Source organism: Streptomyces fumanus, from assembly GCF_014655295.1.
Lineage (GTDB): Bacteria > Actinomycetota > Actinomycetes > Streptomycetales > Streptomycetaceae > Streptomyces > Streptomyces fumanus.
In genome coordinates this window covers 111498-169168 of sequence record NZ_BNBI01000016.1, presented here as the reverse complement: position 1 = coordinate 169168, position 57671 = coordinate 111498, and the positions used below count along the sequence as shown (strand labels likewise).

At 73.0% G+C, this 57671-nt stretch carries 48 protein-coding genes, 1 pseudogene and 1 riboswitch (2 of these 50 cut by a window edge); of the genes and pseudogenes, 18 read left to right on the top strand and 31 right to left on the bottom strand.

Translation table 11 applies throughout. The annotated features are described in order from the left end of the window. Positions 1-220, bottom strand: the 5' end (the start) of a protein-coding gene (locus IE316_RS30195; protein WP_190207713.1) for a tetratricopeptide repeat protein. It extends 785 nt beyond the left edge of the window; only the first 220 of its 1005 coding nucleotides appear in the window; the start codon lies at positions 218-220; its stop codon lies beyond the left edge, outside the window. A gap of 247 nt (positions 221-467) precedes the next feature. Between IE316_RS30195 and IE316_RS30190 the strand changes: the two genes are divergently transcribed. After that, positions 468-1655 carry an amidase family protein gene (locus IE316_RS30190; protein WP_190207730.1) on the top strand — a complete coding sequence of 396 codons (1188 nt, stop codon included), beginning with the start codon at positions 468-470 and terminating at the stop codon, positions 1653-1655. A 71-nt stretch (positions 1656-1726) separates the two neighbouring features. Here IE316_RS30190 and IE316_RS30185 read toward each other — a convergent pair whose 3' ends face one another. The 4 genes from IE316_RS30185 to IE316_RS30170 all read right to left on the bottom strand — a co-directional run bounded on the left by IE316_RS30185 (position 1727) and on the right by IE316_RS30170 (position 6311). Further along, positions 1727-2629: an ABC transporter permease gene (locus IE316_RS30185; RefSeq protein WP_190207712.1), complete on the bottom strand. Its 903-nt coding sequence runs from the start codon at positions 2627-2629 to the stop codon at positions 1727-1729. Beyond that, positions 2616-3647 carry an ABC transporter ATP-binding protein gene (locus tag IE316_RS30180; RefSeq protein ID WP_190207711.1) on the bottom strand — a complete coding sequence of 344 codons (1032 nt, stop codon included), beginning with the start codon at positions 3645-3647 and terminating at the stop codon, positions 2616-2618. Before IE316_RS30180 ends, IE316_RS30185 begins: the two co-directional genes overlap by 14 nt. 41 nt (positions 3648-3688) lie before the next feature. Then, positions 3689-4918: a LolA family protein gene (locus IE316_RS30175; protein ID WP_190207710.1), complete on the bottom strand. Its 1230-nt coding sequence runs from the start codon at positions 4916-4918 to the stop codon at positions 3689-3691. Positions 4919-5300: 382 nt separating this feature from the next. Further along, the gene (locus IE316_RS30170) at positions 5301-6311 is read right to left on the bottom strand and encodes a polyprenyl synthetase family protein (RefSeq protein WP_190207709.1); all 1011 of its coding nucleotides are present in this window, start codon (positions 6309-6311) and stop codon (positions 5301-5303) included. Between the two features lie 662 nt (positions 6312-6973). Next, positions 6974-7142, top strand: a riboswitch (cyclic di-AMP (ydaO/yuaA leader). Positions 7143-7144: 2 nt separating this feature from the next. On the opposite strand from IE316_RS30170, the gene IE316_RS30165 reads away from it, so the two are divergent. Then, a complete protein-coding gene (locus tag IE316_RS30165; RefSeq protein WP_190207708.1) occupies positions 7145-7663 on the top strand; it encodes a transglycosylase SLT domain-containing protein in 519 nt (172 codons plus the stop codon). A 10-nt stretch (positions 7664-7673) separates the two neighbouring features. Here IE316_RS30165 and IE316_RS30160 read toward each other — a convergent pair whose 3' ends face one another. After that, positions 7674-8477 (bottom strand): HAD family hydrolase, encoded by an 804-nt coding sequence (locus IE316_RS30160; RefSeq protein ID WP_190207707.1) that lies wholly within the window; start codon positions 8475-8477, stop codon positions 7674-7676. 230 nt (positions 8478-8707) lie between these two features. Here IE316_RS30160 and IE316_RS30155 point away from each other — a divergent pair, with 230 nt between their 5' ends. The 3 genes from IE316_RS30155 to IE316_RS30145 all read left to right on the top strand — a co-directional run bounded on the left by IE316_RS30155 (position 8708) and on the right by IE316_RS30145 (position 12035). Continuing rightward, positions 8708-9784 (top strand): GNAT family N-acetyltransferase, encoded by a 1077-nt coding sequence (locus IE316_RS30155; protein ID WP_190207706.1) that lies wholly within the window; start codon positions 8708-8710, stop codon positions 9782-9784. 8 nt (positions 9785-9792) lie between these two features. Beyond that, a complete protein-coding gene (locus IE316_RS30150; RefSeq protein WP_190207705.1) occupies positions 9793-11196 on the top strand; it encodes a glycosyltransferase family 2 protein in 1404 nt (467 codons plus the stop codon). An 83-nt stretch (positions 11197-11279) separates the two neighbouring features. Then, entirely contained in the window at positions 11280-12035 is a 756-nt protein-coding gene (locus tag IE316_RS30145; RefSeq protein WP_190207729.1) for a polysaccharide deacetylase family protein, read from the top strand. A 6-nt stretch (positions 12036-12041) separates the two neighbouring features. Here the strand turns inward: IE316_RS30145 and IE316_RS30140 are convergent, their stop codons facing one another. The 5 genes and pseudogenes from IE316_RS30140 to IE316_RS30120 all read right to left on the bottom strand — a co-directional run. Then, positions 12042-13175, bottom strand: a complete 1134-nt coding sequence (locus IE316_RS30140) for a glycoside hydrolase family 26 protein (RefSeq protein ID WP_268257658.1) — start codon at positions 13173-13175, stop codon at positions 12042-12044. Continuing rightward, positions 13172-13615 carry a DUF8471 domain-containing protein gene (locus tag IE316_RS30135; protein WP_373311349.1) on the bottom strand — a complete coding sequence of 148 codons (444 nt, stop codon included), beginning with the start codon at positions 13613-13615 and terminating at the stop codon, positions 13172-13174. Before IE316_RS30135 ends, IE316_RS30140 begins: the two co-directional genes overlap by 4 nt. A gap of 16 nt (positions 13616-13631) precedes the next feature. Continuing rightward, positions 13632-15545 (bottom strand): glycosyltransferase, encoded by a 1914-nt coding sequence (locus IE316_RS30130; protein WP_190207704.1) that lies wholly within the window; start codon positions 15543-15545, stop codon positions 13632-13634. Between the two features lie 117 nt (positions 15546-15662). Continuing rightward, on the bottom strand, positions 15663-18029 hold the full coding sequence (locus IE316_RS30125) for a lipopolysaccharide biosynthesis protein (protein WP_190207703.1): 2367 nt from the start codon (positions 18027-18029) through the stop codon (positions 15663-15665). A 331-nt stretch (positions 18030-18360) separates the two neighbouring features. Then, a pseudogene (locus tag IE316_RS30120) lies at positions 18361-19521 on the bottom strand (DegT/DnrJ/EryC1/StrS family aminotransferase); the annotation flags it as partial. Between the two features lie 380 nt (positions 19522-19901). Here IE316_RS30120 and fahA point away from each other — a divergent pair. The 9 genes from fahA to IE316_RS36115 all read left to right on the top strand — a co-directional run bounded on the left by fahA (position 19902) and on the right by IE316_RS36115 (position 29475). After that, positions 19902-21113, top strand: a complete 1212-nt coding sequence (gene fahA / locus IE316_RS30115; RefSeq protein ID WP_190207702.1) for a fumarylacetoacetase — start codon at positions 19902-19904, stop codon at positions 21111-21113. Between the two features lie 178 nt (positions 21114-21291). Then, the gene (locus IE316_RS30110; protein ID WP_190207701.1) at positions 21292-22230 is read left to right on the top strand and encodes a M56 family metallopeptidase; all 939 of its coding nucleotides are present in this window, start codon (positions 21292-21294) and stop codon (positions 22228-22230) included. Between the two features lie 279 nt (positions 22231-22509). Next, positions 22510-23298: a GntR family transcriptional regulator gene (locus IE316_RS30105; protein WP_190207700.1), complete on the top strand. Its 789-nt coding sequence runs from the start codon at positions 22510-22512 to the stop codon at positions 23296-23298. A gap of 33 nt (positions 23299-23331) precedes the next feature. Next, the gene (locus IE316_RS30100) at positions 23332-23559 is read left to right on the top strand and encodes a 4Fe-4S dicluster domain-containing protein (protein WP_030347217.1); all 228 of its coding nucleotides are present in this window, start codon (positions 23332-23334) and stop codon (positions 23557-23559) included. A gap of 99 nt (positions 23560-23658) precedes the next feature. Continuing rightward, the gene (locus tag IE316_RS30095) at positions 23659-25005 is read left to right on the top strand and encodes an ABC transporter substrate-binding protein (RefSeq protein ID WP_190207726.1); all 1347 of its coding nucleotides are present in this window, start codon (positions 23659-23661) and stop codon (positions 25003-25005) included. After that, a complete protein-coding gene (locus tag IE316_RS30090; RefSeq protein WP_190207699.1) occupies positions 25002-25949 on the top strand; it encodes an ABC transporter permease in 948 nt (315 codons plus the stop codon). The genes IE316_RS30095 and IE316_RS30090 overlap by 4 nt, the downstream gene beginning before the upstream one ends. Then, entirely contained in the window at positions 25927-26715 is a 789-nt protein-coding gene (locus IE316_RS30085) for an ABC transporter ATP-binding protein (protein ID WP_190207698.1), read from the top strand. Before IE316_RS30090 ends, IE316_RS30085 begins: the two co-directional genes overlap by 23 nt. An 89-nt stretch (positions 26716-26804) precedes the next feature. Further along, positions 26805-28004, top strand: a complete 1200-nt coding sequence (locus IE316_RS36120) for an FAD-binding protein (RefSeq protein WP_308438949.1) — start codon at positions 26805-26807, stop codon at positions 28002-28004. Next, the gene (locus IE316_RS36115; protein WP_308438948.1) at positions 27901-29475 is read left to right on the top strand and encodes a HEAT repeat domain-containing protein; all 1575 of its coding nucleotides are present in this window, start codon (positions 27901-27903) and stop codon (positions 29473-29475) included. Before IE316_RS36120 ends, IE316_RS36115 begins: the two co-directional genes overlap by 104 nt. Positions 29476-29809: 334 nt before the next feature. On the opposite strand, the gene recQ is transcribed toward IE316_RS36115, so the two are convergent. The 15 genes from recQ to IE316_RS30005 form a co-directional block, all read right to left on the bottom strand. Continuing rightward, positions 29810-31843, bottom strand: a complete 2034-nt coding sequence (gene recQ / locus IE316_RS30075) for a DNA helicase RecQ (RefSeq protein WP_190207697.1) — start codon at positions 31841-31843, stop codon at positions 29810-29812. 195 nt (positions 31844-32038) lie between these two features. Then, a complete protein-coding gene (nuoN, locus tag IE316_RS30070; RefSeq protein WP_190207696.1) occupies positions 32039-33697 on the bottom strand; it encodes an NADH-quinone oxidoreductase subunit NuoN in 1659 nt (552 codons plus the stop codon). Further along, positions 33694-35265, bottom strand: coding sequence for an NADH-quinone oxidoreductase subunit M (locus tag IE316_RS30065; protein WP_190207695.1), 1572 nt, complete (start codon positions 35263-35265; stop codon positions 33694-33696). The genes nuoN and IE316_RS30065 overlap by 4 nt, the downstream gene beginning before the upstream one ends. A gap of 5 nt (positions 35266-35270) precedes the next feature. Next, a complete protein-coding gene (gene nuoL, locus IE316_RS30060; protein ID WP_190207694.1) occupies positions 35271-37235 on the bottom strand; it encodes an NADH-quinone oxidoreductase subunit L in 1965 nt (654 codons plus the stop codon). 14 nt (positions 37236-37249) lie between these two features. Beyond that, complete coding sequence (gene nuoK, locus IE316_RS30055; RefSeq protein ID WP_004927567.1) at positions 37250-37549, bottom strand: NADH-quinone oxidoreductase subunit NuoK; 300 nt, start codon at positions 37547-37549, stop codon at positions 37250-37252. Further along, positions 37546-38403 carry an NADH-quinone oxidoreductase subunit J gene (locus tag IE316_RS30050; protein WP_190207693.1) on the bottom strand — a complete coding sequence of 286 codons (858 nt, stop codon included), beginning with the start codon at positions 38401-38403 and terminating at the stop codon, positions 37546-37548. The genes nuoK and IE316_RS30050 overlap by 4 nt, the downstream gene beginning before the upstream one ends. Continuing rightward, on the bottom strand, positions 38400-39047 hold the full coding sequence (gene nuoI, locus IE316_RS30045; RefSeq protein WP_190207692.1) for an NADH-quinone oxidoreductase subunit NuoI: 648 nt from the start codon (positions 39045-39047) through the stop codon (positions 38400-38402). The genes IE316_RS30050 and nuoI overlap by 4 nt, the downstream gene beginning before the upstream one ends. Beyond that, positions 39040-40416, bottom strand: coding sequence for an NADH-quinone oxidoreductase subunit NuoH (nuoH, locus tag IE316_RS30040; RefSeq protein ID WP_190207691.1), 1377 nt, complete (start codon positions 40414-40416; stop codon positions 39040-39042). Before nuoH ends, nuoI begins: the two co-directional genes overlap by 8 nt. Continuing rightward, complete coding sequence (locus IE316_RS30035) at positions 40413-42917, bottom strand: NADH-quinone oxidoreductase subunit G (RefSeq protein ID WP_190207690.1); 2505 nt, start codon at positions 42915-42917, stop codon at positions 40413-40415. Before IE316_RS30035 ends, nuoH begins: the two co-directional genes overlap by 4 nt. Beyond that, a complete protein-coding gene (gene nuoF / locus IE316_RS30030) occupies positions 42914-44266 on the bottom strand; it encodes an NADH-quinone oxidoreductase subunit NuoF (protein WP_190207689.1) in 1353 nt (450 codons plus the stop codon). The genes IE316_RS30035 and nuoF overlap by 4 nt, the downstream gene beginning before the upstream one ends. Continuing rightward, a complete protein-coding gene (nuoE, locus tag IE316_RS30025; protein WP_190207688.1) occupies positions 44263-45123 on the bottom strand; it encodes an NADH-quinone oxidoreductase subunit NuoE in 861 nt (286 codons plus the stop codon). Before nuoE ends, nuoF begins: the two co-directional genes overlap by 4 nt. Next, positions 45120-46442: an NADH-quinone oxidoreductase subunit D gene (locus tag IE316_RS30020; protein ID WP_190207687.1), complete on the bottom strand. Its 1323-nt coding sequence runs from the start codon at positions 46440-46442 to the stop codon at positions 45120-45122. The genes nuoE and IE316_RS30020 overlap by 4 nt, the downstream gene beginning before the upstream one ends. Beyond that, positions 46439-47185 carry an NADH-quinone oxidoreductase subunit C gene (locus IE316_RS30015; protein WP_190207686.1) on the bottom strand — a complete coding sequence of 249 codons (747 nt, stop codon included), beginning with the start codon at positions 47183-47185 and terminating at the stop codon, positions 46439-46441. The genes IE316_RS30020 and IE316_RS30015 overlap by 4 nt, the downstream gene beginning before the upstream one ends. Then, complete coding sequence (locus tag IE316_RS30010; RefSeq protein WP_055635348.1) at positions 47182-47736, bottom strand: NuoB/complex I 20 kDa subunit family protein; 555 nt, start codon at positions 47734-47736, stop codon at positions 47182-47184. The genes IE316_RS30015 and IE316_RS30010 overlap by 4 nt, the downstream gene beginning before the upstream one ends. A 13-nt stretch (positions 47737-47749) precedes the next feature. Then, the gene (locus IE316_RS30005) at positions 47750-48109 is read right to left on the bottom strand and encodes an NADH-quinone oxidoreductase subunit A (RefSeq protein ID WP_003967084.1); all 360 of its coding nucleotides are present in this window, start codon (positions 48107-48109) and stop codon (positions 47750-47752) included. Between the two features lie 743 nt (positions 48110-48852). On the opposite strand from IE316_RS30005, the gene IE316_RS30000 reads away from it, so the two are divergent. Beyond that, a complete protein-coding gene (locus IE316_RS30000) occupies positions 48853-49707 on the top strand; it encodes a C40 family peptidase (protein WP_190207685.1) in 855 nt (284 codons plus the stop codon). A gap of 119 nt (positions 49708-49826) precedes the next feature. Here IE316_RS30000 and IE316_RS29995 read toward each other — a convergent pair whose 3' ends face one another. Next, positions 49827-51110: a geranylgeranyl reductase family protein gene (locus tag IE316_RS29995; protein ID WP_190207684.1), complete on the bottom strand. Its 1284-nt coding sequence runs from the start codon at positions 51108-51110 to the stop codon at positions 49827-49829. Between the two features lie 100 nt (positions 51111-51210). On the opposite strand from IE316_RS29995, the gene IE316_RS29990 reads away from it, so the two are divergent. After that, complete coding sequence (locus IE316_RS29990; RefSeq protein ID WP_190207683.1) at positions 51211-51717, top strand: GNAT family N-acetyltransferase; 507 nt, start codon at positions 51211-51213, stop codon at positions 51715-51717. A gap of 93 nt (positions 51718-51810) precedes the next feature. Beyond that, positions 51811-52158 carry a PASTA domain-containing protein gene (locus tag IE316_RS29985; protein ID WP_190207682.1) on the top strand — a complete coding sequence of 116 codons (348 nt, stop codon included), beginning with the start codon at positions 51811-51813 and terminating at the stop codon, positions 52156-52158. 64 nt (positions 52159-52222) lie between these two features. Here the strand turns inward: IE316_RS29985 and IE316_RS29980 are convergent, their stop codons facing one another. From IE316_RS29980 to IE316_RS29965, 4 genes are read right to left on the bottom strand one after another with little or no spacing between them, the layout of a single operon-like run. Continuing rightward, complete coding sequence (locus IE316_RS29980; protein ID WP_190207681.1) at positions 52223-52918, bottom strand: demethylmenaquinone methyltransferase; 696 nt, start codon at positions 52916-52918, stop codon at positions 52223-52225. A 23-nt stretch (positions 52919-52941) separates the two neighbouring features. Then, a complete protein-coding gene (locus tag IE316_RS29975) occupies positions 52942-54045 on the bottom strand; it encodes an acyltransferase family protein (RefSeq protein WP_190207680.1) in 1104 nt (367 codons plus the stop codon). Beyond that, on the bottom strand, positions 54045-56279 hold the full coding sequence (locus IE316_RS29970; protein ID WP_190207679.1) for a bifunctional polysaccharide deacetylase/glycosyltransferase family 2 protein: 2235 nt from the start codon (positions 56277-56279) through the stop codon (positions 54045-54047). The genes IE316_RS29975 and IE316_RS29970 overlap by 1 nt, the downstream gene beginning before the upstream one ends. A 19-nt stretch (positions 56280-56298) precedes the next feature. Next, positions 56299-56727, bottom strand: a complete 429-nt coding sequence (locus IE316_RS29965) for a hypothetical protein (RefSeq protein WP_190207678.1) — start codon at positions 56725-56727, stop codon at positions 56299-56301. A gap of 234 nt (positions 56728-56961) precedes the next feature. Here IE316_RS29965 and IE316_RS29960 point away from each other — a divergent pair, with 234 nt between their 5' ends. After that, positions 56962-57671: the 5' portion of a chitinase gene (locus IE316_RS29960; protein WP_190207677.1), read on the top strand. 307 nt of this gene lie beyond the right edge of the window; 710 of the gene's 1017 nt are visible here — the first part of the coding sequence; it begins with the start codon at positions 56962-56964; its stop codon lies beyond the right edge, outside the window.

The following is a 57671-nucleotide window of genomic DNA, read 5'->3' as shown; positions in this document are numbered from 1 at the left end:
AGCCGAGCTGTTCGTCGTGGACGGTGGCGAGCACCGGGGCGCCGACCGCGCGGGCGAGGTTCTGCAGGCGGTTCAGGACGGCCTGCCGGAGCTCCTGGCCGGGGGCCGCGGCGACCGGCACGCCGTCGACCGTGCCGTCACCGGCGGCCGGGACCCGGACGTCGAGCGGCCGCACCCCGAGCCCGTGGTCCTGCTTCTTGTCGCGGCTGAGTCGAGCCATCGTCCCCTCACTCGTGGGCGGGTTCCGTGAGCGGTCGTGCCGGTGGTTTCCGTCCCGCGCCGTCAGGAGCCAATCGAACACCTATGGTCGAGTCTCTCCGCTCGCTCCCGATTCTCACGTCACCACGCTGTCACGAACTCGTTCCAGGAGGTCACGGCCGCGCCGAGGGTCGTCACGGGCGGATCGGAGGGGTTGGCCGAGCGATGCGGGAGGGGACGTGGAGACGGTGGACGGGAACGTGGACGCGATGGACGGGGACGTGGCGACGGCGGGGGCCGTGGAGATCGCCGAGGCGGTGCGGTCGGGCGCGGTGCGCGCCGCCGACACCGTCGCGGCGGCGCTGGCACGGATCGCGGAGCGGGACGCCGGCCTGTGCGCGTTCCTGGAGGTGTGGGGCGAGGACGCGGCCCGGCGGGCCCGCGAGGTCGACGCCCGGGTGGCGGCGGGCGAGCGGCTGCCGTTGGCGGGTGTGCCGATCGGCGTGAAGGGGCGGCGCGGGCTCCGGACGGCGGGCCCGCTGCTGGCGGCCGGGTGCGTGCCGGTGGGCGCGACCTCCGTGCCCGGTCCGGGCACGCCGTGGCAGACCTGGGGGCTCGGGGCGGGGGGCCGCACCGTCAACCCGTGGCGGGCCGACCGTACGCCGGGAGGCTCGTCGGCCGGCTCGGCGGCGGCCGTCGCGGCGGGGCTGGTGCCGCTGGCGACGGGGAGCGACGGGGCCGGGTCGGTGCGGATCCCGGCGGCCTGGTGCGGGGTGGCGGGGCTGAAGCTGACGAACGGCCCGGGCAGCGGCGGCGGTACCGGTGGCGGGCCGGCGGGGCTCACCGCCCCCGGCGCGCTGGCCCGCTCGGTCGCCGACCTCGCGGCGTACTGGCGGGTGATGGTGCCCGGCGCGGCGCCGGAGGCCGGGCCGGAGTTGCCCGTGCCCGGCGCGGCGCCGGTGACCGGGCCGGAGCTGCCGGTGCCCGCCGTCTGGTCGGCCGACCTCGGGTTCGCGGAGCCGGACGAGGAGCCCGTGGCGCTGGCGCGGGCGGCGGTCGACCGCCTGGTCGACGCCGGTGCGGTACGGCTGGTGCGGCCCCGGCGTCCGCTGCGGCTGGCCGACCCGGCACCGGCCTGGCTGGCCCTGCGCACCCCCGGCGCCGACCTCCGGGCCGCGCACCGCACCCGGGCGGTGAACGACGAGCGGCTGGCCGAGCTGTTCACCGGCGCGGCGCTGCTGCTGACGCCGACGACCCCGACCGCACCGCACGGCCACGAGGGCCCCGGCGACCGCTACTCCACTGCCCTGACCTGGGCGTTCAACCTGAGCGGACACCCGGCGCTCAGTCTCCCGGCCGGGTTCGGCACCGATGGCTGTCCGGTCGGGCTCCAGGCGGTGGCGCCGCACGGCGCGGAGGCGCTGCTGCTGGCGGTGGCGGCCGGCGTCACGCGGTGAGGGACACGGGCACGCCGTGGTGCCCCGTCAGTCCGTGCTGCCGTGATGCCCCGTCAGACAGCGATGCCCCGTCACGCCGTGATGTCCTTCGCCGTGAAGCGGGCCCAGGCCGCCGAGCCGAACACCGCCGCGTACAGCGCCTGGATACCGAGGTTCTTCATCAGGTCGTCCCAGTAGACCGGTTCGCGCATCAGGTCGGCGAAGGAGAGCCAGTAGTGGGAGAAGAAGTACGGCTGGAGGGCGTGCAACTGCGGGATCTGGTCGAGGATCTGCACGGTGATCAGCAGCCCGACGGTGGTCGCCATCGCCGCGATCCCACTGCCCGTCAGCGTCGACACGAACAGGCCGAGGGCGGCCACGCCGATCAGTGACGCGGCGACGACCAGGGCGATCGCCAGGGCCCGGAGCAGGCCCTCGGCGAAGGAGATCCGCGTACCGGAGATCGTCGTCAGCTCGCCGAGCGGGAACAGCAGCGCCCCGACCGCCAGCGCGGAGACGGCGACCACCAGGGTGCCGGCGAGGCAGAAGGCGAGCACGGCGGCGTACTTGGTGAGCAGCAGGCGGGTGCGGCCGGCCGGGGCGACCAGGAGGTAGCGCAGGGTGCCCGCGCCGGACTCGCCCGCCACCGCGTCCCCGGCGACGACGCCGACCGCCATCGGCAGGAAGAACGGGAGGGTGGCGGCGAGCGCGGTGAAGACCAGGAACAGTCCGTTGTTGGTGATCTGCGAGATGAACGCCGGTCCGCCCGCGTCACCGCCGGCCCCCGCCCCGTCGCCGGTCTCGATCTTCACGGCGATCCCGACCAGCACCGGCACGGCGGCCAGCACACCCAGCAGGGCGAGGGTCCGCCAGCGCCGGAAGGTGACCGACAGTTCGCTGCGGAGCAGTCCGAGGGTCCACAGGGCCCGCGGCGACCGGACGGCCGCGCCGGTCCCGGCCGGTACGGTCGCCGTGCCCGTCTCAGCCCGCGACATCGAAGCCCTCCCCGGTCAGCGCCACGAACGCGTCCTCCAGGGAGGCGCGTTCCACCCCGAAGCCGCGGACCCGGACGCCGGCCGTGACCAGCGCCGCGTTCAGCTCGGCGAGGTCGCGGTCGGGGGGCTCGGCGGTCACCCGGTCCTCGGCGGTCACGATGTCCCCGGCGCCCTGTTCCTTCAGCACCCGGGCCGCGTCCCCCGGGTCCGGCGTGGTCACCACCAGCCGGCCGCGCGCCCCGGCGGCCAGGTCGGCGACCCGGCCCTGGGTGATCAGCCGGCCGCGTGCCATGACGGCGGCGTGCGTGCAGACCTGCTCGATCTCGTCCAGCAGGTGGGAGGAGAGGAAGACGGTGGTGCCGTCGGAGGCCAGTTCCCGCACCAGGGCGCGGATCTCGCGCATGCCCTGGGGGTCGAGCCCGTTGGTGGGCTCGTCCAGCACGAGGAGGCGGCGCGGCTGGAGCAGGGCCGCCGCGAGCCCGAGCCGCTGCTTCATGCCCAGCGAGTACGCCTTCGCCTTCTTCCCGGCGGCGGCCGTCAGCCCGACCCGGTCCAGGGCCGCGGCGACCCGCTCGCGCCGGGTGCGGGGGTCGGCGGTCGGGTCGGCGGCGTCGTAGCGGAGCAGGTTGTCGCGGCCGGACAGGAAGCCGTACAGGGCCGGGCCCTCGATGAGGGCGCCGACCCGGGGCAGTACGGTCCGGGCGGCGCCCGGCATGGGCCGGCCGAGCACCCGGGCGGTGCCCGAGGTGGGTTCGATCAGACCCATCAGCATGCGGATGGTGGTGGTCTTGCCGGAGCCGTTGGGGCCGAGGAAGCCGAAGACGCTGCCCGCCGGGACGGACAGGTCCAGCCCGTCGACGGCGAGCTGTCCACCGCGGTAGCGCTTGGTCAGCCCACGGGTCTCGATGACGGCCGGGGCCGAGGCGGACTCCCCGCCCGGCTCGGGCTCACGGCCCGGTCCGGGGCGCGCGCTCGGCGCGGACTCCGGGTGCGGCTCCGTGGCGGACACCTCGGCCATCGGCTCCCTCGCTCAGTTGTTCCTGTCGGTCCCGCAGGCGGTCACTTCGCCGCGTTCGCCGCCTTCACCAGGGCCTCCTTGGTGACCGCCCCGGCGTAAACCTTGCCGTCGTCGGTGATCAGGGCGTTGACCAGCCGGGTGCTGAACACCGTGCCCGTGCCGAAGTCGCCCTTGACCTGGTCGCCGAACGAGCCCAGGAAGTCGCCGAGGCCGCCGCCCGCGTCCGCCGTGGGCAGGCCGCTCCCGCCGGTGTCGAAGGAGGCGATCGTGGTCCAGCCCTCGCCGATGACCTTCAGGCCGTCGAGGTCCCCGGCCGGCGCTCCCGGGGACTTCTGGCCGTGCTCGGGCAGCTCGGCCGCCGTCTCGTCGGCCTCGGTGACCTTCGCGCCCTTGGGCGGGGTGAAGTCGAACGTCGACGCGTCCGGCTTGGCGAAGCTGACCTTGGTGAAGCCCGCGTCGACCACGGCAGCGCCGCCGCTCGCCGGGGTGAGCGTGAACTTCAGCGGGGTACCGGTCCTCGCGTCCACGGACACGGTGATCTGACCGACGGTCGAGCCGTCCTGCCGGGGCTTGACGACCAGCCGGTAGGCGTCGCGTCCGGCGACCTGGGCGGTGCCCTCGACGGTCACGGACGTGGTGTCGTCCACCGCCTTCAGGGCCTCCTCGGTGAGGTCCTTCGGCGTGGCCGGGACCTTCTCGCGCTCCTTGCCGGTGCCGGTGGCGACGGTGGAGTGGTAGACCTCGTTGGACGCGCTGTCGTAGCCCCAGACGTCCTTGCCGTCGTGGATCAGGCTGTACTCGGAGCCGTCCTGGAGCAGCGAGACCTTCTGCCGGTCGGGGCCGTCGGCGGCGACGCGCAGGGTGTGGCTGCCGGCGGCCAGCTCGGTGAGCTTCGTCGAGGGGTCCGCGGCGGAGCCGCCGTCCTCGCCGTCGCCCGAGCCGGAGGCCGACGGCGAGCCGGGTCCGCCGGAGAGCAGGCCGCTCTCCAGGCCGCCGAGGTCGGGCAGCCCGAGGTCGGTGCTGATGCGGACCGTGCCGGAGAGCCGCTCGGTGTCCGACGCGGCGATCTTCTCCAGGAGTTGCTGCGCGGTGATGTCGGGAAGGTCCGGGTCCCCGGAGTCGGCGAGCGCGGGAACGAGCCCGATCGTCGCCGCGGCGACGCCTATCACCGCGACCGGAACGGCGTACCGCGTGGCCTTGCGCCCTCGTGCCGCGCGCCGCTCCTCGGCCGCACCGGCGGTCGTGCTGCCGTCGGATTCGTACGGTGCCATGTGTGCCCTACCTCCGTCGTCGGCGGCGGCTGTCCCGCGACCTCGCACCAGTCCACCCTGAGCCGCCATTCTCACCCGAATCGGTGAGGATTGGTGTTTTCCGTGGTGACCATCTGACCAAATCGGCCAGGGAGAAGCGTCAGCCCGCGGACTCAACTCCACGTACTGCTGCGGTATGACACGAAGGTACGACGCCTCCCCCGACCCGTAGGGGATACGGAGGAGACGGCGCCGGGACCCGCCCGGGGAGACCGGACGGCCGACGGGCGGGCGGGGCGGGGCCGGGGCTGCCGGCGGGCGGGCGGGGCGGGGCCGGGGCCACCGGCCGACGGGCGGGCGTGGCCGGGGCCACCGGCCGGCGGGCGAGCGGGGCGGGGCCGGGTCAGCCCGCCCGGTGGACCACCGCGTCGCAGAGTTCCACCAGCGCGGTCTTCGCGTCGCACTCGCGCAGCGGCGCCAGCGCCGAGCGGGCGTCCTTGGCGTAGCGGACCGTGTCGTGCCGGGCCTGCTCCAGCGCGGGATGGGCGCGCAGCAGGCGCAGCGCCTCGGCGTGCCGGTCGTCGTCGCTGAGGTCGGAGTCGAGCAGCTCGCACAGGGCGAGGTCCTCGGCCAGCCCCAGCCGGGCCGCCCGCTCCCGCAGCCGCAGCACGGGCAGGGTCGGGATGCCCTCGCGCAGGTCGGTGCCGGGGGTCTTGCCCGACTCGTGGGAGTCGGAGGCGATGTCCAGCACGTCGTCGGCGAGCTGGAAGGCGACGCCGAGCCGCTCGCCGTACTGGGTGAGGACGTCCACGACCGTCTCGTCGGCGCCGGACATCATCGCGCCGAACCGGCAGGAGACGGCGACCAGCGAGCCGGTCTTGCCGCCGAGGACGTCCAGGTAGTGCTCGACCGGGTCGCGGCCGTCCTGCGGGCCCGCGGTCTCCAGGATCTGGCCGGTGACCAGCCGCTCGAACGCCAGGGCCTGCACCCGGACCGCCTCCGGGCCGAGGTCGGCGAGGATCTGGGAGGCGCGGGCGAAGAGGAAGTCGCCGGTGAGGACGGCCACCGAGTTGCCCCAGCGGGTGTTGGCGCTGGGCACGCCGCGGCGGACCGCGGCCTCGTCCATCACGTCGTCGTGGTAGAGCGTGGCGAGGTGGGTCAGCTCCACGACGACGGCCGAGGGCACCACGCCCGGGGCGTAGGGGTCGCCGAACTGGGCCGCGAGCATCACCAGCAGCGGCCGGAAGCGCTTGCCGCCCGCCTTCACCAGGTGCTGGGCGGCCTCCGTGATGAACGGCACCTCGCTCTTGGTTGCCTCAAGCAACCCTTCCTCGACTGCCGCCAATCCGGCCTGGACGTCGGCCTCCAGAGCCTGGTCCCGCACGCTCAGCCCGAACGGCCCGACGACGGTCACGTGGGGTCTCCTGTCTGCTGGTGTCTACTGGCGGTGACGCGGTGACGCGGTGTGTCGATAGGTCGCTGCCCTCACTCAAGTCAGCGTATCCGGTCACGTTTCGATCACCGATAGCGCCCACCGTTACATGCTGGTCGGTATCGGATCATGAAGGGCATGTTTTTGATCGGTTGATATGTGCGGACATGGACCGACACCATCGAGCGGCCGGGGCCGCACCGGCCCCGCGGACCCCTCGACGATCCCACCACCCCTCCCAACGTCCGGCGACCCGGGAATGTCACCCATTCGACACGCGAACCCCGGTTCCCGCCCCGGCCCGCACCCCGGGCCGCCCGCCCCTCGCCGCCCTCCGGACGGAGAAGCACATCGGGGGCAGTTGAACCATAGTTGGCCCTATTGCCCGATTTGCCGCGCTTGTTGAGGCCAGTGAGTTGGCTCACGCCGCCGCCTCCGCGTGTCGCCCCCCGCCGGCACCCGCCGTCCCGTTGCCACACAAGCCAGTTGAGGCTTGGCAGTCGCAAAGGATCAAGTACCCCAAACACCCCAGATCAAGGTCAACTAGCCCGTGGGGTGATTCCCGCACTTGTTCCGGACATGTGCTCTCGCATACGTTCCCGGCCTGTCGGGCGGACGCCGAATCCTGCCACCGCCCGGACGCACCCAATCGACCACCAACTCACGCACGGCAGGAGCGGGGGACCCAGGTAAGTCGCCGCGCCGGTCACCGGACCGGAGCGGCTCGGGGTGAAGCCGCGCCCGTGAGGGCGCGGCCGGGCACCTCCCGCCCGAACCCGACAGCTCACCTCGCAGGCGTAGGAGAGGACCTCACCATGTCTGCTTCCGGCCTCCGGCACCGCGCCGGGACCACCCGTCTCGCCCGCAAGCTCGCCCTCGTGGGCACCGGCGCCGCCGTGCTCGCGCTGCCCGTCCTCGGCGCCGCCTCCGCGTCCGCCGCACCGGCCGCGCCGGCCGCCGAGTCGCCCGCCACCGCGGTCACCACCGCCGCCCTGACCGCGGCGAACGGCTACCCCAACAGCCTCGACGGCTGGATCCGCCAGTCGCTCGACATCATGGCCCAGAAGGGCATCCCGGGCTCGTACAACGGCATCTACCGCAACATCATGCGGGAGTCGTCCGGCAACCAGTTCGCGATCAACAACTGGGACATCAACGCCATCAACGGCACCCCCTCCAAGGGCCTGCTCCAGGTGATCGACCCGACCTTCCGGGCGTACCACGTCGAGGGCACCTCCTGGGACCCGTACGACCCGGTCGCCAACATCACCGCGGCCTGCAACTACGCCGCCCAGCGGTACGGCTCCATGGACAACGTCTTCGGGGCGTACTGATCCGCCACCCTTAGGGGAACAGGCGTTCGAGGACGACGGCCACGCCGTCGTCCTCGTTCGACGTGGTGACCTCGTCGGCTACCGCGCGCAGCTCCGGGTGGGCACCGGCCATGGCGACGCCGCGGGCCGCCCACTCGAACATGGGGATGTCGTTGGGCATGTCCCCGAAGGCGATCGTCCGCTCCGGGCCCACCCCCAGGTGCCCGGCGGCCAGCGCCAGCCCGGTCGCCTTGGTCACCCCGCAGGGCTGCAGCTCGACCGTCCCCGGCCCGGACATGGTGACCGTCGCCAGCGAGCCGACCACCGCGCGGGCCGTCGCCGCCAGCTCGTCGTCGGACAGCTCCGGGTGGCGCAGCAGCACCTTGCTGATCGGCGCCGTCCACAGGTCGTCGCGCCGGCCGACCCGGACCGCGGGCAGCGCCGGGTGCGGCATCAGGTAGCCGGGCTCGATCAGCGTCAGCCCGGCCACGCCGTCCTGGTCGACGGCCGCGTACACCTGGCCCACCTCGGCCTCGATCTTGCCGAGCGCGGTCTCGGCCAGCTCCCGGTCCAAGGTGACCGACCACAGCAGACGGTCCGCGCCGGCGTCGTACACCTGCGCGCCCTGCCCGCACACCGCGAGCCCCTCGCAGCCGAGGTCGCCGAGCAGGTCCCGCACCCGGGGCGCCGGCCGCCCCGTCACCACCAGGTGCCGCGCGCCGGCCCGCGCCACTCGTGCCAGCGCGGCGAGCGACCGGTCGGAGACGGTGTCGTCGCCGCGGAGCAGCGTCCCGTCCAGGTCGGTGGCGACGAGTGCGTAAGCGGTGGGCTGCATGATCAGAGAATACGGACACCAGGGCCCGCCGACTCATCGTCGTACCGCGCCCGTTGGACGGGACCTCCGCCCGATACCTGACGCATCACCGGGTTGGGGCGGTTGAAACCCTGTGCACCGGTTGGCGCCATCATGTTCCGCCGCCTACCGTCCTGTCGGCCCGGACGGTACCTTCCTTGTGTCCAGGGGGACTTGGTCGGGGGGTCGGGTTGAGCAGCGGGCGCACGCGTGTGCTGAGGCCGGAGGAACTGGGCGAGGAGGACCGGGAGCACTGGCGGGAGCTGCGCGCCAAGTCCCCGTCGCCGCGCAGCCCCTTCATGGAACCGGAGTTCGCCGTCGCCGTGGGCCGGGTCCGGCCGGCGGCCCGGGTGGCGGTGCTCCAGGAGGACGGCGAGACCGCCGGTTTCCTGCCGTTCGAACGGGGGCCGCTGGGCCAGGGCCGGGCGATCGGCCTCGGCGTCTCGGACCGCCAGGGCGCGGTCCTGCGCCAGGGGCCCGCGCCCGACGTCCGCGCCCTGCTGCGCTCCTGCGCGCTGTCCAGCTTCGCCTTCGACACCCTGGAGGCGGAGCAGACCCTCTTCACCCCGTACGCCGCCGAGCCGCACGCCGCGCCCGTCATCGACGTCGCCGGTGGCTACCCGGCGTACGAGGAGGTGCTGCGCGCCCGGTCGCCGAAGTTTCTGAAGACGACGCTGGCCAAGGAGCGGCGGCTCGGCCGCCAGGTCGGGGACGTGCGGTTCGTGTTCGACGAGCGCGACCCGGCCGTGCTGCGCACCCTCATGGCCTGGAAGTCGGCGCAGTACCGCAGGACCGGCCGCCGGGACCGGTTCGTGCGGCAGTGGATCACCCGGCTGCTGCACGGCCTCGCCGCGACCCGGGCGCCGGAGTGCGCGGGCACGCTCTCCGTCCTCTACGCGGGCGGCCGCCCGGTCGCCGCCCACTTCGGGCTGCGCTCGGCGACCGTTCTGGCCTGCTGGTTCCCCGCGTACGACCCGGCGTACGCGAAGTACTCGCCGGGTCTGGTGCTGCACCTGCGGATGGCCGAGGCCGCCGCCGCGGCGGGCATCGGGCTGCTCGACCTGGGGCGCGGGGCGGCCGAGTACAAGGACTCGCTGAAGACGGGCGAGCTGACCGTGTACGAGGGGGCGGCGACCCGCCCGGGCACCGGCGCCGTGCTGCACCGGCTCGGCCGCGAGCCGGTACGCCGGACCCACGCCTTCGTACGCGCCCGGCCCCGCCTGGCAGCGGCGGCGGCAGGGGTGCTGAGGGGAGTGGGGCGGGTGCGTCGGGTGGGGGACTCTCTTTAGGGGGGCGTATGTCCGGAGCGGTACGGGCGCGGCGGCGGGCGGAACGGGTGGAACGGGAGATCGCGGACTTCCTGCGCATCGGGCCGGTGCAGGTGGCCGAGCTGGACCTCGGGGACGGGGAGGACGCCGGAGTGACGCTCAAGCCGGGGCCGGGGAGTCCTCCCGTGACCTCGGGTGAGGTGTTCGTGCTGGTCAGACGGGCGGGGCGGCCGGTCGGCACGTTCCTGGGCCGGGTGCCGGAGGACGCGGACCCGGTGGCGGTGCTGGCCGGGGCGGCCCGGGGGGTGGGGGTGCCTCCGGGGCCGGGGGTGGGGGTGCCTCCGGGGCCGGGGTCGGCGGTGTCCCCGGGGCCCGGTGAGCGGGGCGGGCTCGTGCCGCCGTCCGTCAGCGTGGTCGTCGCGACCCGGGAACGGGCCGGCCGACTCGCCCGCGCGCTGGACTCGCTGCTCGACCAGGGCCACCCGGACGCCGAGATCGTCGTCGTGGACAACGCCCCGGTCACCACCGAGACCCGCGACCTCGTCGAACGGAAGTACGCCGACCGGGTCCGGTACGTCTCCGAGCCCGTGCCCGGTCTCGCCGCGGCGCACAACCGGGGGCTCGCGGTCGTGCGCGGCGAAACCGTCGCCTTCACCGACGACGACGTGGTCGCCGACCCCTGCTGGCTGACCGAACTGACCACGCCCTTCGCCGCCGACCCCGCCGTCGGCTGCGTCACCGGCCTGATCCTGCCCGCGCAACTGCGGACCCCGGCCCAGGTCCTGCTGGAGAGCCACGGCGGCTTCGCGAAGGGCTTCACCGCACGGACGTACGACCCCGATGACCCGCCCGCCGACGAACCGCTGTTCCCCTTCACCGCGGGCCGGTTCGGCTCGGGCGCCAACATGGCCTTCCGTACGGCCGTACTGCGGGCGGTCGGCGGCTTCGACCCGGCCACCGGCGCGGGCACGCACGCCAGGGGCGGCGACGACCTGTACGGCTTCGTCCGCGTCCTCGCCCAGGGGCACCGGCTGCACTACACGCCGCTGGCCCTCGTCTGGCACCACCACCGGGAGACCTGGCAGGACCTGGAGACCCAGGCGTACGGCTACGGCGCCGGCCTCACCGCCTACCTCACGGCGACCCTCGTCAACCGCCCCGCCCTGCTCCCGGCGTTCCTCGCCCGCCTGCCCCGCGGGCTGGCCCGCGCCCGTGCGCTGACGGCGGTGCGGGGGGCGGGGGCGGTGCCGGACGGCCGTTCGGAGGGGACGCCGGTGACCGGGCCGGGTGGGCATGACGACCGGTCCCATGCCTGGCCCCGGCGGCTGTCCGGGCTGCAACGCCGGGGGATGCTCTACGGCCCCCTCGGCTATCTGCGCGCCCGCCGCGCGCTGCGCGCCACGGCCGGGTGGCGGAGACGGGAGAGACGGTGAGCGAGGGCCCGCGAGACGACGGCACGCGAGCCGGGACGGCCGGCCGGGGTGAGTGCATCCCCGTGCTGCTCTACCACGCCGTGATGGACGAACCGCCGTCCTGGATCGCCGAGTTCACCGTCGGTCCCCGGGAGTTCGCCGCGCATCTGGACGCGGTCGCCGACAGCGGCCGCACGCCCGTCACGATCAGCGCCCTCGCCGACCACCTCGCCGGGCGCGCCCCGCTGCCGCCCCGGCCGGTGCTGCTCACCTTCGACGACGGGTTCGCCGACCTGCCCGGCCGCACGGCGGAGACGCTCGCCGCCCGCGCACTGCCCGCCACCGCCTACCTCACCACCGGCGCCATCGCCCCGGGCGGACACAGCCTGCTGCCGCCCGCCCCGATGATGACCCTGGCCCAGGCGGCCGGCCTGGAGGCCCTCGGCATGGAGGTCGGCAGCCACACCGTCACCCACGCCCAGTTGGACACCCTGTCCGCCAAGGCGCTGGCGGCCGAACTCCGTACCTCCAAGGCCGTACTCGAGGACGCCCTCGGCCACCCGGTACGCCACCTCGCCTACCCGCACGGCTACAACAGCCCCCGCGTCCGGGCGATGACGGCCCGCGCCGGGTACGAGACGGCGACCGCGGTGCGGCACGCGCTCAGCTCCGAGCGCGACGAGCCGTACCGCATCGCCCGGCTCATCGTCCGGCGCGGGCACACCGTCACCGATGTCCGGGCCTGGCTGGCGGGCGAGGGCGTCCGGGTCGCCCCGTACCGGGACGGGCCGAAGACGGTCGCCTGGCGCTGGTACCGGCGGAGCCGCGCACTGCTGCGGGGCCCCGAGTTCGCGGGCTGAACCGGGTCACTCCAGCGGCTGGTTGAGGTACGGGTCGGCGGCCGTCGCGCGCAGCCCGGCCCAGGCCGCGTCGCCGGCCACGGACAGGTCGCAGTGCGGGCCGGGGTCCCGGTGGTTCCACTGGAGCGCGGCCTTGACGCCCTCCAGTTGCTTGAGGACGGGGGCGACCTGCGCGTACCAGTCGGCCTGCCGGTCCGGCCGGTCCGGGTCGGCGGCGCTGCCGAACTCGGAGAGCATCAGCGGCTTGTCGTCGGATATGTGCGCGCGGATCCACTCGTGGCTGGCGGTCTGGGTCTGGGCGAAGCTCAGCCACTCCGCCCGGTGGCAGAGGTAGTAGTTGTACTGGTTGTAGCCGATCCAGTCGACGTACTCGTCGCCGGGATACATCCGCTCCATCAGGCCGGCGTTGCCCAGGTAGCCGGTGGTGATCCAGGTCCACACCACGTTGCCGACGCCGAGTTCGCGGAACCGGTCGTGGACGTGCCGGTAGGCGCGCACGTACTCCTCGGGGGTGCCGGCGTCCGGGGTGCGGGTGTCCATCTCCAGGTCGAAGGAGAGGAAGACCTTCTTGCCGGTGCGCTGGCCGTACGCCTTGATCCGCTCGGCCTGGACGTCGATCACCGAGGCGTCCAGCTCCCCGTCGGCGATCCGCTTCCAGGTGGGCTGCTGCCGCTCGGTGCCGCCCCACCACTTGCTCTCCCAGGACAGCAGCAGCATCCGGTCCTCGCCGACGCGCTGCTCCTGCTCGGTCAGGAGCCGGCCCTCCAGCCGGTCCTCGGTGACGGCGGACATGTCGTGGTACGTGTAGACGATGTCGAGCCTGCGGCCGACCCGCCGCTCGTAAGCGCGCACCTTCTCGGCCAGATCCGTCCGCTCGTGCGGCACGAACGCCCCGAACCAGGCGCCGCAGGGCGGTTCCAGCAACGCGGTCGGGCGGCACTTCCCGTCCCGCCCGGACGGGCCCGCCGCACCGTCCCCGTCCGGTCCGCGGGCGTCCCGGAGGGCGAGTACGGCGATCAGCACCGCGCAGGTGACGGTGACGGTGGTCAGCAGCAGGCGGCGTCGGTTGCGGGACTGGCCGGGGAGGTCCCGTGCGGGGCGGCGGCGGAAGGGGCGGGGGAAGGGGCGGGGGGCTGTCACGGAGCGGAACCCTTCCGTGTCCTCGGTTTCGGCCTTTGTGTCGGCGGCGTGCGCAGGCGGGGGCTGCACGCGGCGAGCGTGGTCAGCAGGGTGAGGACCAGCAGGACCCGCTCGCCGCTGAAGGCATGGACGGCGAGCAGCACCGTCGAGACGAGCATGACGGCGCAGATGCTCAGCAGCACGGCCAGCATCGCCCGTTCCAGCAGGTCCGACTGGCGTTCGAACGCCGCGTCCGGGCGCGCGACCGGGCCCTCGGCGGGCCGCGACCGCAGCGCCGGGCCGCAGACTCCGGTCAGCGCGGCGCCGGGGCCGGCGGCCAGGAAGGCGACGACCGCCGCGCCGCGCAGCGGCGAACCGCCGGGCAGGGCGAGGGCGGCCAGTGCCAGCCAGCCGCCGAACGGGGGCATCATCCGGACCACCAGCTCCTGCGGTGTCAGCATCGCTCGGCTCCCCTCGTCAGCTCGCCGGTCTCAGGACGTAGAGCACCCCGGCGTCGTTCTCGGCGATCAGGCGGAATCTCGGTGAGGCGGCCACCGATCCGCGGATGCGGTCCAGCCGGGCGGCGTCGAGCTGGCCGTTCATCTCCGAGTCGGCCACCTGGCCCCGGGTGAGCAGCAGATAGGCGCGGCCGGGTGGTGCGACGCCGGCCATGTCCCGGGCCAGGGTGGCGGCCGGGCTGCGCACGATCCGGTCGACGTGCGCGCGGCCGTCGTCGAGGAACCAGTAGTGGTCGACTCTCCAGTACGCGTCGTAGGCCAGCGGGTAGTTCCGGTTGGCGGCGACGACGAGGGAGCCGTCGGGCGCCTGCTCGAACAGGTGCCGGACCAGGGCCACTTCCTGCGGGGGGAAGTAGCTGATGCGGTCCTTGCCGGAGTAGGCCGGCACGAACGCGAGCGTCCCGGCGAGCAGCGCGAGCGGCGGCGCCCAGATACCGGGCCGGAGCCTGGCCGTCAGGAGCCGGGTGGAGCGGATGGGCCGGACGGGCCGGGTGGGGCGGACGGGCCGGACGGGCCGGATGCGCCGTCGGCGGGCGGTGGCCTCCTCGGCGGCGAGGTCGGCGAGGTCGGCGGCCAGGGTGCGTACCTTGGGCAGCAGCGCGGCGGCGGCGAAGAAGGCCGCACCGGGCAGCATGAACATCAGCACCCGGAAGATCATCTCGCTGCCGTAGCTGCTCGCCCCGAACATCGGCAACGGGGCCGCCGCCACCAGCAGCAACGGCAGCGCCCGGTACCGCAGCACCGGCTGGCGCAGCACCCCCAGCCCCGCGAGCAGCAGCACCGACCCCGACAGCAGCCGGGCCGCCCAGGAGGCCGCGATCGCTCCGGTGCCGGTCGGGGTGGTCCCGTACCCCGCCTCCACGTTGCCGCCGACATCGCCGACGGAACGGATCATGTCGGGCATCGCGGCGGACAGGAAGGGCAGCGCCGCCGTGAGACACCAGGCCAGGAAGATCACGACCGTCGCGGCCACCGGCACCCAGTCGCGGTAGCGGCGGGTCAGACACAGGGCGAGCAGGGAGACGACCAGCATGCCGGGGGTCAGTTGGTGGGCGACGACGATGGTCGTGACCAGCAGCGTCAGCAGCACCGTCCAGACCGCCGGCCGCTGCCGCCCGTACCCGTATCCGCACTCGGGCCCGTGCCGGTATCCGGGCCCGTGCCCGCCGCGCCGCCCGCCGTACCGGCGCAGCACGACGGCCAGGACGCCCACGTGCAGCACGAAGGCGACGGACTGCGGTGAGAAGTAGTCCTGGCCGACCCAGTTGGCGACGTAGAACAGCCAGACCGCCGTCCAGATCATCCGCCGGTCCGTGGTGAACGTGCGGTAGATCAGCAGCAGCGGGACCAGCAGCAACAGGCTGGAGACCAGCGGCCACCACGCCATGTACACCGCCGTGTCGTCCACACCGAGCAGCCGCACCAGCGCGGCCTGGGCGGCGAAGAAGCCCGGCCACTGGTCGTAGACGGCCAGGTCGCCGAGTTGCGCCTCGGTGCGGAATCCGCCGTGGGTCAGCAGGTGGTCGACGACGGCGTCGTGCTTCCACGCCCACGAGTACAGCGGGGTCGGGTACAGCAGCGCCTGGGTGGCCCGCTCCATCAGCAGCAGCCCGATGACGTACGCCAGCGACCAGCCCTGCCGGCGCTTCGGGGCGCGGACGATGCACCAGAAGCCTGCGGTCAGCGTGACCAGTCCGGCCCAGAAGGCCGGGTGCACCGCGCTGACCAGGCCGAAGTCGTCCAGGTCGGAGACATCGGTGTGGCGCAGCGCGTACGCCCACAGCGCGAGCGCGGCCAGCAACGGCAGGGCGGGCCGGGCGAGGGCCAGGTGGTGGGCGAGCCGGACGGGCGGGAGGTCGGCGAGGTCCGTCACGTCCGGTTCTCCGTCCGCCGTGCGCGGTGCGGGCGCGGGCGCGGGCTCTGGTGCGGCTCTCCCCCGCGGAGTTGCTGGCGGACGCACGACGGTTCCCCCCTGCCGTTCGGCACTGCGCTATCTGGTGTCGGCTTCGGTTTGGCGTGTCGGTGCGGGGCGGCGCCGTGACAGCAGTGAGACGAACACGGCGAGCAGGGCGAGCACGGTGAGCAGCAGCAGGAGGGGCGCCGCGACCGGCGCGAGTGCCTGCCGCCACACCCAGCCGCCCACCGCGACGAGATACAGCACCCCCCAGCGCCCCGGCCACGGCACCCGGTCGCCCAGGGACCCGAGCAGCAGCCACAGCGGCACCAGGCACAGCAACTGGCACACGGTCGGCGCCCACCGCAGCACCGCCTCGGGCCCGTCCAGCCCGACCGTCTCCGCGAGAGATCGGGCCGTCCGCGCGTACAACGTCCCGCCCACCGGCCGTGGTTCCCGGCCGAGGGCGAGCGGTGCCGCGTACAGCGCGATCAGGGCGGAGCCCAGCGCGGCGCCGGGCAGCCAGGGTTCGGGCCGGGCGCAGAGGGTCACCGCCGCGACGAACACCACGAGCAGCACGCCCCCGGCGACGAGCGCGGCGGGGGGCAGCCCTTCCAGCAGCGTGCGGCCGGTGAGTACGGCGTCGGACGGGCCGTCCAGCCAGGGCAGTCCGGCGATCGCCGTCCAGTACACCGCGGTGGCGGCGGCGAGCAGCGCCCACAGGGCGGTCCGTAGTGGACGCTCCTGTGGCTCCTCTTCCTCGGACCGGGCCGGGCCGGTCGGGGCCGGGCCGGTCGGGGCCGGGCCGGTGCGGTCGACCGCGGCCGGGGTGCCGGGCCGCTGCGGGCGGACGATCAGCGCGAGGGTGTCCGCCTCCAGGGCCTCCCGTTCGTATCCGGGCCGCCCGATGAACAGGGCGACGGTGTCCTGGTCCGGTCCGTCCGTCCCGTCGCGCGGCCGACCGCCGGCCCGGCCCTGTTCGTACGCGGCCCGGCGGGCCCAGTTGGTGCCGTACCCGGCGGTGGCGTTCAGCCGCGCCCAGCGGGTGCCGTAGGCAGGGGGGCCGGTCCGCCCGTCGCCGCCCGCCGTCCCGGCGCCGGGGGTGCCGGGGGTGCCGGGGGCGCCCGTGCCGCGCAGTGCCGCGCGCAGGCCGGGGACGCAACCGGCGGCGACCACCGTCATGCCGCCCAGCACCGCCCAGCCGGCGCCCGCGATCCCGGCCGGCGTGAACAGCAGGGCGGCGCCGCTCAGGACCAGCGCGCACATGGCGCCCTGGACGGCGGCGAGCACCCCGGTCCGGCCCTGCACGCGCAGCACCCCTATGTACAGCTCGACGACGATCCTGGGCAGCGCGCCGAGGGCGAGCAGCCGCAGCACCGTGGCGCCGTGCGTGGCGTAGTCCTCGTCGAACGGGGCGAGGATCCACGGCGCGAAGAGCACCAGGACGAGGACCACCGGGACCAGCAGCACGGTCATGCGGCGCAGCGCCCCGCGCACCCCGTCGGCGAGGCGGCGGGGGTCGTGCGAGGCGTGCGCGGTGAGCGAGGAGGCCATGTTGATGGCCAGGAACTCCATCGTGCCGCCGACGGTGTACGCCACGTAGAAGTAGCCGTTCTCGGCGGCGGTGAAGTTGACGGCGACCATCACCGGCAGCAGGTTGATCATCGCCAGGCTGAACAGCGCCCCCAGCGAGTCCCCCGCCAGGAAGCGGCCCATCTCGCGGGCCCCGGGCGGCCGCACGTCGCGGTCCTGGGCGGCCTGGCGCGGGATCAGCCGGCGGAAGATCAGCCAGCCGAGCGGCAGGGTGGAGAAGGCGATGGCCACGGCCCAGGAGACGAAGATGCCGAGGACGGGCAGGACGGTGGCGAGGACGAGGAGCAGGACGAGTTTGCCGACCGAGAACACCGCGTTGCCGACCGGTACCCACTCGGCCTTGCGCAGGCCGGTCAGCACCCCGTCCTGGAGGGTGAGCAGCGCCCACGCCACGCACGCCGCGACGAACAGCGTCCCCGCCGCCGGGGCGCCCAGCGGTGCGTACGACGATCCCCACCGGTCGAGGGTGAGCAGGAAGATCCCGGCGGCCAGGGCGACGACCACGGAACTGGCCGCGTAGGCCCGCCACACGAGGGTCCCGGTCGCGCGGCCGGCCCGGGGTACGAAGCGGACGACGGCGCCGATCATCGTCGTCGCCGTGATGCTGGCCAGCAGCCGCATCGCCGCGATCGCCGCGGAGCCCTGGCCGACCGCGTCCTCCGAGTAGTAGCGGGCGGCCATCAGCCAGAAGCCGAGGCCGAGGACGGCGGAGACGCCGGTGCTCAGCATGAGGAAGTAGGCGTTCTTGAACAGCGAGTCGGAACCGGAGCCGGAGCCGGAGCCGGGTCCGTCCGCCGGACGCCCGGCGCCGCCGCCGTCGTCGTCGGCGGCGGCGGCGGCGGCGCCTCCCCGCACCCGCGTCTCAGCCACCCGCCGGCCCCCGCCCTTCCCGCCACGCCGCGGCCGAACGGTGCGGGTCCACCGACGGGCGCGGGTCCGCCGGCCGGTCCGGGTCCGCCGACCGGTCCGGGCCCGCCGACCGGTCCGGGTCCGCCGACGAGCGTGGGGCCGCCAACGGGTGCGGACCCGCCGACCGGTCCGGGTCCGCTGACCGGTCCGGGCCCGCCGACCGGCGCGGGTCCGCCGACCGGTCCGGGCCCGCCGACCGGTCCGGGCCCGCCGACCGGTCCGGGCCCGCCGACCGGTCCGGGCCCGCCGACCGGTCCGGGCCCGCCGACGAGCGTGGGGCCGCCAACGGGTGCGGACCCGCCGACCGGTGCGGACCCGTAGGCCACTCGGCGGGCCGTACGTCGGCCTCCTCAAGGGCCCGGATCGCCGTGCGGGCGCGCAGGGGGTCCACGGGCAGCGCGTGCCGCGCGAACCAGCGTGCCGCCTCGGGCGCGGGCGAGGGGTCGGTGAACTCGGCGCGCGCGTAGTCGTCCAGCGGCGGGTCGTACAGGTATCCGACGTCGACGCCACGGCGGGACAGGGCGGCGGCCGCCGCTTCCCGGTCCGCCACCAGCAGCGGCACCCGGAACAGCGGCCGGGTGCCGCCCGGCGGCCGGGGCCCCGCCCAGCGCGTCGCCTGGAGCAGCTCCGTACCGGCGCGGCAGGCGGCGAGGACCTCGTCCAGCCGGTCGAGCCGGCGGCTGACGCGGCTGAGCCGGAACCGGCCCGAGCGCAGCCGGTAGTCGTGCAGGTCGACCCGTACCCAGGGGTCGTACGCGGTGAGGTCCGGGGCGGCGGCGACCGCCCGGGCCAGTTCGCGCGGGCGCAGCGGCATCCGGATCCCCTCGCGGTCCGCCAGGCCCAGCAGCCGCAGGGTCGCCCGGGCGGCCCGCCGCAGTTGCAGTGCCCGGACCGCCGCCTCGGCGTACGGCCGTACCGCGTAGGCGAGTTCGGCCGTGGTCCGGCGCGGGGCCAGGAGTTCCTCGCAGGACGCGGCCAGGGTGTCGCGCAGTCCCGGGTCGGCCAGGGCGAGGATGCCCCCGGTCCGGGCGCCGACGTGCTTGGACAGGCTGAAGACGGAGGCGTCGCCCCAGGCCCCGACCGGCCGGCCGCCGACCTCGCCGCCGATGGCGTGCGCCGCGTCCTCGAAGAGCGGGATGCCCGACGCGTCGCAGCGCGCCCGCAGCCGGGGCGCCGGGTCCGGGTTCCCGTACAGATTGGTCGTCAGGACGGCGGAGAGCGTGCCCCAGGTCTCCTCGGGGACGGCGTCGATGTCGAGGGAGCCGTCCCACGGGTTCAGCGGCGCCTGCACGGGCCGCAGCCCGGCCGCGAGCACGACGAAGAGGATGACGTCGTCGTTGACCGGCGACATCAGCACCCGGCCGCCCGGCGGGCACCAGTGCCGCAGTGCCACGTACAGGCCGAACCGGCACGACGGTACGTACACGCACTCCCGGCCGAGTCGCTCCCGCATGGTCTCTTCCGGCCGCGCCGACCGCGAAGCGGACCCCGTCCGGCCCGGACCGGCCTCCCCACTGGCCATCCGCCCCCCTGATGTGCCCTGGGAAACCCCCTCCCCGAGGTCTTCCGGCACCCGCCCAGAGTCTTCCTGTTCGCACCGCTCCGTCAAGATTGCGGATCGGCCTGTGGACAACCTCCCCGCGCACAAGCGGAAGCGGAGCGCCACCCGCCGGTCCCGCCCCGCTCCGGCCCCTCCCGTTCCCTTCCCGCCCCGCCCCCGCGTGCTCTGCCCAAGACCGCCGCCGCGGCCGTAACGTGTGGCCCGGCCATGGAACGCGTGGCCCGGGCGGCGCGTCCGCGCACCCGGCGAACACGAAAGCGAGGCAGCACCCGATGCCCCCCTTCGATGTCCCCGAGGGCGACCCCTTCGGCCCGCACAACCTTCCGTACGGCGTGTTCTCGCACCCCGGCTCGCCGGAGCGGAGGGTGGGCGTCCGGCTCGGTGACCACGTCCTCGACGCCGGCGCGGCGGCCCACGCCCTCGGATCGCCGTACGCCTCCCTGCTCGCGCACGAGAACCTCAACCCGCTGCTGGCGGCCGGGCGCACCGCCTGGTCCGACGTCCGGCGCGCGCTGACGGCCTGGGTGACGGTCCCCTCCCACCGCGCGACCCTCGAACCGCTGTTCCACCCCCTGTCCTCGGTCACCCTGCACCTGCCCTTCGAGGTCGCCGACTACGTCGACTTCTACGCCTCCGAGAACCACGCCCGGAACGTCGGCCGGATCTTCCGCCCCGACGCCGCCGACTCCCTGACGCCGAACTGGAAGCACCTCCCGATCGGCTACCACGGCCGCTCCGGCACGGTGGTGGTCTCCGGCACGGACGTCGTACGCCCCTGCGGGCAGCGCAAGGCTCCCACCGACGCCGCGCCCGTCTTCGGGCCGTCCGTCCGGCTGGACATCGAGGCCGAGGTCGGTTTCGTCGTCGGTGTGCCCTCCGGGCTCGGCCGGCCGGTGGCGCTCGCCGACTGGCGCGAGCACGTGTTCGGCCTCTGCCTGCTCAACGACTGGTCCGCGCGGGACATCCAGGCGTGGGAGTACGTCCCCCTCGGCCCGTTCCTCGGCAAGTCCTTCGCCACCTCCGTCTCCGCGTGGATCACTCCGCTGGACGCCCTGGAGGACGCGCGGGTCGCGCCCCCGGAGCGGACCCACCCGCTGCTGCCGTACCTGGACGACTCCGACGAGGAGCCCAGCGGCTACGACCTGCGGATCTCCGTCGCCGTCAACGGTCATGTCATCTCCGAGCCGCCCTTCTCCACCATGTACTGGACGGCCGCCCAGCAGTTGGCCCACCTGACCGTCAACGGCGCCTCCCTGCGCACCGGCGACCTGTACGGCTCGGGCACCGTGAGCGGCCCCGCCGAGCGGCAGCGCGGGTCCCTGCTGGAGCTGACCTGGAACGGCCGCGATCCGCTCGAACTCCCCGACGGCAAGCGGACCTTCCTGGAGGACGGCGACGTGGTGACCCTCTCCGCCTGGGCCCCCGGCCCGAACGGCACCCGGGTCGGACTCGGCGACGTGACGGGCCAGGTGGTCGCGGGCTGACGTCCCGGCGGTCGCCCCCGGGTGGCGCCGCCGAATGTGCCGTATCCGACGGGCTCCGGCACCTGACTCGCACCCCCCGGCGGCGTCATACTGGCGGCGGGTGGTGTGCGCGGCACACCCGCCCGCCCGTACGCCCCAGAGCCGAGCCGCCTTCCGACCAGGATCCGGAGCCCGTGGCATGACCGTCTGCCTGCTCCTGCTGAGCGTCGTCGCCCTGACCGCCGCCGTGCCGGTGCCCCGCGCGCTGACCCGGGCCAGTTGGCCGGAACGGGACCCGGTGGTGGGGCTGTGGGTGTGGCAGTGCCTGGTCGCCACGGTCCTGCTGTGCTGTCTGACGGCCCTGGCGCTCGGCGCCGCCGCCGTCTTCGGCACCGTCCGCGCCCAGTTGTTCGCCCCGGCGCCGCCCGCGGTGACCGCCGCGTACAACCTCTCCGCCGGTCCGCCCTGGGCGGCGGCCCTCACCCTGCTGCTGGCCTGCGGTGCCGCCTGGACGACCGCCATGCTCGCCCGGGAGCTGGTCGAGGCCCGCCGCCGGCGCAGCCAGGCCCGGACCCACCTGCGCGAACGCGCCCCCGACCTGCCCGCCGGGCTGCCCGCCGCCCGGGGCCCGCTGCTGGTCCTGGAGGACGAGTACCCGGACGCCTGGTGGATGCCGGGCAGCCCGCCCCAGCTCATCGTCACCACCGGTGCCCTGCAGCGCCTCACCGACCACCAGCTCGACGCCGTCCTCACCCACGAGCGCGGCCACGCCCGCGCCCGCCACGACTGGCTACTCCACCTGTCCACCGCACTGGCCACCGGTTTCCCCCGTATCCCGCTCTTCGCCCACTTCTGCGACCAGACCCACCGCCTGGTGGAGCTCGCCGCCGACGACACCGCCTCCCGGCGCTGCGGCCACCTGACCACGGCCCTCGCCCTGATCGAGCTGAACCAGCACCGGGGCGTCCTGTCCTGCGCGTCCAGCCGCCGTCTCCTCGGCGAACGCGTCGACCGCCTGCTGGAGCCCCAGCCCCGCCTGGGCCCCCGCCACCGCGCCCTCACCACCGCGACGGCCGCGCTGGTCCCGCTCCTCCCTCTCCTCATCGTCTTCGCACCCGGACTGACGGCGCTGTCCTGACGCCGCGCTCCGGCGTGACGGCCCTGGCGTGACGGCTCCCTGCCGGCACCCGAGCCCGCGCTCCGGTGTGACGGCCTCGGCGTGACGGCCCCCCGCCGGCACCCGTCCCGTACCGGCGGCTGACGCATCCCCGCCGTCCCTTCCGGCCGGTGGCCCGCGGTGGCGGAACCGCCCGCGCGAGCACCGAAACCCCAGCTCACGGCCATGACCGGCGGAGCACCGGGTGGCGCAACACTGCGGCAACACCACTTTCCCTACCGAAAAGCTAGGGTTCCGCACATGCCACCCGCCGACCGCCTCCGCGACCACGCCGGACAGGGCGCGACCACCGTCGCCGCCCACCGCGCGCACCGCCGGCTGCGCGCCGACCGGGCCCGGCAGCTCGCCGACCTGCTCCGCCACCAGCTCCTCACCGACGCGTATCCCGGCGGCACGCTCCCCCACGAGGACACCCTCGCCGCCGACTACCGCGCCTCCCGCAACACCGTGCGCGAGGCCCTGGACCTGCTGCGCGCCGAAGGGCTCGTGGCGCGGCAGCCGGGTGTCGGCACGGTCGTCGTGGCCCGCAAGTACCCGCACGGCCTCGACCGGCTGATGGGCCTGGCGGAGACCCTGCACGAGCACGGCCGGGTCACCAACGAGGTCCGCACCACGGTCCCCGTCCCGGCGCCCGCGCCCGTCGCCGAACGCCTCCGCCTCGCCCCCGGCAGCGAGGTCCTCTACATCGAACGGCTGCGCCGCCTCAACGGCCTCCCCCTCTCCCTCGACCTCACCTACGTCCCGCTCGACCTCGGCACCGAACTGCTCGGCGCCGACCTGGAGAACACCGACGTCTTCCGCCTCCTGGAGTCCGTCACCGGCCGGCCGCTGGGCCACGCCGAGATCACCCTTGAGGCCGTCACCGCGGACGCCCACTCCGCCGCCGTCCTGGAGGCGCCGCGCGGCGCGGCCGTGCTGATGCTGGAACGGCTCACCCACCTCGCGGACGGCCGGCCCGTCGACCTGGAGTTCATCCGCTTCCGCGGCGACCGCATCGCGATGAGCGGCTCGCTGCACCGGTCCCTCTGACCCTCTCCCCCGCGCACCTCCCTGGAGACAGCCATGCCCTTGGCGCCCCAGCGGGCCGACGTGCCCGTGACCATCGACGAGTCGAAGTGCATCGACGGCTGCACCCTCTGCGTGGACATGTGCCCGCTGGACTCCCTGGCCATCGACGAGAGCAGCGGCAAGGCGTACATGCACGTCGACGAGTGCTGGTACTGCGGCCCGTGCGCCGCCCGCTGCCCCACCGGGGCGGTCACCGTCAACATGCCGTACCTGCTCCGGTGAGAGGCGCGATCTCCCATGCCACACATCACCGCTCCCCTGCCACGCGTCCCCGCTCCCCTGCGCCGCACCCCCGCTGCCCTGCCCCGCACCCCCGCCCGCCTGCGCCGCGCCGCGCTCGCCGCCTCCGCGCTCGCCCTGCTGCTCCCGCTGAGCGCGTGCGGCGGTGACGCCGAGGCCGGTGACAGCTCCACGGTCACCGTCACGGTCGGCTACCAGTCCAAGACGATCAACACGGTCACCGCCGGGACCCTCCTGCGCTCCCTCGGCTCGTTCGAGAAGCACCTGAACTCCCTGGGCGACGGCCGCACCTACAAGGTCGTCTGGCAGGACTACGCCACCGGCGCGCCCATCACCGCGCAGATGACCGCCAAGAAGATCGACATCGGTTCGATGGGCGACTTCCCGCTGCTCATCAACGCCGCCCGGGGCAAGCAGCTCGGCACCCCGACCAAGCTGGTCTCGGTCACCGGGTACAACCTGCGCGGCGGTCTCAACACCATCGTCACCGCCCCCGGTTCCTCCCTCACCTCGCTGGCGGACCTCAAGGGCCGGAAGGTCTCCACGAGCGTCGGCTCCGCCGCCGACGGCACCCTCGTACGGGCCCTGCAGCGCGCGGGGCTCGACCCGGAGAAGGACATCGAGAAGCTCAACCAGCAGCCCGCGGTGGGCGCCTCGGCGCTCGACTCGGGCGGCGCGGACGCCCTGTCGCAGTTCGTCGCCTGGCCGGGCCTGCTCGCCCACCAGGGCAAGGCGAAGGCCCTGTACGACGGTGCGCAACTGAATCTGCCCACCTTCCACGGCGTCACCGCCCGCGAGGACTTCGCGCGGCGCCACCCGGCCGTGCTGGAGGCGTTCCTGAAGGCGCAGGCGGAGGCGACCGACTACCTCGCCGAGCATCCGGTGGCCGCGGCCGAGAAGGTCGCCGACGCCACCGGCCTGCCCGCCGAGGTCGTCTACCTCTACAACGGCGCTCACGGCATCGCCACCTTCGACCCGGCGATCAAGCCTCGCCTGGTGGCCGCCCTGAAGGAGGACGTGGCGGTCCTGAAGTCCGCGAAGCTGACCGGCGACGTGGACGTGGACGCCTTCGTCGACGACCGGTACGTCAAGAAGGCGCTCGGCGCCACGGCGTACGCCCGGCGGCTCGCCTCGGCCCCGCCGGAACCCGCCGGCGAGGTCTGGCTCAAGGGCGCCTCGAAGACCCTCACCTTCACCTCTCCCTCCGCTCTGCTGCGCCAGGTGGCCGCGCACCGCGACACCGTCCGCGCCGCCTATGTGCCCGACACCACCACCGGCACCCTGTGGTTCGCCGACCGGGCCGTCTGGGTGGCCGACGGCGACCGGCTGCTGCCCTTCGTCGCCCCCGCGACCGCCCGGGCGTACCTCGACTCCCACGGCGGCGCCCGGCTCGTCCCGTACACCGAGGCGCTGGAGCGGGCGTCATGACCCGCCGGGTACGCCCGGTACGGCAGGGCACCGGCCCGCGTCCCGCCGCCCGTTACGCGCTGCGCGCCGCCGCCCTCGCCGTCGCGCTCGCGCTGTGGCAGGTGCTCAGCGGCCGGGACGTGGACCTGTGGCTGCGGTTCTCGCAGTTCCCCACCGTCGCCGACGTGGCCCGCGCCTTCGCGGGCCGGGTGACCGGCCCGGACTACTGGACGGACCTCACCGAGAGCCTCACCCGCATCCTCACCGGCTTCCTGCTCGCCGCCGTCCTGGGCGTGGCCGCCGGGGTGCTGGTGGCCCGCTCCCGGCTCGCCGAGGACCTGCTGGGCCCACTGCTGGAGGTGGTCCGGCCGATCCCGGCCATCGCCCTCGTCCCGGTGGCGATCCTGCTCTTCCCCTCCAACGAACAGGGCATCGTCTTCATCACCTGCGCCGCCGCGTTCTTCCCCGTCCTGGTCTCCACCCGGCACGCGGTGCGCGCGCTGACCCCGGTCTGGGAGGAGGCGGTGCGCACCATGGGCGGCGGCCGGTGGCGGGTGCTGGCCACGGTCGTCCTGCCGGGCGCGCTGCCCGGCGTCTTCGGCGGCCTGTCGGTCGGCATCGGCGTGTCGTGGATCTGTGTGATCTCCGCCGAGATGATCTCCGGCCAGTACGGCGTCGGCTACCGCACCTGGCAGGACTACACGGTCGTCGACTACCCCGGTGTCTTCGTCGGGATGATCACCATCGGTGTCCTGGGCTGGCTCACCTCCACGGCCGTCGAACTCCTGGGCCGCCGCCTGACCCGCTGGCTCCCCCGCACCTCCTACGTCCCCGGCGCCCGCCCGAGGACCGGCCGGCCGGCCGCCCCCGTCTCCCCCGCCGCCACCGCCGTACCCGCGGGTCCCGCCGGCCCCGCCGGTCCCGAGCCCGAGGAGGCACGCGATGAGCACCTCGTCCGAGACTGAGGCCCGCGCGGCGGCCGTTCCGCGCCCGCCCGCGCGGGGCACCCGGCTCACCCTGCGCGCCGCCGCCCTCGGCCGCCCGGACGCCCCCGCCGTGACCGGCGTCGACCTCGACGTGGCCCCCGGGGAGATCCTCACCGTCGTCGGCCCCTCGGGCTGCGGCAAGTCCACGCTGCTGCGCACCCTGGCCGGGCTGCTGCCCCCGCTGGCCGGGGCCGTGGAGCAGGACGGCCGCCCGGTCGACGGGCCGGCGGCGGACCGCGCGCTGGTCTTCCAGGACGACGCGCTGCTGCCCTGGCGCACCCTGCGCGCCAACGTCGAACTCCCCCTCGCCTTCCGGGGCGTGCCCCGCGCGGCACGCCGGGAGCAGGCCGCGGCCTGGCTGGAGCGCGTCGGACTCGCCGCGCAGGCCGGGCAGTTGCCGCACCGGGTCTCCGGCGGGCAGCGCCAGCGCGCGCAGTTGGCCCGCGCCCTGGCGGGGCGCCCGCGCGCCGTCCTGATGGACGAGCCGTTCGGCGCCCTCGACGCCCAGACCCGGGCCGGCATGCAGGAGCTGCTGGTCGAGGTGTTGCACGGCACGGGCGCGACCGTCGTCTTCGTCACCCACGACGTGGACGAGGCGCTGTTCCTCGGTGACCGCGTCGCGCTGCTCGGCGCCGGCCGGCTCACCGCCGTCCGCGACGTGCCCCGCCCGCGCGACCGCTCGGCCCACGACGACCCGGCGCGGGTGGCCCTGCGCCGCGACGTCCTCACGTCCCTCGGTACCTGAAAGGCCCCCTGGTGGAGATCCCCGCCCTCACCGACGCCGAAGAACTCACCTGCGACGTCCTCGTCATCGGCGGCGGCACCGCCGGCACCATGGCGGCGCTGACCGCGGCCGAACGCGGCTCCGACGTGCTGCTCCTGGAGAAGGCCCACGTCCGGCACTCCGGTGCCCTCGCCATGGGCATGGACGGCGTCAACAACGCCGTCGTCCCCGGCCGCGCCGAACCCGACGACTACGTCGCCGAGATCACCCGCGCCAACGACGGCATCGTCGACCAGTCCACCGTCCGCCAGACCGCCACCCGGGGCTTCGCCATGGTGCGCCGCCTGGAGTCGTACGGCGTGAAGTTCGAGAAGGACGAGCACAACGAGTACGCGGTCCGCCAGGTGCACCGCTCCGGTTCGTACGTGCTGCCGATGCCCGAGGGCAAGGACGTGAAGAAGGTCCTGTACCGGCAGTTGCGGCGGCGGGAGATGCGGGAGCGGATCCGCATCGAGAACCGGGTGATGCCGGTGCGGGTGCTGACGGCCGGGGGGCGGGCGGTCGGCGCGGCGGGCTTCCACACCCGTACCGGCCGGTTCGTCACCGTCCGCGCGGGCGCGGTGATCCTGGCCACCGGCGCCTGCGGCCGCCTCGGCCTGCCCGCCTCCGGCTACCTGTACGGCACCTACGAGAACCCCACCAACGCGGGCGACGGCTACGCGATGGCCTACCACGCCGGTGCCGAACTGACCGGCATCGAGTGCTTCCAGATCAACCCGCTGATCAAGGACTACAACGGCCCGGCCTGCGCCTACGTGGCCAACCCCTTCGGCGGCTACCAGGTCAACCGGCACGGCGAACGCTTCGTCGACTCCGACTACTGGTCGGGCCAGATGATGGCCGAGTTCGCCGCGGAGGTCGCCGGCGGGCGACCGCGGCCCCGTCTACCTGAAGCTCAGCCATCTGCCGGAGGAGTCGATCTCGGCCCTGGAGTCGATCCTGCACTCCACCGAACGCCCCACCCGGGGCACCTTCCACGCGGGCCGCGGCCACGACTACCGCACCCACGACGTCGAGATGCACATCTCCGAGATCGGCCTGTGCGGCGGCCACTCCGCCTCCGGGGTACGGGTGGACGACCACGCCCGCACCACCGTGCCCCGCCTGTACGCGGCCGGGGACCTGGCCTGCGTCCCGCACAACTACATGATCGGCGCCTTCGTCTTCGGCGACCTGGCCGGCGCGGACGCGTCCCGGTACTCGGCGTACGACGGGCCGCTGCCGGCCGACCAGGTGCGCGAGGCCCATGAGCTGGTCTACCGCCCGCTGCGCCATCCCGACGGCCCGCCGCAGCCCCAGGTCGAGTACAAACTGCGCCGCTTCGTGAACGACTACGTGGCCCCGCCGAAGTCCGGCGCCCGGCTGTCGCTCGCCCTGGAGGCGTTCGAACGGATGCGGGCCGACATCGCCGCCATGGGCGCCCGCACCCCGCACGAGCTGATGCGCTGCGCCGAGGTCACCTTCATCCGCGACTGCGCGGAGATGGCGGCCCGCGCCTCGCTGGCCCGCACGGAGTCCCGCTGGGGCCTCTACCACGACCGTCTCGACCATCCCGACCGGGACGACGCGTCCTGGTTCCACCATCTCGATCTGCACAAGTCCCCCTCCGGTGCGATGGAGTTCACGGCCCGTCCCGTGGCTCCCTATCTGGTTCCGGTCGACGGCTTCACCCCGTCCGGCGGCCCGTCCCGGCACCTCGGCGAGGTCCACCCCGAGCAGGTGGCGACGGCGGGCGCCCGCGAGGTGGCCCCGGTCGCCGTCCGGCCGCCGGCCGCCTCCTCCGACCGGGCCGGCGGCCCGCGCCGGGACGCCGGGGAACCGGCCGCCGGCACCTCCCCCCGGCTGCTGCGGCTGCTCGCCCTGGCCGAGGCGGAGCCCGACCTCGCCGCCGTCGCCCCCTATCTCTCCGATGCCGAACCCGCCGTGCGCCGCACCGCCGTCACGGTGCTGACCGAGACCGCCCCGGCGGGCACCGGGCCCGCGCTCGCCGCCTCGCTGTCCGACCCCGACGCCGGGGTCCGGGCCGCCGCCGCTGCCTCCCTGCGCGAACTGGCGGAGACCCTGACGCCGGAACCGGCGCTCGGCGAACCGCTGCGCAAGGCGCTCGCCCAGCCCGACGCCGTCGTCCGCGCCACCGCCCTGGACCTGCTGCGCGCCCTCCGGCTGGGCGACTCCGCCGTCTACACGGAGGCGCTCACCGACCCCGACACCACCGTCCGCATCGAGGCCGTCCGCGCCCTGGTCTCCCTGGACGAGGCCGGCCCGGTCGCCCGGGCGGCGGACGACACCTCCCGGGAGGTCCGCGTCACCGCCGCCAAGGCACTGGGGTCACTGGGCGCGGCGGCCCCGCTCCCCGGCGGCGCGGCCGGCGCCCTGGACCGCCTCACCGGGGACCCCGACGCGCTGGTCCGCGCGGCGGCGTTCGAGGCGCTGGCCGGAGCCGGGTGCCCGCCGCCGGCGGCCGAGCGGGCGGTCCGCGCGCTGTCGGACCCGGCCTGGCAGGTCCGGGCCGGGGCGGCCACCGCGCTGTCGGCCGCCGCCCCCGGCACGGCGGTCCCCGCCCTCGCCAAGGCCCTCGCCGACCCCAACGCCGATGTCCGCAAGGCCGCGGTCCTGGCCCTGACCCGGCACACGGCCGGCACCGAGGCACGCGCCGCCCTCGCCACCGCCACCGCCGACCCCGACGCGGACGTCCGGGCCTACGCGGCCCGGGCCCGCTGACCCGGACACCACCGCCCCGGCTCCCGCGCCAGCGGGCCCGGGCCCGCGTGCCAGGACACCGCCACGGGACACCACCAGTACCGCCTCCGCCGGACCGGCCTTCGCGCCCGCGAGCCCGAGCCCGCCGACCGGCACACCGCCACGGGACACCACCAGTACCGCCTCCGCCGGACCGGCCTTCGCGCCCGCGAGCCCGAGCCCGCCGACCGGGACACCGCCACGGGGCACCACCGGTACCGCCTCCGCCGGACCGGCCCTCGCGCCCGCGAGCCGCCCGGACGGGACACCGCCTCGGGCACGGCGCCGCCGTCGCCCGCAGGCAGGCGCCCCGCGGCTATATCCAGTCCTCGCCCTCGGGCTCCGGCTCCCGCTCGGCCCAGTCGTCCGGCCCGGGGGCGGCAGGGGCGGGGACGGGAGTGTCCGCGCCCGCGGCAGCCGGGGCGTCCCCCTCCGGACCCGGTCCCCCGCCGGACGGACCGGTGAGCGAGGCGAGCACGCCCAGCACGCCCTCCCCGTACGTGGTCAGCTTCTTCTCGCCGACCCCGCTGATGCCGCCGAGCTGCCCGATGGAGGTCGGCCACACCGTGGCGATCTCCCGGAGCGTGGCGTCGTGGAAGATGACGTACGCCGGGACGCCCTGTTCCCTGGCCTGTTCGGCGCGCCAGGCGCGCAGCGCCTCGAAGGCGGGGAGCAGTTCCGCGGGCAGTTCGGCCGCGGCGGCCTTGGCCTTGCGCTCGCCCCGGGAGCTTCCGGAGCCGCCGGACGCGCGGGCCGCCGCCGGTTTCTTCGGCTCCTTGCGCAGCGGCACCTCCCGCTCCCGCCGCAGCACGGCCGCGCTGTCGTCGGTCAGCACCAGCGTGCCGTACTCCCCCTCCACGGCGAGCAGCCCCTGGGCGAGCATCTGCCGGACGACGCCGCGCCACTCGCCCTCGGTCAGCTCCTCGCCGATGCCGAACACCGACAACTGGTCGTGGTCGAACTGGATGACCTTGGCGGTCCGCTTCCCCAGCAGGATGTCGATGATCTGCCCCGCGCCGAACTTCTGCCCGCGCTCCCGCTTCAGCCGCACCACCGTGGACAGCACCTTCTGCGCGGCGACCGTGCCGTCCCAGGTCTCCGGCGGGGTGAGGCAGGTGTCGCAGTTGCCGCAGCCCTTGGGGTCCGGCTCCTGCCCGAAGTAGGCGAGGAGCTGACCGCGCCGGCACCGCGCGGTCTCGCACAGGGCGAGCATCGCGTCCAGGTGGGCGTGGGCCCGGCGCCGGAACGCCTCGTCGCCCTCGCCGGACTGGATCAGCTTGCGCTGCTGGATGACGTCGTTGAGGCCGTACGCCATCCAGGCCGTCGACGGCAGTCCGTCGCGGCCCGCGCGGCCGGTCTCCTGGTAGTAGCCCTCGACCGACTTGGGCAGGTCGAGGTGGGCGACGAACCGCACGTCCGGCTTGTCGATGCCCATGCCGAAGGCGATGGTAGCGACGACCACCAGGCCGTCCTCCCGCAGGAACCGGGACTGGTGCGCCGCGCGGGTGCCCGCGTCCAGGCCCGCGTGGTACGGCACCGCCTCGATGCCGTTGGCGGAGAGGAACTCGGCGGTCTTCTCCACGGAGTTGCGCGAGAGGCAGTAGACGATGCCGGCGTCCCCCGGGTGCTCCTCGCGCAGGAAGGCGAGCAACTGCTTCTTGGGGTCGGTCTTCGGCACGATCCGGTACTGGATGTTGGGCCGGTCGAAGCTGGCGACGAAGTGCCGGGCCGCCGGCATGTTCAGCCGCTCGGTGATCTCGCGGTGGGTGGCGTGGGTGGCCGTCGCGGTCAGCGCGAGCCGCGGCACGTCCGGCCAGCGCTCGCCGAGCAGGGACAGCGCGAGGTAGTCCGGCCGGAAGTCGTGGCCCCACTGGGAGACGCAGTGCGCCTCGTCGATCGCGAACAGCGCGATCTTGCCCCGGGAGAGCAGGTCCAGGGTGCTCTCCAGGCGCAGCCGCTCGGGCGCCAGGTAGAGCAGGTCCAGTTCGCCGGCGAGGAACTCGGCCTCGACCACGCGCCGCTCGTCGAAGTCCTGCGTCGAGTTCATGAACCCGGCGCGCACGCCCAGCGCCCGCAGCGCGTCCACCTGGTCCTGCATCAGCGCGATCAGCGGCGAGACCACGATGCCCGTACCGGGCCTGACCAGGGACGGGATCTGGTAGCACAGCGACTTGCCGCCGCCGGTCGGCATGAGCACGACGGCGTCGCCGCCGGCCACCACATGGTCGATGACCGCTTCCTGCTCGCCGCGGAACTCCTCGTACCCGAAGACCCGCCGCAGCGCGGCCACCGCCTCGCTGACCGTGGCCCTCGCCTGTGCCGTCTCGCCCATCACACCCATGCCGCCCATCGTCCCGCCCCCCGTACGTCCTGCCTCGCCCGTCCTGGTCCGTCCTGTCCCGACCACTGCCTCCACGATAGGGGTCCGCACCGACAGCCCCGGAGTTATCCACAGGCCCGCCCCTCTCCTCACCTCACCGCCGGCACACGAGCGGCCCGGCACCCCCCGAGGGTGCCGGGCCGCCCCGTACCGGCGGGCCGGAGGTCAGCGCACGAAGGTCCCCGCCTGACCGGCCAGGTCCAGGAAGTACTGCGGCGCCACGCCGAGCACCACCGTGACCGCCACGCCCACCGCGATCGCCGTCGTCGTCAACGGTGACGGCACCGCCACGGTCGGGCCCTCGGGCCTGGGCTCGCTGAAGAACATCAGCACGATCACCCGGATGTAGAAGAACGCCGCGACCGCCGACGAGATCACACCGACCACGACCAGCGGGGCCGCGCCGCCCTCGGCCGCCGCCTTGAACACGGCGAACTTCCCCGCGAACCCGGAGGTCAGCGGGATACCGGCGAAGGCCAGCAGGAACACCGCGAACACCGCCGCGACCAGCGGCGACCGGCGGCCCAGCCCGGCCCACTTCGACAGGTGCGTGGCCTCGCCGCCCGCGTCCCGCACCAGCGTCACCACGGCGAACGCGCCGATCGTGACGAAGGAGTACGCGGCCAGGTAGAACAGGACCGAGGAGATGCCGTCCGGGGTGGTCGCGATGACACCCGCGAGGATGAAGCCCGCGTGGGCGATCGACGAGTACGCCAGCAGCCGCTTGATGTCGGTCTGGGTGATCGCGACGATCGCGCCGCCCAGCATGGTGACGATCGCCACGCCCCACATCACCGGCCGCCAGTCCCAGCGCAGGCCGGGCAGGACGACGTACAGCAGGCGCAGCAGGGCGCCGAAGGCCGCCACCTTGGTCGCCGCCGCCATGAACCCGGTCACCGGGGTCGGCGCGCCCTGGTACACGTCGGGCGTCCACATGTGGAAGGGCACCGCGCCGACCTTGAACAGCAGGCCCATCACGATCAGCGCGCCGCCGACGAGCAGCAGCGCGTCGTTGCCCATGGTGTCGGCGAGCGCCGGGGTGACCTCCACCACCGATCCGTCGACGACCTGCGCGATGGCGCCGTAGGACATGGAGCCCGCGTAGCCGTAGAGCAGGGCGATGCCGAACAGGGTGAACGCGGAGGCGAACGCGCCGAGCAGGAAGTACTTGACCGCCGCCTCCTGCGACATCAGCCGCTTGCGGCGGGCCAGCGCGCACAGCAGGTACAGCGGGAGGGAGAACACCTCCAGGGCGACGAACAGGGTCAGCAGGTCGTTGGCCGCCGGGAAGATCAGCATGCCGGCGACGGCGAACAGCAGCAGCGGGAACACCTCGGTGGTGGTGAACCCGGCCCGGACCGCCTTCTGCTCGCTCTCGCTGCCCGGTACGGAGGCGGCCTGCGCCGCGAAGGAGTCCACGGGGTTGCCGTGCGCCTGCGGGTCGAGCCGCCGTTCGGCGAAGGTGAACAGGGCGACCAGCGAGGCCAGCAGGATGGTGCCCTGGAGGAACAGGGCCGGTCCGTCGACGGCGATCGCGCCCATCGCGGCGATGCCCGCCTTGGTCGTGCCGTACCCGTCCGCGGCGAGCGCGACGACCGTGGCGAAGGCCGCGACGAGGGCGACGACGGAGACGAACATCTGCGCGTAGTAGCGCGACTTGCGCGGGACGAACGCCTCGACGAGCACGCCGACGACCGCCGCGCCGACGACGATCAGGGTGGGCGCCAGTTGCCCGTATTCGATCTTCGGTGTGTCGATCTTGGAGATCGGGTCGGCCGCCGTGGCCGCCGTTGTCCACAGGCTGTGGACGGCTGTTGCGCTCACTTGGCCGCCTCCACCTCGGGCTGGGGGTCCTTCTGCTGGACGTCGGACATGGTCTGCTTCACCGCGGGGTCGATCACGTCCGTGACGGGCTTCGGATAGACGCCGAGGAAGATCAGCAGCACCACCAGGGGCGCCACCACCACCAGCTCACGCGCGCGCAGGTCCGGCATGGCGGCCGTCTCCGGCTTCACCGGGCCGGTCATCGTCCGCTGGTAGAGGACCAGGGTGTAGAGCGCGGCGAGCACGATGCCGAAGGTGGCGATGATCCCGACCACCGGATAGCGCGTGAACGTGCCCACCAGCACCAGGAACTCGCTGACGAACGGCGCCAGCCCCGGCAGGGACAGGGTGGCCAGGCCGCCGATCAGGAAGGTGCCCGCGAGCACCGGGGCGGCCTTCTGCACCCCGCCGTAGTCGGCGATGAGCCGGGAGCCGCGCCGCGAGATCAGGAACCCGGCGACCAGCATCAGCGCGGCGGTGGACAGGCCGTGGTTGACCATGTAGAGCGTCGCGCCGGACTGGCCCTGGCTGGTCATCGCGAAGATGCCCATGATGATGAAGCCGAAGTGCGAGATGGACGCGTACGCCACCAGCCGCTTGATGTCGCGCTGGCCGACCGCGAGCAGCGCCCCGTAGATGATGCTGATCAGCGCGAGGACCAGGATGGCGGGCGTCGCCCACTTGCTGGCCTCGGGGAACAACTGCAGGCAGAAGCGGAGCATCGCGAAGGTGCCCACCTTGTCGACGACCGCCGTGATCAGCACGGCGACCGGGGCGGTGGACTCCTGCATGGCGTTGGGCAGCCAGGTGTGCAGCGGCCACAGCGGCGCCTTCACCGCGAAGGCGAAGAAGAAGCCGAGGAACAGCCAGCGTTCGGTGGTGGTCGCCATGGTCAGCTCGCCGCTCGCCCGGGCCTGGGCGATCTCGGTGAGCGAGAAGTTCCCGGCGACCACGTAGAGGCCGATCACCGCGGCCAGCATGATCAGACCGCCGACCAGGTTGTAGAGCAGGAACTTCACCGCCGCGTACGACCGCTGCGTCGACGCCGCCTGCTCGCCGTGCTCGTGGGCCCGGTCCCCGAAGCCGCCGATGAGGAAGTACATCGGGATCAGCATGGCTTCGAAGAAGATGTAGAAGAGGAAGACGTCGGTGGCCTCGAACGAGATGATCACCATCGCCTCGACGGCCAGGATCAGGGCGAAGAAGCCCTGGGTGGGCCGCCACCGGCTGCTGCCGGTCTCCAGCGGGTCGGCGTCGTGCCAGCCCGCCAGGATGATGAACGGCATCAGCAGGGCGGTCAGCGCGACCAGCGCCACCCCGATGCCGTCCACGCCCAGCTCGTAGCGGACGCCGAAGTCGGCGATCCAGGAGTGCGATTCGGTGAGCTGGTAGCGGTCGCCGTCCGGGTCGAAGCGGACCAGGACGACGATCGCCAGGACCAGTGTGGCCAGCGAGAACAGCAGCGCCAGCCACTTGGCCAGGGTGCGGCGCGCGGCCGGCACGGCGGCCGTGGCGAGGGCCCCGACGGCCGGGACCACCGCCGTCGCTGTCAGCAGGGGAAAGGACATCGGTATCAGACCGCCCTCATCAGCAGGGTCGCGGCGACGAGGACCGCCGCACCGCCGAACATCGAGACCGCGTAGGAGCGCGCGAACCCGTTCTGCACCTTGCGCATCCGTCCGGACAGGCCGCCGACCGAGGCCGCCGTGCCGTTGACGACACCGTCGACCAGGGTGTGGTCGACATACACCAGGGAGCGGGTGAGGTGCTCGCCGCCACGGACCAGGACCACATGGTTGAAGTCGTCCTGGAGCAGGTCGCGGCGGGCGGCCCGGGTGAGCAGCGACCCGCGCGGGGCGACCGCCGGGACCGGCCGGCGTCCGTACTGCGCCCAGGCGAGGGCGACGCCGAGGACCATCACGGCGACCGTGCACAGCGTCACCGTCAGGGCGCCGACCGGCGGGTGCCCGTGCGCGTGGTCGGTGATCGGCTCCAGCCAGTGCAGGAACCGGTCGCCGACGCTGAAGAACGCGCCGCCCGCGACCGATCCGACGGCCAGCACGATCATCGGGACCGTCATCACCTTCGGCGACTCGTGCGGATGCGGCGGGGTGTACTCGCCCCGGGTCTCCGCGGCGGGCTCCACGTCCGGCCGGGCCGGGGACGGGGTCGGGGCGTCCCGCCAGCGCTCCTCGCCGAAGAACGTCATCAGCATCACGCGCGTCATGTAGTACGCGGTGATGGCCGCGCCCAGCAGGGCCGCGCCGCCGAGCAGCCAGCCCTCGGTGCCGCCCTTGGCGAACGCCGCCTCGATGATCTTGTCCTTGGAGAAGAAGCCGGACAGCCCGGGGAAGCCGATGATGGCCAGGTAGCCGAGGCCGAAGGTGACGAAGGTGACCGGCATGTACGTGCGCAGGCCGCCGTAGCGGCGCATGTCGACCTCGTCGTTCATGCCGTGCATGACCGAGCCGGCGCCGAGGAACAGCCCGGCCTTGAAGAAGCCGTGCGTCACCAGGTGCATGATCGCGAAGACGTAGCCGATGGGGCCGAGGCCCGCGGCGAGCACCATGTAGCCGATCTGCGACATGGTCGAACCGGCCAGCGCCTTCTTGATGTCGTCCTTGGCGCAACCGACGATCGCACCGAACAGCAGCGTGACCGCGCCGACGACGGTGACGACCACCTGGGCGTCCGGCGCCCCGTTGAAGATCGCCCCGGAGCGGACGATCAGGTACACGCCCGCCGTCACCATGGTCGCGGCGTGGATGAGGGCCGAGACCGGGGTCGGGCCCTCCATCGCGTCCCCCAGCCAGGACTGCAGCGGCACCTGGGCGGACTTGCCGCAAGCGGCGAGCAGCAGCATCAGGGCGATCGCGGTGAGCTTGCCCTCGTCCGCGCCGCCCGCGATGCCGGGCTCGTGCAGGGTGCCGAGCACCGGACCGAAGGCGAAGGTGCCGAACCAGAGGAACATCAGCATGATCGCGATCGACAGGCCCATGTCGCCGACCCGGTTGACCAGGAAGGCTTTCTTCGCGGCCGTGGCGGCGCTGGGCTTGTGCTGCCAGAAGCCGATCAGCAGGTAGGAGGCGAGACCGACGCCCTCCCAGCCGACGTACAGCAACAGGTAGTTGTCGGCGAGGACGAGCAGCAGCATCGCCGCGAGGAACAGGTTCAGATAGCCGAAGAAGCGGCGGCGGCGCTCGTCGTGCGCCATGTACCCGATCGAGTACAGGTGGATCAGCGAGCCGACGCCGGTGATCAGCAGGACGAACGTCATCGACAGTTGGTCGAGGCGGAAGGCGACGTCGGCCTGGAAGCCCTGCACCGGGACCCAACTGAACAGGTGCTGGGTCAGCGTGCGGTCCTCTCCGCCCTTGCCCAGCATGTCGGTGAAGAGGACCAGGCCGATCACGAAGGACGCGCCGGCCAGCAGGGTGCCGAGCCAGTGGCCGACGGCGTCCAGCCGGCGCCCGCCGCACAGCAGGACCGCCGCTCCGAGCAGAGGCGCCGCCACCAGCAGCGCGATGAGAGACTCCACGATTCAGCGACCCCTCACAGCTTCATCAGGCTGGCATCGTCGACCGAGGCCGAGTGGCGGGAACGGAACAGGGACACGATGATCGCGAGCCCGACCACGACCTCCGCGGCGGCGACGACCATCGTGAAGAAGGCGATGATCTGGCCGTCGAGGTTGCCGTGCATCCGGGAGAACGCGACGAACGCCAGGTTGCAGGCGTTGAGCATCAGCTCGACGCACATGAACACCACGATGGCGTTGCGCCGGATCAGCACCCCGGTGGCGCCGATCGTGAACAGCAGGGCCGCGAGATACAGGTAGTTGACGGGGTTCACTTCGACGCCTCCTCGGACCGCTTGAAGGTGGCCGGCTCGACCGCCCGGCGCTCCAGCCGCTCCTCGGCCCGCTGCTCCAGGGCCCTGAGGTCGTTCAGGGCCTCCTGCGACACGTCCCGGACCTGGCCCCGGTCGCGCAGCGTCTTGCTGACGGTCAGGTCGGAGGGCGTGCCGTCGGGCAGCAGACCGGCGATGTCCACCGCGTTGTGCCGGGCGTAGACGCCCGGTGCGGGCAGCGGCGGCAGGTACGTGCCCTTGCGGACCCGCTCCTCGGCCAGCTCCCGCTGGGTCCTGGCCCGCTCGGTGCGCTCGCGGTGGGTGAGCACCATGGCGCCGACGGCGGCCGTGATCAGCAGGGCGCCGGTGATCTCGAAGGCGAAGACGTACTTGGTGAAGATCAGGGCCGCCAGGCCCTCCACGTTGCCGCCCGCGTTGGCCTGGCCGAGGCCGCTGAACTCGCTCAGCGAGGCGTTGCCGATGCCCGCGATCAGCAGCACGCCGAAGCCGAGCCCGCAGAGCAGGGCCAGCCAGCGCTGGCCCCTGATGGTCTCCTTCAGGGAGTCCGCCGCGGTGACGCCGACCAGCATCACCACGAACAGGAACAGCATCATGATCGCGCCGGTGTAGACGACGATCTGGACGACGCCCAGGAAGTAGGCGCCGTTGGCGAGGTAGAACACCGCCAGGATGATCATGGTGCCGGCGAGGCAGAGGGCGCTGTGCACGGCCCGCTTCATGAAGACGGTGCACAGGGCGCCGATCACCGCGACCGTGCCGAGGATCCAGAACTGGACGGCCTCCCCGGTGGAGGTGCCGGCGGACAGGGTCGCCGCGGCGGCGAGCTGCGCGGTCATTTCCGGATCACCTTCTCCGAGGCCGGTTCGCCCTCGCCGAAGGTGGAGGCGGCCTCCTGCGGCACCTCGCCCTTGGAGACGGCGACCTGCCGCTCGGTGCCGGGGGCGGCCTCGGTGACCAGGCCCCGGTAGTAGTCCTGCTCGTCGGTCCCCGGGTAGATGGCGTGCGGGGTGTCGACCATGCCGTCGTCCAGGCCGGCGAGCAGTTGCTCCTTGGTGTAGATCAGGTCGGCGCGGCTGGAGTCGGCCAGCTCGAACTCGTTGGTCATGGTCAGCGCGCGGGTGGGGCACGCCTCGATGCACAGCCCGCACAGGATGCAGCGGGCGTAGTTGATCTGGTAGACCCGGCCGTACCGCTCGCCGGGCGAGTAGCGCTCCTCGTCGGTGTTGTCCGCGCCCTCCACATAGATGGCGTCGGCGGGGCACGCCCAGGCGCACAGTTCGCAGCCGACGCACTTCTCCAGGCCGTCGGGATGGCGGTTGAGCTGGTGCCGTCCGTGGAAGCGCGGGGCCGTGGTCTTCTGCTGCTCCGGGTACTGCTCGGTGAGCCGCTTCTTGAACATGGCCTTGAAGGTCACGCCGAAGCCGGCCACCGGGTTCAGGAAACCGGGCTTGGTGTCCTTGGGTTCCTGTTCCTCAGCCATCGGACGCCTCCTTTCCCTCCGTAGTTCCGCCCAGAGATCCGTCACTCTGAGTATCGGGCCCGCCACTGACAATCAGCTCCGGCTCCCGGCGCGGCCGGCGCCGCGGCACCGGCGGCAGCTCCTGGCCGGGCAGCGGCGGTACCGGGAAGCCGCCGGCCATCGGGTCGAAGGCGGCCGGTTCCCCGGCGGGCTCCTCGGCGCCCTCCTCCTTGCCGCGGAACGTGTCGGCGAGGAAGGACAGCAGCAGCACGGCGAGGACACCGCCGGCGACGTAGAGCGCGATGTCGGTGAAGTCGTAGTTCTCGTTCCTGAGGGCCCGGATGGTGGCGACCAGCATCAGCCAGACCAGCGAGACCGGGATGAGGACCTTCCAGCCGAGCTTCATCAACTGGTCGTAGCGCACCCGCGGGAGGGTGCCGCGCAGCCAGACGAAGAGGAACAGCAGCAACTGGACCTTGACCACGAACCAGAGCAGCGGCCACCAGCCGTGGTTCGCGCCCTCCCAGAAGGTGCTGACCGGCCAGGGGGCCCGCCAGCCGCCGAGGAAGAGGGTGGTGGTGACCGCCGAGACCGTCACCATGTTCACGTACTCGGCGAGCATGAACATCGCGAACTTGATCGAGGAGTACTCGGTGTTGAAGCCGCCGACCAGGTCGCCCTCGGACTCCGGCATGTCGAACGGGGCGCGGTTGGTCTCGCCGACCATGGTGACGATGTAGAGCAGGAAGGAGACCGGCAGCAGCACGATGTACCAGCGGTCGGCCTGCTGCTCGACGATCGCGGAGGTCGACATCGTCCCCGAGTAGAGGAACACGGAGGCGAACGCGGCGCCCATGGCGATCTCGTAGGAGATCATCTGCGCGCAGGACCGCAGACCGCCCAGGAGCGGGTACGTCGATCCGGAGCTCCAGCCCGCCAGCACGATGCCGTAGATGCCGACCGAGGCGACCGCCAGGATGTACAGCATGGCGATCGGCAGGTCGGTGAGCTGCATGGCGGTGCGGTGGCCGAAGACCGAGACCTGGCCGTCGGCCGGTCCGAACGGGATCACGGCGATCGCCATGAACGCGGGAATGGCCGCCACGATGGGGGCGAGGACGTAGACCGCCTTGTCCGCGCGTTTGACGACGACGTCTTCCTTGAGCATCAGTTTGATGCCGTCGGCGAGCGACTGGAGCATGCCCCAGGGGCCGTGCCGGTTGGGGCCGACGCGCAACTGCATCCAGGCGACGACCTTGCGCTCCATGACGATGGCGACGAGCACGGTCACCATGAGGAAGGCGAAGCAGAACACCGCCTTGACGACGACCAGCCACCAGGGGTCGCGGCCGAACATCGAGAGGTCTTCAGCGGCGAGGTACATGGTCATCCCTCCACCTCCAGGGCGGCCGCGACGGCAGTCGTCGCCGGGCCGATGCGGACCAGGGCGCCGGGCAGCGCCCCGGTGTCGGAGGCGACGCCGGCACCGGTGGAGTTCAGCGGCAGCCACACCACCCGGTCGGGCATCTCGGTGACCTTCAGCGGCAGTTCGACGGTCCCGGCCGGTCCGGTCACCGCCAGGACGTCGCCGTCCTTGACGCCCGCCTCGGCGGCGGTGGCGGCCGACACGCGCGCGTGGGCGGCGTGCCGGGTGCCGGCCAGCGCCTCGTCGCCCTGTTGCAGCACGCCCTGGTCGAGCAGGAGCCGGTGCCCGGCGAGCACGGCCTCCCCGGCGGCCGGCCGGGGCAGCCCGGCGGCGGTCTCCAGGGGCGCGGTGGCCGCGGGCCCGTCCCAGGCCCCGAGCCGGTCGATCTCCGCCCGCACCGTCCGCAGGTCCGGCAGCCCCAGGTGTACGTCCATGGCGTCGGCCAGCATCTGCAGGACCCGGGCGTCGGTGGGCGCGGGGCGGCGGGTCATCTGGTCGGGCTTGAGCGCCGCCTCGAAGAAGCGGACCCTGCCCTCCCAGTTCAGGAAGGTGCCGGCCTTCTCGGCGACCGCGGCGACCGGCAGCACCACGTCGGCCAGCTCCGTGACCTCGCTGGGCCGCAGCTCCAGCGAGACCAGGAAGCCGACCTCGGCGAGCGCGGCACGCGCGCGTGCCGGGTCGGGCAGGTCGGCCACCTCCACGCCCGCCACCAGCAGCGCCTGCAACTCGCCGTCGGCGGCAGCCTCGACGATCCGGCCGGTGTCCCGGCCGAGGCGCTGCGGCAGCGCGGCCACGCCCCACACGGCGGCGACCTCGTCCCGGGCGCGCTGGTCGGCGGCCGGGCGCCCGCCCGGCAGCAGCGTCGGCAGCGCACCCGCCTCGATCGCGCCGCGCTCCCCGGCCCGGCGCGGGATCCACACCAGCGCGGCCCCGGTCGCCGCCGAGGCCCGTACCGCGGCGGTCGGGCCGCCGGCCACCGCCGCCAGCCGCTCGCCGACGACGATCACCGCGCCCTCGGCGCGCAGCGCCTCGGCGGCCAGCGCCCCGTCGCCCTCCAGGCCGACACCGGAGGCGAGCGCGTCCAGCCACTCGGTCTCGGTGCCGGGAGCGGCGGGCAGCAGGGTGCCGCCTGCCTTGACCAGGCCCCGGGTGGCGTGGGTGGCCAGGGAGAACACCTTCTGGCCGTGCTTGCGCCACGCCTTGCGCAGCCGCAGGAAGACGCCGGGCGCCTCCTCCTCCGCCTCGAACCCGGCCAGCAGCACCGCGGGCGCCTTCTCCAGGGCCGCGTAGGTCACGCCCGTGCCGTCGAGGTCCCGGCCGCGCCCGGCGACCCGGGCGGCCAGGAAGTCGGCCTCCTCGGCGCTGTGCACGCGCGCGCGGAAGTCGATGTCGTTGGTGTCGAGCGCCACGCGCGCGAACTTGCTGTACGCGTAGGCGTCCTCCACGGTGAGGCGGCCGCCGGTCAGCACCCCGGTCCGGCCGCGCGAGGCGAGCAGCCCCTGCGCGGCGATCCGCAGGGCGTCCGGCCAGGAGGCGGGCCGCAGCTCGCCCTCCGCGTCGCGCACCAGGGGCGTGTCGAGCCGGTCGCGCGTCTGCGCGTACCGGAACGCGAAGCGCCCCTTGTCGCAGATCCACTCCTCGTTGACCTCGGGGTCGTTGGCGGCCAGCCGCCGCATGACCTTGCCGCGCCGGTGGTCGGTGCGGGTCGCGCAGCCGCCGGAGCAGTGCTCGCACACCGACGGCGAGGAGATCAGGTCGAACGGCCGGGACCGGAACCGGTAGGCCGCCGAGGTCAGCGCGCCGACCGGGCAGATCTGGATGGTGTTCCCGGAGAAGTACGACTCGAAGGGGTCGCCCTCGCCGGTGCCGACCTGCTGGAGGGCGCCCCGCTCGATCAGCTCGATCATCGGGTCGCCCGCGACCTGGTTGGAGAACCGGGTGCAGCGGGCGCACAGCACGCACCGCTCGCGGTCGAGCAGCACCTGGGTGGAGATCGGCACGGGCTTCTCGTAGGTGCGCTTCTTGCCGTCGAAGCGGGACTCGGCGGCGCCGTGCGACATGGCCTGGTTCTGCAGCGGGCACTCGCCGCCCTTGTCGCAGACCGGGCAGTCCAGGGGGTGGTTGATGAGCAGCAGCTCCATCACCCCCTTCTGCGCCTTCTCCGCGACCGGCGAGGTGAGGTGGGTCTTGACCACCATCCCGTCGGTGCAGGTGATGGTGCAGGACGCCATGGGCTTGCGCTGGCCCTCGACCTCGACGATGCACTGCCGGCAGGCGCCGGCCGGGTCCAGCAGCGGGTGGTCGCAGAACCGGGGGATCTCGATGCCGAGCTGCTCGGCGGCCCGGATGACCAGGGTGCCCTTGGGCACGCTGATCTCGATGCCGTCGATGGTCAGCGAGACGAGGTCCTCCGGCGGCACGGCCGCCTCTCCCCCGCCGGAGGGAGCGCTGGTGGTCACAGTCATGCGTTCACCTCCGTACGGTGATCGGCCCAGGCCGTGGACCTGGCCGGGTCGAAGGGGCAGCCGCGGCCCGTGATGTGCTGCTCGTACTCCTCGCGGAAGTACTTCAGCGAGGAGAAGATCGGCGAGGCGGCGCCGTCGCCGAGGGCGCAGAAGGACTTGCCGTTGATGTTGTCGGCGATGTCGCCCAGCTTGTCGAGGTCGGCCATGGCGCCCTTGCCGGCCTCGATGTCGCGGAGCAACTGCACCAGCCAGTACGTGCCCTCGCGGCAGGGCGTGCACTTGCCGCAGGACTCGTGGGCGTAGAACTCGGTCCAGCGGGTGACGGCGCGGACCACGCAGGTCGTCTCGTCGAAGCACTGGAGGGCTTTCGTGCCGAGCATGGAACCCGCGGCGCCCACTCCTTCGTAATCGAGGGGGACGTCGAGGTGCTCGTCGGTGAACATCGGCGTCGAGGAGCCGCCCGGCGTCCAGAACTTCAGGCGGTGGCCGGGGCGCATGCCCCCGCTCATGTCGAGGAGCTGGCGCAGGGTGATGCCGAGCGGCGCCTCGTACTGGCCGGGGCTGGCGACGTGGCCGGAGAGGGAGTAGAGCGTGAAGCCCGGGGACTTCTCGCTGCCCATCGACCGGAACCAGTCCTTGCCCCGGTTCAGGATCGCGGGAACCGACGCGATCGATTCGACGTTGTTCACCACAGTCGGGCAGGCATAGAGGCCGGCCACAGCAGGGAAGGGGGGACGCAGCCGCGGTTGGCCCCGGCGGCCTTCGAGCGAGTCGAGCAGCGCGGTCTCCTCACCGCAGATGTACGCGCCCGCGCCCGCGTGCACGGTGAGGTCCAGGTCGAGTCCGCTGCCCAGGATGTTCTCGCCGAGGTAGCCCGCCGCGTACGCCTCGGCGACGGCCGAGTGCAGCCGCCGCAGCACGGGGACGACTTCACCCCGCAGATAGATGAACGCGTGCGAGGACCTGATGGCGTAGCACGCGATGACGATGCCCTCGATGAGGCTGTGCGGGTTCGCGAAGAGGAGCGGGATGTCCTTGCACGTCCCGGGCTCCGACTCGTCGGCGTTGACAACCAGATAGTGCGGCTTTCCGTCCCCCTGGGGGATGAACTGCCACTTCATCCCGGTCGGGAAGCCGGCGCCGCCGCGTCCGCGCAGACCGGAGTCCTTGACGTACGCGATCAGTTCGTCCGGCGACATCGCCAGCGCCTTGCGGAGCCCCTCGTAGCCCTCGTGCCGTCGGTACACGTCCAGCGTCCAGGACCGGTCCTCGTCCCAGAAGGCCGACAGCACGGGTGCGAGCAGCTTCTCGGGGCTGGGGTCCTTGATCTCGGCTGCCAAGGTCATCACTCCCCCTCCTCGGCGGTGGGCCCGGCCGGGTGGGACGGGTCGGAGGCCGATGTGTCCTGCGGGGCGTCGTGCGAGCTGAGGTGTTCACCCGGGGACGGGTCGTGCGGCGGCTCGTCCTGGGGCACGGCACCGCGCGGGTGCACCACACGCGCGGTGGGGGTCTCGCCCTTGGCGAGTTTCAGGCCGACCAGGGAGGCGGGTCCCGCGCTTCCCCCGGCCTCGACGGCGCCCTCCCGCTCGTCGGGGAAGCCGGCCAGGATGCGGGCGGTCTCCTTGAAGGTGCACAGGGGCGCCCCGCGCGTCGGGCTGACCGGCCGGCCGGCCCGGAGGTCGTCGACCAGGCGCCGGGCGCTGGCCGGGGTCTGGTTGTCGAAGAACTCCCAGTTGACCATCACCACCGGCGCGTAGTCGCAGGCCGCGTTGCACTCGATGTGCTCCAGGGTGACCTTGCCGTCGTCGGTGGTCTCGCCGTTGCCGACGCCCAGGTGCTCCTGGAGCTCCTCGAAGATCGCGTCGCCGCCCATGACCGCGCACAGGGTGTTGGTGCAGACGCCCACCTGGTAGTCGCCGCTGGGCCGGCGCCGGTACATGGTGTAGAAGGTCGCCACGGCGGTGACCTCGGCGGTGGTCAGGCCGAGCACCTCCGCGCAGAACCGCATTCCGGTGCGCGTGACGTGGCCCTCCTCCGACTGCACCAGGTGCAGCAGCGGCAGCAGGGCGGACCGGGAGTCCGGGTAGCGGGCGATGATCTCGCGCGCGTCGGCCTCCAGCTTGGTCCGGACGTCGTCCGGGTAGTCGGGCGCGGGCAGCTCGGGCATGCCGAGTCCGACGCCCCGTTCCGAGGAACTGGTGGTCACCGGTCGACGCCTCCCATCACGGGGTCGATGGAGGCCACCGCGACGATGACGTCGGCGACCTGGCCGCCCTCGCACATCGCCGCCATGGCCTGCAGGTTGGTGAAGGACGGGTCGCGGAAGTGGACCCGGTAGGGGCGGGTGCCGCCGTCGGAGACGACGTGCACCCCGAGTTCGCCCTTGGGCGACTCGACCGCCGTGTACGCCTGTCCCGGCGGTACCCGGAAGCCCTCGGTGACCAGCTTGAAGTGGTGGATCAGGGCCTCCATGGAGGTGCCCATGATCTTCTTGATGTGGTCGAGGGAGTTGCCCAGTCCGTCCGGGCCGAGGGCCAACTGGGCGGGCCAGGCGATCTTCTTGTCGGGGACCATGACCGGGCCGGGCTGGAGCCGGTCCAGGCACTGCTCGATGATCCGCAGCGACTGGCGCATCTCCTCCAGCCGGATCAGGAAGCGGCCGTAGGCGTCGCAGGTGTCGGCGGTCGGGACGTCGAAGTCGTACGTCTCGTAGCCGCAGTACGGCTGGGCCTTGCGCAGGTCGTGCGGCAGGCCGGTGGAGCGCAGGATCGGGCCGGTGGCGCCGAGGGCCATGCAGCCGGCCAGGTCCAGGTAGCCGACGTCCTGCATGCGGGCCTTGAAGATGGGGTTCCCGGTGGCGAGCTTGTCGTACTCCGGGAGGTTCTTCTTCATCTTCTTGACGAACTCGCGGATCTGGTCGACCGAGCCGGGCGGCAGGTCCTGGGCGAGGCCGCCGGGGCGGATGTACGCGTGGTTCATCCGCAGGCCGGTGATCAGCTCGTAGAGGTCCAGGATCAGCTCGCGGTCGCGGAAGCCGTAGATCATGATCGTGGTGGCGCCCAGCTCCATGCCGCCGGTGGCGATGCACACCAGGTGGGACGACATCCGGTTCAGCTCCATCAGGAGCACCCGGATGACCGAGGCGCGGTCGGGTACCTGGTCCTCGATGCCGAGCAGCTTCTCGACGCCGAGGCAGTAGGCCGTCTCGTTGAAGAACGGCGTCAGGTAGTCCATGCGCGTCACGAACGTGGTGCCCTGCGTCCACGTGCGGTACTCGAGGTTCTTCTCGATGCCGGTGTGCAGGTAGCCGATGCCGCAGCGGGCCTCGGTGACGGTCTCGCCCTCGATCTCCAGGATCAGGCGGAGCACACCGTGGGTGGAGGGGTGCTGGGGACCCATGTTGACGACGATGCGTTCGTCGTCGGCGCGGGCCGCGGACTGGACGACCTCGTCCCAGTCGCCTCCGGTGACCGTGTAGACGGTGCCTTCGGTGGTCTCGCGGGGGGATGCGTGCGATGTGCTCACGAGTACGACCTCCGCTGGTCCGGAGCCGGGATCTGGGCGCCCTTGTACTCGACGGGGATGCCGCCGAGGGGGTAGTCCTTGCGCTGCGGGAAGCCCTGCCAGTCGTCCGGCATCATGATCCGGGTCAGGGCCGGGTGGCCGTCGAAGACGATGCCGAAGAAGTCGTACGTCTCGCGCTCGTGCCAGTCGTTGGTCGGGTAGACCTCGAACAGCGAGGGGATGTGCGGGTCGCCGTCGGGGGCGCTGACCTCCAGGCGGATCACCCGGTTGTGGGTGATCGAGCGCAGGTGGTAGACGGCGTGCAGCTCGCGTCCCTTGTCGCCCGGGTAGTGCACGCCGCTGACGCCGGTGCACAGCTCGAAGCGCAGGGCCGGGTCGTCGCGCAGGGTGCGGGCAACGCGGACCAGGTGCTCGCGCTCGATGTGGAAGGTCAGCTCGCCGCGGTCGACGACCGTCTTCTCGATGGCGTTGCCGGGGAGCAGGCCCTGCTCCTCCAGCGCGCCCTCCAGCTCGTCCGCGACCTCGTCGAACCAGCCGCCGTACGGCCTGCTCGCCGGCCCCGGGAGTCGGACCGAGCGGACCAGGCCGCCGTAGCCGGAGGTGTCGCCGCCGTTGTTGGCGCCGAACATGCCGCGCTGGACGCGGATCTCCTCGCCGCCCTGCCCGCGCTGGCCGGGGAGGTTCTCGGCGGACAGGGCCCGCTCCGGGTTGGGACCGCCGGGGTCCCGGTGCGCGTCGCTCATCGCAGCAGCCCCTTCATCTCGATGGTGGGCAGGGCCTTGAGCGCCGCCTCCTCCGCCTCGCGGGCCGCCTCCTCGGCGTTCACGCCGAGCTTGGAGTTCTGGATCTTGTGGTGGAGTTTGAGGATGGCGTCCATCAGCATCTCGGGCCGCGGCGGGCAGCCCGGCAGATAGATGTCGACCGGGACGATGTGGTCCACGCCCTGGACGATCGCGTAGTTGTTGAACATGCCGCCCGAGGAGGCGCAGACCCCCATGGAGATGACCCACTTGGGGTTCGGCATCTGGTCGTAGACCTGCCGCAGCACCGGCGCCATCTTCTGGCTGACCCGGCCGGCCACGATCATCAGGTCGGCCTGGCGCGGCGAGCCGCGGAAGACCTCCATGCCGAAGCGCGCCAGGTCGTAGCGGCCGGCACCGGTGGTCATCATCTCGATGGCGCAGCAGGCCAGGCCGAACGTGGCGGGGAAGACGGACGCCTTGCGCACCCAGCCCGCGGCCTGCTCGACGGTGGTCAGCAGGAAGCCGCTCGGCAGCTTTTCTTCGAGTCCCATGACTAAAGGCCCCTCAGTCCCATTCCAGGCCGCCGCGCCGCCATACGTACGCGTACGCGACGAAGACGGTGAGCACGAAGAGCAGCATCTCCACGAGCCCGAAAATCCCCAGGGCGTCGAAGCTGACGGCCCAGGGGTAGAGGAAGACGATCTCGATGTCGAAGACGATGAAGAGCATCGCCGTCAGGTAGTACTTGATGGGGAAGCGCCCGCCGCCGGCCGGCGTGGGGGTCGGCTCGATGCCGCACTCGTAGGCTTCGAGTTTGGCGCGGTTGTACCGCTTCGGACCGATCAGCGTGGCCATGACCACGGAGAAGATCGCAAAGCCTGCCCCGAGGGCTCCCAGTACGAGGATGGGCGCATACGCGTTCACCGCTCCTCGCTCCTCTCAGTCGGCGCTGACTGCTGGCGGTTCGGCTTGGGTCACGACCGCCCCGGCAGCCCCACGAGCCCCGCCCGTCCCGGCGAAGATCGCGAACATGTGAAGCAGGTCACAAGCCCAACTGCTCCGCATCTTATGCCCGCCGCTCTGTGATCTGCGACACGGGGTATTGCACAAGCTTTGTGATCTCCACCACCTGACGAAGGATCATGAAGTCGGATGAGCGGTGATCTTCACACATCAAGCATCCGACTGATCACGAGAGGTGACATTTTCGCTCGTCAGAGCAGGTCGGAGGCGGCGTCTCCATATCAAGAGAGTTCCGCTGCATGCAAATTGGCGATCGGCGCGATCTCTTGATAGAGGACCCGTTCACACCCGGGAGGGGCGGAGCGGACGCGGTGTGAACGCGTGCACGCGTTCACGAGCGGAACCGGCCGGGCCGACGGGCGCGGGACGCGACCGCGCGGTTGACCGTTCCGTGACCTCGGACACATTCATGAGAGGCGGCTGAGAACCGGGGTTGGCCAACCACCCCAACCAGTGGTAAGCGGGGAGCAATTCGGGCGTAACGATCAAAGCCCGTGATCACAGCCATGTCACGGCCGCCCGCAATGTCCGTTACGGCGTCAATAAAGGGCGACACGCCCGGGATTCACAGGGTCGGTTGAACAACTGTGGCGCAGGACACGTTTCTTGAAGGCATGGAGGAGCTCCTGATACCGGTTGTACCCATGTCCCACACCGCTCACATACGCAGCCACCGGAAGCCCCGCCGCAGCGCGTCGACGATCGCGATGCGGGCCGGAGTGGCCGGTGGCGTCCTCAGCACCCTGGCAGTGGCCGGTGCGTCGGGTTCGGCGAGCGCGGCCGACGCCGAGCCCGTGACGCAGACCCTGGAACTGCCCACCCTGACGGCCGACCTGGCCGCTCAGATCGCCCAGTCCGCGGACGCCACGCAGCAGGCGGCCGCGAACTACGAGCTGCGGGCCGAGCGTGACGCGGCCGCCGCCAAGGCCGCCAAGGAAGCCAAGGCGGACCTGAAGGAAGCCAAGAAGAAGGCCGCGGAGGCCAGGCAGCGGGCCGAGCGCGAGGCCGCCCGCAAGGCCGCCGCCGCGCGCGCCAGCCGCGACGCCGAGCGCAGCACCCTGACCGCCTCCGCCTCGGCCTCCACCGACAACACCGGTGCGGCCTCCACCGGCGCCTCGGCGAGCACCGGCTCGTCCACGGCCACCGGTTCGGCCGCCGCGGTCGTCTCCTTCGTCAAGGCCCAGGTCGGCAAGGCGTACGTGTCCGGCGCCACCGGCCCGTCCGCCTACGACTGCTCCGGCCTCGTCCAGGCCGCCTTCAAGCAGGTGGGCGTCAGCCTGCCCCGCGTCTCCCAGGACCAGTCGACGGCCGGCACCCAGGTCTCGCTCGGCAGCCTGCAGCCGGGCGACATCCTGTACTGGGGCGGCGCCGGCAGCGCCTACCACGTGGGCGTGTACGTCGGTGACGGCATGTTCGTCGGCGCGCAGAACCCGTCCACGGGCGTCGTGCTGAAGCCGCTCTCCTACGACCCGCCGAGCGGCGCGGTGCGGGTGCTGTAACCCGGCGTACCGCGTCCCGCGGCCCGGCACCCCGGGCCGTGCGGCCGTACACCTCGCACGAAGGGCCGTCGTCCACCGGGACGGACGGCCCTTCGGGCTTTCCGGCGGCGCCCGGCCGGCTACGCCTTCGGGGCCACCTTCGTCAGGCCGTTGATGATGCGGTCCATCGCGTCGCCGCCGGTCGGGTCGGTGAGGTTGGCGAGCATCTTCAAGGTGAACTTCATCAGCACCGGGTGGGTCAGCCCGCGCTGCGCGGCGATCTGCATGACCTTCGGGTTGCCGATGAGCTTCACGAAGGCCCGGCCGAGGTTGTAGTAGCCGCCGTAGGTGTCCTTCAGGACGCGCGGGTAGCGCTGGAGCGCGATCTCACGCTGGGCCGGCGTGGCCCGCGCGTGCGCCTGGACGATGACGTCGGCGGCGATCTGGCCGGACTCCATGGCGTAGGCGATGCCCTCGCCGTTGAAGGGGTTCACCAGGCCGCCCGCGTCGCCGACCAGGAGGAGGCCCTTGGTGTAGTGGGGCTGGCGGTTGAAGGCCATGGGCAGGGCGGCGCCACGGATCGGGCCGGTCATGTTCTCCGGGGTGTAGCCCCAGTCCTCCGGCATGGAGGCGCACCACGCCTTCAGTACCTCGCGCCAGTCCAGTTCCTTGAAGGAGGCGGAGGTGTTCAGCACGCCGAGGCCGACGTTGGAGGTGCCGTCGCCCATGCCGAAGATCCAGCCGTAGCCGGGCAGCAGACGGTCCTGAGGGCCGCGCCGGTCCCACAGTTCCAGCCAGGACTCCAGGTAGTCGTCGTCGTGCCGGGGGGAGGTGAAGTACGTGCGGACCGCGACGCCCATCGGGCGGTCCTCGCGGCGGTGCAGGCCCATCGCCAGGGAGATCCGCGTGGAGTTGCCGTCGGCGGCCACCACCAGCGGGGCGTGGAAGGTGACCTCCCGCTTCTCCTCGCCGAGCTTGGCGTGGACGCCGGTGATGCGGCCGGTGCGGTCGTCGACCACCGGGGCGCCGACGTTGCACCGCTCGTAGAGCCGGGCGCCGGCCTTCTGCGCCTGCCGGGCGAGCTGCTCGTCGAAGTCGTCGCGCTTGCGGACCAGACCGTAGTCCGGGAAGGAGGCGAGGTCGGGCCAGTCGAGCTGGAGGCGGGTGCCGCCGCCGATGATCCGCAGGCCCTTGTTCCGCAGCCAGCCGGCCTCTTCGGAGATGTCGATGCCCATCGCCACGAGCTGTTTGACCGCACGCGGGGTGAGTCCGTCACCGCAGACCTTCTCCCGGGGGAAGGCGGTCTTCTCCAGCAAGAGGACGTCGAGACCGGCCTTGGCCAGGTGGTACGCGGTCGTGGAGCCGGCTGGCCCCGCGCCCACGACGATCACATCGGCGGTGTTGTCGGAGAGGGGCTCGGTCACGGCGGGATCTCCCACGGGTTCCAGAATCTGCGTGCCGACCGGCACCGGACATGGGCAGTCTATTCAGCGTCATCGATCACCCGGCTGAAGGGTTGCCCCCGTGGAACAGGCTCTCCCCGCTGTACGGCTGCGCGTTCCCACCGACGAGGACGCCGTGGCCTGGCACCGGGTCTTCGACGATCCCCAGGTCATGGAGTTCCACGGCGGACGGGCGGCCGAACTCTCCGTCTACGAGGAGCTGACCGCCCGCCAGCGCCGCCACGACGCCGAGCGCGGCTTCTGCCTGTGGACCGTGCTGGACGGTGCCGGCGAGGTCGTCGGCTTCACCGGCGCCCAGCCCTGGCCCTGGGAGTGGGGACCGCGGGGCGAGATCGAGATCGGCTGGCGGCTGGGGCGGGCGCACTGGGGCAAGGGGTACGTCACGGCGGCGGCGCGGGAGACGCTGCACCGGGTGCGCGCGGCGGGCGTACCGGGGGTGGTGGCGATGGTCGACGCGCGCAACAGCCGGTCCATCGCCGTCACCCGGCGGCTGGGGATGCGGCTCGCCGAGACGTTCCGGACGCCGACGCGGCAGGAGGCGGGGCACTGCTACCGGCTCACCTGGTGACACTGTGTAGTTTTTCGACGGAAAAAATGACGGAGAGCTTCCAGTGGGGGGTTCGGCGCGGCTAGGCTGCCGGTACCGCTGGGGGTGAGATCCGTGCCGACTACGCCCAGAACGCTGGAAGTCCGGGTGCCGAGGCTCGTCGGTCTGATGGCCGTGGACGCGCGGGCGTCGGCGTACGCGCACGGGGTGCTGCTGGCCGCCCCGGACCGTCCCGACTTCCTCCGTACCGTCGTCGACCACGTCGTACGGCAGTACCCGCCGCCCGGTGCGGAGGTGCCGCGCGGGGCGGTGGTCACGGTGTGGTTCGACTTCGGGGAGGGCGAGGGGGCCGGCGGCGCGGGCGTCCGCGAGCCGCGCCCGCCGAAGCCCTCCGGGGGCGGCCTGAAACGGGAACTGGAGGAACCGGGCCCCCCGATGTACGCGGCGCTCGGCTCTCCGTGAACCGCTGGACCGCTGGACCGCTGAACCGAGGCGCCGGCGGCCCCGCCCGGCACCCGCCCGCCGCTCAGCTCTCCTTGAACCCCCGGTGCAGCGCCACCACCCCGCCGGTCAGGTTCCGCCAGGCCACCTTCGACCAGCCCGCCGCGCGCAGCTTCCCGGCGAGGGCGGGCTGGTCGGGCCAGTCGCGGATGGACTCGGCGAGGTAGACGTAGGCGTCGGGGTTGGAGGAGACCGCGCGGGCGACCGGCGGCAGCGCCCGCATCAGGTACTCGGTGTAGACGGTACGGAAGGGCGCCCACGTCGGATGCGAGAACTCGCAGATGACGACCCGCCCGCCGGGCCGCGTCACCCGGTACAGCTCGCGCAGCGCCGCGTCGGTGTCCTGTACGTTGCGCAGCCCGAAGGAGATGGTCACGGCGTCGAACACGTCGTCCCGGAACGGCAGCCTGGTCGCGTCGCCCGCGGTGAACGGCAGCCAGGCGTGCCGCTGCTTGCCGACCCGCAGCATCCCCAGCGAGAAGTCGCAGGGCACGACGTAGGCGCCGGTGCGGGCGAAGGGCAGCGAGGAGGTGGCCGTGCCCGCCGCGAGGTCGAGGACCTTCTGCGCGGGCCGGGCGTCGACGGCCCGGGCCACCGCCTTGCGCCACACCCGGTCCTGGCCGAGCGAGAGCACGTCGTTGGTGAGGTCGTACCGTTCCGCCACGTGGTCGAACATCGAGGCGACTTCGTGCGGCTGCTTGTTCAGGGAGGCGCGGGTCACCCGGCCATTCTTGCAGGGCGGGATCACGGCAGCAGCCTGGGCCTCCTGCGTGCCGCCACGTCCTCGACCCAGCCGCACGCGACGATGAACGCCGCGATCAGCACCCAGCCGACGCCGAACAGGAACCACTGGCTGTCCAGCGGCAGGTACGCCTCGAAGGCGGGCACCTTCCAGAGCTGGTCGATCAGCGGCACGGCCAGCACCAGGGCCAGCTCGTGCCAGAGGTAGACCGTCACCGCCCGCGCGTTGAAGACGGTCACCAGTCGGTCCAGCCTCCGGTGGCGGGCGAGCCCGGCGAGGCCGATGCCGAGCCGCGCCTTGGAGTACATCAGCAGCGTCACGTACCCGGCCGACCAGAACGCCTGGGCGAGCGGGATGTCGTCCAGGTCGTAGGTGCCGTACTCCCCCTGGTGCGCGAGGGCGTACCAGGCGCCGTACGCGAGCGCGGCGAGCGCCGGCGGGACCACGGCGGCGGGCCGCAGCCGGGCCAGCACCCCGTCGCGGTGCGCGAAGCCGAGGACCCAGCAGAACAGGTAGGTCGTCAGGTCGAGCAGGCCGGTGCCGAAGCGGTCGTCCGGCGGTTGCCAGCCGTACTGGAGGACCACGACCGGTACCAGGCAGGACAGCAGGACGGGGACCGGGGCGAGCCGGAACACCCGCAGCAGCAGGGGCGAGAGCAGCACGAACCACAGGTAGGTGCGCAGGTACCAGAGGATCTCCCACGCCTGCTCGCCCCAGGCGCTGCCCGGCGGGTCGCCCAGTGGCACCACCCAGTAGACGATCCGCCAGTCCGGCATCCAGCCGTGGACCAGCATCGCCGCCACCACGAAGACGCCCCAGAACCAGAACGGCGGCAGCAGCCGGCGCACCCGGCCGCGCACCACCGCCAGGGCGGGCCGCTCCAGCGACCTGGCCATCAGCGTGCCCGCGAGGCCGAACATGATCCCCATCGACGGGAAGACCAGCCCGGCCCAGGCCCAGCCGAAGGTGTGGTACGTCACCACCCGGACCAGGGCGAGAGCGCGCAGGGTGTCGAAGTAGCGGTCCCGGCCCCCCGCCCCGGTCGCCCCGGACGGCGGGGCGGCCGGGCGCGGGAGGACGGGACCGCCCTTGCTGTGCGCCCCCATCACACCGTCCCCGCCGGGGTGCCGACCTCTCCGGTGCGCTTCAGCTTCTGCCAGCGCAGCCTGCCGCCGGTCAGCGCGGTGACGCAGGAGTGGATCAGGACCAGGTACATCAACTGCCGGTAGGCGAGCTGCTGGAGCGGCATCATCAGCAGGTACCGGTACTTCTCCCGGTCCAGGCGGAAGGCGTACGCCGCGCAGCACACCTGGACGCCGAGCACCGCCAGCCAGGCCCCCAGTGCCGCCCGGAAGTCGATGAAGATCATCGAGTAGGCGGTGAACACGTCGATCAGCGGGGCGAAGACCGGCGTGACGATCTGGAAGATCACCACCAGCGGCATCCCGACCCGGCCGAAGCGGCCCGAGGGCCCCCGGTCGGTGAGGGACCCGCGGTGCTTCCACAGCGCCTGCATGGTCCCGTACGACCAGCGGTAGCGCTGGGACCAGAGCTGCTTGAGGGAGCCGGGGGCCTCCGTCCAGGCGCGGGCGTGCTCCTGGTAGACGACCCGCCAGCCCGCGCGGTGCAGGGCGATGGTGATGTCGGTGTCCTCGGCGAGGGTGTCCTCGCTCATCCCGCCGGCGTCGAGCACCGCCTCGCGGCGGAACGCGCCGATCGCGCCCGGGATGGTCGGCATGCAGCGCAGCAGGTCGTACATGCGCCGGTCGAGGTTGAAGCCCATCACGTACTCGATGTGCTGCCAGGCGCCGATGACGGTGGAGCGGTTGCCGACCTTGGCGTTGCCCGCGACCGCGCCGACGGCCGGGTCGGCGAACGGCTGGACGAGGTGCCGTACGGTGTCCGGCTCGAAGACGGTGTCGCCGTCCATCATCACGACGATGTCGCACCGGGCGCTGCGCACCCCGTGGTTGAGGGCGGCGGGCTTGCCCGCGTTCTCCTGGCGGATCACCCTCACGTCGGTCATGCCCAGCGAGCGAGCCGCCTCGCGGGCGATCTCCGCGGTGCCGTCGGTCGAGCCGTCGTCGACGACGATCACCTCGATCGGGTGGGTGCTGTGCGCCAGCGACCGCAGGGTGTTGGCGATGCACTCCTTCTCGTTGTACGCCGGGACGATCACGCTCACCCGGCGGGTGACCGGCGGCCCCCAACTGAACCGGCGTCTGTTGCGCTGCCGGTGGTGACGGCGGGCCAGCAGCAGCATCATCCCGAAGCGGCCCAGCACGGCCACGCCGACGACCGCCAGCCCGGCCGACAGGGCGGGCACGGTCCACTCGGCGACGGCGACCGCCGCGATGAGCGCCTTGCCCTCGTAGAGGGTGGCGCCGGTGGCCCGGTGGTGGGCGGCCTGGAGCCGGGAGGTTCCCTGCTGGAGCGGTGCGGCGCCCGCTCCCGTGCCGCGCTGCTCCGCCATGACGCCGCTGATGGTGGTGAAGGTGTAGCCCTTCGCCTTCATCTTCTCGATGTACTTCGGCAGTGCCGCGATGGTCTGCGCGCGCTCGCCGCCGGCGTCGTGGAAGAGGACGGAGGCGCCCTCGCCGTCCTCCGGCGTGGCCCACTCGATGATCTTCGAGACGCCGGGGCGCTTCCAGTCGTCGCTGTCGGTGTCGATGAAGACGCTGGTGTAGCCGTCCTCGCCGAGCTTCTCGTAGACCGGCCAACTGTAGTTGTCGATGGCGTCCGTCTCGGAGGAGTACGGCGCCCGGAACAGTGTGGTGGTGATGCCGGCCGCGCCGGCCAGCGCCAACTGGGTCTGTTCTATCTCGCGGGTGACGCGGGCCTCGCTCTGGTAGGAGAGGTCGACGTGGGTGAAGGTGTGGACGCCCACCTCGTTGCCCTGGTCGACCATGTCCTCGACGATGTCCGGGTAGCGCGAGACCATCGAGCCGACCAGGAAGAACGTGCCGGGTACGTCGTACTTCTCCAGGATCTTGAGGACCTTCGGCGTCCAGGTGGCGTCGGGGCCGTCGTCGAAGGTGAGCGCGATGGTCTTGTCCGGGACGGAGACGGTGGTGGCCTGCCCGCCCTGGAAGGTGAGGATCGGGCCGCCGTCGATGACCTCGTCGGGTACGTCGCTGGAGCTGGCCCCGGTGCGGACCCGCTGGTCGCCGCCGACCTCGGCGCGCAGATAGCCGTCCAGGAGCATGACGCAGGTCAGCGCCAGCAGGAGCAGCAGGGCGAGGATGACCCGCGGCCGTTGCAGGGCCGCGGCGCGGCCGGCCGCCCGTTCCATGCGGCTGGGGGCGCGGCGCCGGCCGCGCGGGGGTGTCGTGCTGGTCATGGGGTGGCTGCGACTCCGGTCAGTCGGCGGTCGCGGAGGCGGCCGGGGTGGGGGCGGAGCTGACGGCAGCGCCGCCGGGCGGGGCGGCGGGTACGCCGGTGGGGGCGCCGCTCGGGGCCCCGCTGGGGGCGCCGCTCGGGACGGCTCCGCTGGGCACGGCTCCGCCCTGGGGCCGGAGGCCGCCGCCCGGGGCGGTGCCGTTCCCGCTGGCGCCGAACGGCAGCAGCGAGGACGGGTTGATCGAGGTGCCGATGCCCATGAAGGCCAGGCCCAGCACGATCGCGTACCCGCAGCAGACGGCGCCCAGCAGCAGCCCGATCCGGCGCAGCAGCCGGGCCCGGCGACCGGAGGTGTCAACGAACACGGGCCCGTCGGCGGACCCGTTGCCGCGTTTGCGACGGCGACCGCGCGCCGCGGCGCGGGTCTCGATGGCGGTCTCGGAATGCATTCCCCGGATGTTAGGAGGGGTTTATGTGACCGAAACTCTGACTTTCTTGTGTGCCGTCCATGAGAAACGCCCGAGCCTGTCACCCACCTAAGAAAGCCACCGGAAATCCGGACGTTCTCCCAGGTGGGACACAGTCCGGTATGGAACCTTTCCGGTCCGGGGACGGTCTTCGTTTCCGTCCTGGGACAAACCCACGAGAGCCTTCGACAATTCTTGCAGGCAGGAGCGCACCCGATGACCCGTGCACGAAAGTCCGCCGCCGGGCTGGTCTGCCTGATCGCCCTCGTGGCGGCGGGGTGTTCGCGGAACGGTACGGACGGTACGGGCGGCACGGACGCGGCCCCCTCCGCCCCGCCCTCGACGGCCGCCCCGTCCACCACCGCGTACGCCCCGTACGTCAGCGCGACCGGTGCCTCCGCCAACGACTCGGCGGGCTCCCCGGCGGCGTACAACCTGGCCTTCGTGATCTCCTCGGGCAGCGACTGCACCCCCGAGTGGAACGGCACGCACGCGATCGACGACTCCTCGGTCACCTCCCGGATCGCGCAGCTCACCGCGGACGGCGCCGCGGTCCGCGTCTCCTTCGGGGGCGCCTCCGGCAAGGAACTGGCGGCGACCTGCGGCAGCGCGCGGAAGCTGGCCGAGGCGTACGGCGCGGCCCTGGACGCCGCCGGCACCACGCTCGCCGACTTCGACATCGAGGGCGACGAGCTGACCGACGCCGACTCGGTCGCCCTGCGCTCGGAGGCGCTCGCGCTGCTCCAGGACGAGCGCGCGGACCTGACGATCTCGTACACCCTGCCGGTGATGCCCTCGGGGCTCGACGAGGACGGCCTGGCGCTGCTGGAGTCCGCCAACGACCACGGCGTCCAGGTCTCCACGGTCAACCTGATGACCATGAACTACGGCGAGTCCTACACCGGCGACATGGGCGATTACGCCGT

What these genes read in the sequence shown, in the direction of transcription:
- IE316_RS30150 (WP_190207705.1), top strand. Translation starts at nt 9,793, where the DNA reads ATGTCCGGAGCGGTACGGGCGCGGCGGCGGGCGGAACGGGTGGAACGG.
- recQ (WP_190207697.1), bottom strand. Translation starts at nt 31,843, where the DNA reads ATGGGCGGCATGGGTGTGATGGGCGAGACGGCACAGGCGAGGGCCACG.
- IE316_RS30000 (WP_190207685.1), top strand. Translation starts at nt 48,853, where the DNA reads ATGTCCCACACCGCTCACATACGCAGCCACCGGAAGCCCCGCCGCAGC.
- IE316_RS29970 (WP_190207679.1), bottom strand. Translation starts at nt 56,279, where the DNA reads ATGACCAGCACGACACCCCCGCGCGGCCGGCGCCGCGCCCCCAGCCGC.
- nuoI (WP_190207692.1), bottom strand. Translation starts at nt 39,047, where the DNA reads ATGGCTGAGGAACAGGAACCCAAGGACACCAAGCCCGGTTTCCTGAAC.
- IE316_RS30165 (WP_190207708.1), top strand. Translation starts at nt 7,145, where the DNA reads ATGTCTGCTTCCGGCCTCCGGCACCGCGCCGGGACCACCCGTCTCGCC.
- IE316_RS30180 (WP_190207711.1), bottom strand. Translation starts at nt 3,647, where the DNA reads ATGGCCGAGGTGTCCGCCACGGAGCCGCACCCGGAGTCCGCGCCGAGC.
- IE316_RS30010 (WP_055635348.1), bottom strand. Translation starts at nt 47,736, where the DNA reads ATGGGACTCGAAGAAAAGCTGCCGAGCGGCTTCCTGCTGACCACCGTC.
- IE316_RS36115 (WP_308438948.1), top strand. Translation starts at nt 27,901, where the DNA reads ATGATCGGCGCCTTCGTCTTCGGCGACCTGGCCGGCGCGGACGCGTCC.
- IE316_RS30190 (WP_190207730.1), top strand. Translation starts at nt 468, where the DNA reads ATGGACGGGGACGTGGCGACGGCGGGGGCCGTGGAGATCGCCGAGGCG.
- IE316_RS36120 (WP_308438949.1), top strand. Translation starts at nt 26,805, where the DNA reads ATGGCGGCGCTGACCGCGGCCGAACGCGGCTCCGACGTGCTGCTCCTG.
- IE316_RS29965 (WP_190207678.1), bottom strand. Translation starts at nt 56,727, where the DNA reads ATGCATTCCGAGACCGCCATCGAGACCCGCGCCGCGGCGCGCGGTCGC.
- IE316_RS30175 (WP_190207710.1), bottom strand. Translation starts at nt 4,918, where the DNA reads ATGGCACCGTACGAATCCGACGGCAGCACGACCGCCGGTGCGGCCGAG.
- IE316_RS30050 (WP_190207693.1), bottom strand. Translation starts at nt 38,403, where the DNA reads ATGACCGCGCAGCTCGCCGCCGCGGCGACCCTGTCCGCCGGCACCTCC.
- IE316_RS30145 (WP_190207729.1), top strand. Translation starts at nt 11,280, where the DNA reads ATGGACGAACCGCCGTCCTGGATCGCCGAGTTCACCGTCGGTCCCCGG.
- nuoH (WP_190207691.1), bottom strand. Translation starts at nt 40,416, where the DNA reads ATGACCATGTACCTCGCCGCTGAAGACCTCTCGATGTTCGGCCGCGAC.
- IE316_RS30100 (WP_030347217.1), top strand. Translation starts at nt 23,332, where the DNA reads ATGCCCTTGGCGCCCCAGCGGGCCGACGTGCCCGTGACCATCGACGAG.
- IE316_RS30065 (WP_190207695.1), bottom strand. Translation starts at nt 35,265, where the DNA reads ATGTCCTTTCCCCTGCTGACAGCGACGGCGGTGGTCCCGGCCGTCGGG.
- IE316_RS30135 (WP_373311349.1), bottom strand. Translation starts at nt 13,615, where the DNA reads ATGCTGACACCGCAGGAGCTGGTGGTCCGGATGATGCCCCCGTTCGGC.
- IE316_RS30090 (WP_190207699.1), top strand. Translation starts at nt 25,002, where the DNA reads ATGACCCGCCGGGTACGCCCGGTACGGCAGGGCACCGGCCCGCGTCCC.
- fahA (WP_190207702.1), top strand. Translation starts at nt 19,902, where the DNA reads ATGCCCCCCTTCGATGTCCCCGAGGGCGACCCCTTCGGCCCGCACAAC.
- IE316_RS30085 (WP_190207698.1), top strand. Translation starts at nt 25,927, where the DNA reads ATGAGCACCTCGTCCGAGACTGAGGCCCGCGCGGCGGCCGTTCCGCGC.
- IE316_RS30185 (WP_190207712.1), bottom strand. Translation starts at nt 2,629, where the DNA reads ATGTCGCGGGCTGAGACGGGCACGGCGACCGTACCGGCCGGGACCGGC.
- IE316_RS30015 (WP_190207686.1), bottom strand. Translation starts at nt 47,185, where the DNA reads ATGAGCGACGCGCACCGGGACCCCGGCGGTCCCAACCCGGAGCGGGCC.
- IE316_RS30035 (WP_190207690.1), bottom strand. Translation starts at nt 42,917, where the DNA reads ATGACTGTGACCACCAGCGCTCCCTCCGGCGGGGGAGAGGCGGCCGTG.
- IE316_RS30110 (WP_190207701.1), top strand. Translation starts at nt 21,292, where the DNA reads ATGACCGTCTGCCTGCTCCTGCTGAGCGTCGTCGCCCTGACCGCCGCC.
- IE316_RS30105 (WP_190207700.1), top strand. Translation starts at nt 22,510, where the DNA reads ATGCCACCCGCCGACCGCCTCCGCGACCACGCCGGACAGGGCGCGACC.
- IE316_RS29975 (WP_190207680.1), bottom strand. Translation starts at nt 54,045, where the DNA reads ATGGGGGCGCACAGCAAGGGCGGTCCCGTCCTCCCGCGCCCGGCCGCC.
- IE316_RS30160 (WP_190207707.1), bottom strand. Translation starts at nt 8,477, where the DNA reads ATGCAGCCCACCGCTTACGCACTCGTCGCCACCGACCTGGACGGGACG.